This window comes from Rhizobium sp. P1_E1 (assembly GCF_056406015.1).
Genome location: NZ_JBFUAY010000001.1, coordinates 165871 through 220936, shown reverse-complemented (window position 1 = coordinate 220936; position 55066 = coordinate 165871). Strand labels below are relative to the sequence as shown.

The following is a 55066-nucleotide window of genomic DNA, read 5'->3' as shown; positions in this document are numbered from 1 at the left end:
GGCAGCCGGCCTCGCCGGCCTCCTGGCAATGCGCATGGCGGGCAGTGGCGGTGTCGTCACCCAGGTCCGCTCGGTCGTCGAGAAGGAGCCTACCGTCAACATCCTCGTCTCGAGCGCCAATCTGCCGGTCGGCGCAAGGCTGGACGACAAGTTGGTGCACTGGATGGCCTGGCCGCAGGGCGGCGTCGTCCCGGGCCTCATCACCGAAGCCGACAAGCCGGATGCGATCAAGGATCTGCAGGGCGCCGTCGTGCGTCTTCCGATCTTCGAAGGCGAACCGATCCGGCCGGAAAAGGTCGCCGATTCCAGCAGCCGCATCCTTTCCTCGCTATTGCCGGCCGGCAAGCGCGCCGTGGCGACCGAGATATCGGTGGCAACCGGCGCCGGTGGTTTCATCCTGCCGAACGACCGCGTCGACGTCATCATGGTCCGCAAGGGTACCGAAGCCGACAAGCTCATTACCGAAACCGTGCTGAGCAATGTCCGCGTTCTCGCCATCGACCAGCAGATCCAGGAAAAGGACGATGGCTCGAAATCGGTGGTCGGCACGACCGCAACACTCGAGCTCACCCCTGATCAAACGAAGGTTCTGGCTGTCGCCCAGCAGATGGCGGACCGGCTGTCGCTCGCGCTGCGCTCAGTCGCCGATGCGCAGGAGCAGGATACAAGTGCAGCCGACTATCTCCTGAGCGGCGACAACGGCAGTGCGATCATTCAGGTCATCAAGTCGGGCGCCATCGTCACGGATGCCAGCGCAGCACCGAAGGCGGAGTAAAAGGACGTGCAAATGGGCAATTCAACGCGGCGCGCCGGACCTCTCCTGACAGGTTGCCTTTCGCTGGCAATCGGAGTCTCCGGTATAGTGCCCGCCTCTTTCGCTCCGCTTCTCGGCGCAGGCGAGGCGCGCGCCGATTCCGATAGCCTGGTCCGGATCTCGCAGACCGGCTCCAATGCCCATCGCCGGCTGAAGCTCGGCCTCAACAAGGCCGTCGTCGTCGATCTGCCGGAGGACGCGCATGATATCCTCGTCTCCGATCCGACCATGGCCGATGCTGTGACCCGCACATCGCGGCGCATCTACCTGTTCGGCAAGAAGGTCGGCCAGACCAATATCTTTGTCTTCGGCGCCGGTGGACAGGAGATCGTCAATCTCGATATCGAGATCGAGCGCGACGTCTCCGGCCTCGAAGTCAATCTTCGCCGCTTCATTCCCGACTCCAACATCAACGTCGAAATCGTCTCCGACAACATCGTGCTGACCGGCACCGTGCGCACGCCACAGGATGCCACGCAGGCGGCCGATCTGGCGCAGGTCTTCCTGAAGGGTGGTGAGGCGACGACCAGAACAGAGACGGCATCCGGCACCGGCGGCGACAGTTCCGTCGCGCTCTTTGCCGAAGGCCGTCAGACTTCGCAGGTCGTCAACCTCCTGCAGATTGAGGGCGAGGACCAGGTCACCCTCAAGGTGACGATCGCGGAGGTCCGCCGCGAGGTGCTGAAGCAACTCGGCTTCGACAATCTGGTTTCCAATTCCTCCGGCATGACGGTCGCCCAACTCGGCAGTCCCGGCACCGACAGTGCCACATCGACGGTTGGCGGCGGCCTGGCGGCGCTCTTCAAGAGCTCGATCGGCAAATACGATATTTCGACCTACCTCAACGCGCTGGAGCAGGCCAAAGTCGTCAAGACGCTCGCCGAGCCGACGCTGACGGCGATATCGGGCCAGGCCGCGACCTTCAATTCCGGCGGCCAGCAACTTTATTCGACGACCGACAGCAACGGCAATGTCACCGTCACGCCGTTTAACTACGGTATCAACCTCGCCTTCAAACCAGTCGTGCTGTCATCGGGACGCATCAGCCTGCAGATCAAGACCAATGTCTCCGAACCGGTGGCCGGCAGCGGCAACGCCACCTATCAGCGCCGTTCGGCGGAGACTTCGGTGGAGCTGCCCTCGGGCGGTTCGATCGCGCTCGCCGGCCTTATCCGCGACAACGTTTCCCAGACGATGGGCGGCACACCAGGCGTCTCGAAGATCCCACTGCTCGGCACGCTCTTCCGCCAGAAAGGTTTCGAGCGTCAGGAAACCGAGCTCGTCATCATCGCAACGCCCTATCTGGTACGTCCGGTGGCGCGCAATCAACTCAACCGGCCGGACGACAATTTCAGCCCCGAAAACGATGGCGCAACCTTCTTCCTCAACCGTGTCAACAAGGTCTATGGCCGCAGCGAGGCGCCTGTCGCCGACGCGCAGTTCCACGGCTCGATCGGGTTCATCTACAAATGAGCGGGGCACGATCGGCAGCAATGGCAGAAAACAGAGATCAGGCGATGGCCCATATGAATTCGACGACACCCCACCTCGGAATCTCGAAGGCGCTTTTGGCCGCAGCCGCCATTTCGGTGGCCGTCCTTTCCGGATGCGCCGGTCCGCACGACCAACTGACGACCGGCGGCATTCCGGATGACTACCGCGCCCGCCACCCGATCATCGTCACGGAGGCGGAGCAGACGGTGGATATACCCGTCGCCTCGACCGATCGCCGCCTGACCATCGCCCAGCGCGACCTCATCCGCGGCTTTGCCGCAAACTACATCTCGCGCGCCTCAGGCCCGGTTTACGTGCTGTCGCCGCAAGGTTCGCCCAATTCGGCAGCAGCCTATCAGCTGCGCAATCAGGTCCGTGCCGAGTTGGCGTCGCGGGGGATCGCAAGCTCGAAGATCGTCAACACATCCTATGCCGCCGCCGGCGCGGGCGATGCGGCGCCGATCCGGTTGAGTTTTACCGGCACCACCGCGATCACCACGCAATGCGGTCAGTGGCCCAAGGACATCTCGAACGATTTGACCAACCAGAATTACTATAATTTCGGCTGCGCTTCGCAGAACAACCTGGCCGCCCAGATAGCCAATCCGGAGGATCTGGTGGCACCCCGCGGCATGACTCCGATCGACGCGCAGCGGCGCAACAATGCGATCCAGGAATACCGGACGACGACATCCACGATCGAAGATGTTGCCGACAGCAACAGCGGCTTCTGAGGCGGAACGGAACGATGAGCGCGATCGAATACGAAATCCGGAATCCCAGCGAGCTTCGCAACGCCGACGAGGCGGTGCGTATGGCGGATCTGGAAAACATGCGGCCGCTGCCGCGCATCTCCGTCCATGCATTCTGCGAGAGCGAGGCCCTGCAGCATGTTATGGAGCGCTGCGTCAATGATCGGCGTGTAGCGAAAGTCAGCATGCGCATCACCAGCGGCGGCATCGCCGCTGCCGCCAATATGTTTTCCGGCGCCCCGACGCCGAACCTCATCATCCTCGAGACCAAGGCGAATGCCGCGAACCTCCTTGCCGAACTCGCGCCGCTCGCCGCCGTCTGCGATCCGACGACCAAGGTCGTCATTATCGGTTATTACAACGATATTGGCCTTTATCGCGAACTCATCCGCAACGGCATTTCCGAATATATGGTCCAGCCTGTCGCCATGCCCGATATCCTGGCGGCGATGGCCTCGATCTTCGTCGATCCGGACGCCGAGCCGCTTGGCCGCAGCATCGCCTTCATCGGCTCGAAGGGTGGCACCGGTGCCTCGACCATCGCGCATAATTGCGCCTTCGGCATTTCCAATCTCTTCTCCACCGAGACGATCCTCGCCGATCTCGACCTGCCCTATGGCACGGCGAACATCGATTTCGACCAGGATCCGGCCCAGGGCATCGCCGAAGCGGTCTTCGCGCCCGATCGTCTCGACGAAGTCTTCCTCGACCGCCTGCTGACGAAATGCTCCGAGCATCTGTCGCTGCTTGCGGCACCCTCGCTGCTCGACCGGGCCTATGATTTCGACGGCCAGGCTTTCCAGCCGGTCCTCGATGTTCTGCAGCGCAGCGCGCCTGTCACCGTGCTCGATGTTCCGCATGCATGGTCGGAATGGACGCGCTCAGTGCTGTCGAGCGTCGACGAGGTGGTCATCACAGCGGTTCCCGATCTCGCCAACTTGCGCAACGCCAAGAACATGCTGGACGCGCTGCGCAAGATGCGGCCGAACGACAGGCCGCCGCATCTCATCCTCAATCAGGTCGGCATGCCGAAACGTCCGGAGATTTCGCCGTCGGATTTCTGTGAACCACTGGAGATCGATCCGATCGCGATCATCCCCTTCGACATCAATCTTTTCGGCAACGCCGCCAATAGCGGCCGGATGATTTCCGAAGTCGACCCGAAATCGCCGACGGCGGAAACATTTTCGCAGATATCGCACATCGTCACCGGCCGGGTCGCAATCAAGAAGGCGAAGAAAGGCGGCCTGCTGGGCCTCTTGAAGCGCAAGTAGACGATGAGCAATTCCAGCAAAAGTGTGCAGCGGTTTTCGTCCGGAATTGCGTGAAAACTAAAAGATAGAGCATTTCCTTGACTCGGAGAGATCGGGAAATGCTCTAGAACGAGCAGATTGGATCGAGCGGTATGTTTGGAAAACGCGGAAACGAAGGTTCCGGAAAGGTCGGAGGGGCGATTGCTCCGCCGCCGCCGGTTCCGGCCGCCGCCCCTGCGGCCTCTTCCCCCTCCATTCTGGTCGAACCCTCGCGCGAGCCCGTGCGCCAGCAGGTGACGCCACCGCCAATGCAGACGCCGCAGCGCAAGCGCCCGGCCCGCACCGATGAATATTACGACACCAAGGCGCAGGTCTTTTCCGCGCTGATCGATACGATCGATCTCTCGCAGCTTTCCAAGCTTGACGGTGAAAGTGCGCGTGAGGAAATCCGCGACATCGTCAACGACATCATCACCATCAAGAACTTTGCGATGTCGATCTCTGAGCAGGAAGAGCTGCTCGAGGATATCTGCAACGACGTCCTCGGCTACGGCCCGCTGGAGCCGTTGCTCGCGCGCGACGATATCGCCGATATCATGGTCAACGGCGCCGGCCAGACTTTCATCGAAGTCGGCGGCAAGACGATTGAATCGGAGATCCGCTTCCGCGACAATGCGCAGCTTCTCTCGATCTGCCAACGCATCGTCAGCCAGGTCGGCCGCCGTGTCGACGAATCGAGCCCGATCTGCGACGCGCGCCTGCCGGATGGTTCGCGCGTCAACGTCATCGCGCCGCCGCTGTCGATCGACGGGCCGGCGCTCACCATCCGCAAGTTCAAGAAGGACAAGCTGACGCTCGATCAACTCGTCCGTTTCGGCGCGATCACGCCGGAAGGCGCAACCGTGCTGCAGATCATCGGGCGCGTGCGCTGCAACGTCGTCATTTCGGGCGGCACCGGCTCGGGCAAAACGACGCTGCTGAACTGCCTTACCAACTATATCGACAGGGATGAGCGCGTCATCACCTGCGAGGATACGGCCGAACTGCAGCTGCAGCAGCCGCATGTCGTGCGCCTCGAAACGCGCCCGCCGAATATCGAAGGCGAGGGCGAAATCACCATGCGCGATCTCGTCAAGAACTGCCTGCGCATGCGTCCCGAGCGCATCATCGTCGGCGAAGTGCGCGGACCGGAGGTTTTCGACCTGCTGCAGGCGATGAACACCGGTCACGACGGTTCGATGGGCACGATCCACGCCAACACGCCGCGCGAATGCCTGAGCCGTATCGAATCGATGATCGCCATGGGCGGCTTTACCTTGCCGGCAAAGACGGTGCGCGAGATCATTTCCAGCTCGGTCGACGTCGTCATTCAGGCGGCACGCCTTCGTGACGGTTCGCGCCGCATCACCCAGATCACCGAGGTGATCGGCATGGAAGGCGATGTCATCATCACCCAGGATCTGATGCGCTACGAGATCGAAGGCGAGGATGCGAACGGCCGGCTGATCGGCCGGCACATGTCGACCGGCGTCGGCAAGCCGCATTTCTGGGATCGCGCTCGCTACTTCAACGAGGAAAAGCGTCTTGCCGCCGCCCTCGACGCGATGGAAGCGAAAACCAAGGAATAGGTGAGATGTTCGGGTTCGATCCGGTAGTGCTGGCAATCGTCGTCCTCGCCGCCGTCTCCGCGGCGGCGGTCGCCTATGCCCTGTTGTTTTCGAAGATCGAGGCCGACAAGAAATCGGCGAGCCGCATCAACCGCGTCAAGTCGGCCGAAAGTGACCGCGTCAAGGTCAAGGCTGCCCGTGACCGGGTGCAGGAACTGTCGAAGCGCCGCAAATCGGTGCAGGACAATCTGAAGGATCTGGAAAAGCGCCAGCACGAAAAGACCAAGAAGACCCTGTCGATGAAATCCCGGCTGGTGCAGGCCGGCCTGACGATCACAGTGGCGAAATTCTATCTCATCAGCGCCATCTTCGCCTCCGTGCTGCTGTTCGTCGCCTTCGTCGTTGGTGTATCGTGGATGGTCATGGTCGGTATCGCCGTCGTCGCCGGTCTCGGTCTGCCGCGCTGGGTTCTCGGCTTCCTGATCAAGCGCCGCCAGACCAAGTTTCTCAACGAGCTTCCCAATGCGCTTGACGTCATCACGCGCTCGATCAAATCGGGTCTGCCGCTCAACGATGCGATCCGCCTTATCGCCACCGAAGGCACCGACCCGGTGAAGAGCGAATTCCGGCGCGTGATCGAGGCGCAGCAGGTAGGCCTCAGCATCCCCGACGCCTGCGCCCGCATGACGCTCCACATGCCGCTCCAGGAAGTCAACTTCTTCGCCATCGTCATCGCCATCCAGTCGCAGGCCGGCGGCAATCTGTCGGAAGCGATCGGCAACCTCTCGAAGGTACTGCGCGAGCGCAGGAAGATGAAGGCCAAGGTCTCGGCGCTGTCGATGGAAGCCAAGGCATCGGCGGTTATCATCGGCGCTCTGCCCTTCATCGTCGCGACCCTCGTCTATCTCACTTCGCCGAATTACATGATGATCCTTTTCACCGATCCGCGCGGCCATTTCATCATGGGTGTCTCGGCGATCTGGATGTCGATCGGCATCTTCGTCATGCGCAACATGGTCAATTTTGACATTTAGCCGGAAGGAAGCACCATGTCGCAGGACCTTGCCGCAACGCTGACCAATTCGAGCATGCTGATCGCCGTATTCGTTGCGATCGCCGTCTTCGCCACCTTTTACACGATCGCCATTCCTTTCTTCGAGCGCGGCGATCTCAACAAGCGCATGAAGGCAGTTTCGACTGAGCGCGAGCAGATCCGTGCTCGCGAACGCGCCCGCATGAATATGGAAACCGGCGCTGGCAAGGCCTCGCTCAGGAGCCAGAACAATCGCTCGGTCCGTCAGATCGTCGAGCGCTTCAACCTGCGTAAAGCGCTCGTCGACGACAATACGGTCAACAAGCTGCGTGCCGCAGGGTTTCGCTCGGAGAACGCGCTGAATACCTTCCTCGTGGCGCGTTTCCTGCTGCCCTTCCTTTTCCTGACGCTTGCCGCTGTCTGGGTCTTCGGCCTCGGCAACCTCGCCGGTCGAGGCACGCCCATCCGTCTCTTCGCCATCATCGGCGTCGGTTATCTCGGCTTCTACGCGCCGAACATCTATATCTCGAACCGCATGGGCAAGCGCCAGCACTCGATCAAACGCGCCTGGCCGGATGCGTTGGACCTGATGCTGATCTGCGTCGAATCCGGCATCTCGATCGAGGCCGCGATGCGTCGTGTGTCGGAAGAGCTCGGCGAGCAGTCGCCGGCGCTCGCCGAGGAGATGGTGCTGACCACGGCCGAGCTCTCCTTCCTGCCGGATCGCCGGGTGGCGCTCGAAAATCTTGCAATGCGCACCCAGATCGAGCTGGTGCGCTCGGTGACTCAGGCGCTGATCCAGGCCGATCGCTACGGCACGCCGGTCGCCCAGGCGCTACGCGTTCTCGCCCAGGAAGGACGCGACGAGCGCATGAACGAAGCGGAAAAGAAGGCGGCCGCGCTGCCGCCGAAACTGACGGTGCCGATGATCCTGTTCTTCCTGCCGGTGCTGATCGCCGTCATTCTCGGTCCGGCCGGCATTCAGGTGGCAGACAAGTTCTGACGATTGCGCCGGCGCCGGAAAGCGGATACCGCTTCCGGCAGAGGACGATGTGCATCAAGGACTGTCGGTCCGATCCGCCGTCGGCAAACGCGCGTGACCGCCGCCGGCAGAGCTGGTAAATGGGATGGACGACCATCGCAGCCGCGGATGCAACCGCAGCGCTCTGGCGTTCGTTCAATCCAAAAGAGAGGTTTCCGATGTCTTCTGCGGGCATTTTCGTCAGCATCATGGCAGCCTTGGCGGTCGGCGCGATGAGCCCCGGCCCGAGCTTCGTCGTCGTCTCCAGGATTGCCATCTCGCGTTCGAGGCTGGATGGCCTTGTGGCCGCACTTGGCATGGGCGCCGGCGGTGTCGTTTTTGCCGTACTGGCACTCGCCGGGCTGACGGCGCTGCTGTCGCAGTTCGAATGGCTCTATATCCTGCTGAAGGTCGCAGGCGGCGCCTATCTCGTCTATATCGCCGTCAATATCTGGAGGAGCGCGGGTCAGCCGCTCGAGGTCTCCGACGCCGTCAACGGCAATCGCGCGCCGAGACTGAGCTTCATGACCGCGCTGCTGACCCAGCTCAGCAACCCGAAGACCATCATCGTCTATGCAAGCATCTTTGCCGCACTTTTACCGAGGATGGTGCCGCTCAGTCTCATCGTCGCGCTGCCGCTCGGCGTGTTCGTCGTGGAGGCGGGGTGGTATTCGATCGTGGCCTTCGCCTTTTCGGCCCGCCACCCGCGGCGGCTCTATCTTGCCGCGAAGAGCTGGATCGACCGCACCGCGGGTGCCGTCATGGCCGGCCTCGGCCTTCGGCTCATTCTCGCGGGCGTAAGTGATCGATAGGCTGGCGCGCGAGTGACTTCGGACGCTCTCAGGCTCAGAGGAGATCCCGTCAGTTGGTATTGCTGCCGCCCGCTGCGCCAGGCGTCTTGTCCTTGGCGGCGAGTTTCTGCCAGGAATTCTGCTGCGAGAGCATGCCTCTAAGATAGGCGACATTGGCGTCGGCCTGCTGCGGCGAAAGTTCGCGCCGGGCGATCTGCTCGGCTTCCGGGAATCGTCCCTGAAGGCCGACGACGAGGGCAAGGTTCTGCCTGACACGGCTGTCGGCTGTGGGTTGGCCGGCGGCGGAGCGCAGGTAGGTCTCGGCCGTGCGCAAATCGCCGGTCAGCACATAGGACATGCCGAGGTTGGAAAGGATGGAGGGCTCGTTCGGCTGGATGTCGAGCGCGTCGCGGTAGCGCTGCCTGGCATCGCTTGCCCGGCCCATCTGGTCGAGGATCGCGCCTTGGGCCGAAATCAGCTTCCAGTCCGGACGGTCGGGTGTCTGGGCGCGGCCGATCGTGTCGAGCGCCTGCTGGAACTGGCCGGCCGCAGCCTGCGCCTTGCCGTAGGCGGCCAGCACGTTGCGGTCGCCGGGATTGGCGATGGCCACTTGCTGCATGACGGCGAGCGCCTGGGTGTCGCGGCCGTTCATGCGCAGCAGATTGGCATAATTGACGCCGGTGACGGGATCGCGCGGGTTCTTTTCGTAGGCCTGGCCGAGCCGGTCCGTCGCCGAGCGCAGCTCCGTCGCGTCCATCTCTTCAACCGGCTTGGTGAGCTTCGGCACCGAGCCGGTTGTCATCCGGTCCTTGGTCGTCGAGCAGCCGGCAAGCGCAAGGACGATCAGCGAGGCCGCAGCGCCCTGCAGGATACGATTCGTGAATGTGGTGAGCGAGGCAGGCATGATGCGTTCCTGGATTCCGAAATCGGCGCCTGACCTCGAAGCGGAACAGGGAAAGGTTTGACGCAATCTTCGCTCCAGCAATAGTCTGTTAACCCTAACAGACCGTTAAGGAACGATTCCTTACGACCGCCGAAGGACAATCATGGCCCCCTATCAGTTCATCGAGAGACCGACCCCTTTCAACACGAAGGGTGGTTTGACGCTGCCGATCTTTGCCGTCACGCCTGCCCATATCGAGACCGGCACGATCGATCCGATCGCGCTCGATTGGGCGCGCCGGGCAGGCTACAAGGCCGAAAGTGGGTCGCTGCTGCTGATCCCGACGGCCGAAGGCCATCTCGGCGGCGCGCTTTACGGCCTCGGCACCAATCCATCCGAGCAGCCTTACATCACCGGCCGGCTCGCTCGTGCGCTGCCGGCCGGCGACTGGCACATCGAGACCGCGCCGCTGACGGCAAATCGCCTGGCTCTCGGCTTTGGGCTCGGCAGCTACCGTTTCGACCGTTACAAATCCGAAAAATCGCCGGCGGCGACGCTGATGATCCCCCGTGATGCCGACGCCGCCGACATCAAGCGCCAGCTCGCCGGCGTCTTTCTCGCCCGCGACCTGATCAATACGCCGACGAATGACATGGGGCCGGTACAGCTCGAGGCCGTTTTCCGTGGCCTGGCCGGACATTACAAGGCGGAGATATCGGTTATTACGGGTGACGACCTGCTCAAGCAAAACTTCCCGCTGGTCCATACCGTCGGCCGCGCCAGCGCCGATGCGCCGCGCCTTCTCGAAATGCGCTGGGGCAAGAAGGGCCATCGCAAGGTGACGCTCGTCGGCAAGGGCGTCTGCTTCGACACCGGCGGTCTCGACATCAAGCCTGCCGCCTCCATGCTGCTGATGAAGAAGGACATGGGCGGCGCGGCGAATGTGATGGGGCTTGCTCTGATGATCATGGACGCCAAGCTGAAGGTCGACCTGCGCGTCATCGTCCCCGTCGTCGAAAACGCGATCTCGTCCAATGCCTTCCGGCCCGGCGACATCTATCGGAGCCGCAAGGGCTTGACCGTCCAGATCGACAATACCGACGCCGAAGGCCGTTTGATCCTTGCCGATGCGCTTGCCTATGCGGACGAGGAAGAGCCCGATCTGCTGATTGATATGGCGACGCTGACCGGCGCTGCCCGCGTGGCCCTTGGCCCGGATCTCCCGCCCTTCTTCACCGACGACGCCAATCTGGCGCATGACCTGACCGAAGCGAGCCTGGAAACCGACGATCCGATCTGGCGCCTGCCGCTCTATTCCGGCTACGAAAAGGATATCCGCACCAAGTTCGCCGATCTTACCAATGCCCCTGCCGGCGGCATGGCGGGGGCGATTACCGCAGCCCTCTTCCTCAAGCGTTTCGTCAGCAAGGCGAAGAGTTGGGCGCATTTCGACATTTACGGCTGGGCTCAAGCCGAACGACCACATTCGCCGGGCGGCGGCGAGGCACAGGCGATCCGCGCGCTCTTTCACCATATCCGTGAGAGCTTGCGCTGATGCCATGCTAAAGCGCGTCGCGATCTTTCAGATCCGCTCCTTGCGCTTTAAGTCTTTGTTTTACGCATGTCGTATCGCAAAATCGCTGCACACTTTTGCGCAACATGCTTTAGAAATAAGCGCTGAGGCGCATCGCGTGATCCCTGTTCACGCGCTGCGCCTCGCTGCCGATCGTTAAAATTTTATTCACCCTGCCAGGCGGCAATTTCCAGCGCCCCTTGCATGTGCATGGCAACTACCGGAAAATGGAACGCTAGCGTAACGATCTTCCGGAGGGGCCGTGCCGATCGAACTGACCGCCTCGCAGGCGCTGGGGCTCTGGCATGGCGCGGCGCTCGATCAGGTCCGCCACGACGATCGCGATTTGACGTTGCGCCAGATGGCGATCCTGCTGCATATTTATCTGGTGCCGCCGCCGCACACGGTGCGCGGGCTTGCCGCCACACTTGATGTCACCAAGCCGGTCATCACCCGCGCCTTGGATACGATGGGCGAGATGGGTCTGGTCGACCGCGTGCGTGACGATGCCGACCGGCGCAACGTGATCATCAAGCGCACCGTCGGCGGTGCGCTTTACCTGGAAAAGCTCGGCGATCTCATACGAGATCAGGCCCGCCGGCTGCCGATCTGAAAGGAACGCGAATGACGATGCTCGACCGCCGCCTGCATGCCTACCGGCCTGATCTCGCGGAAGCCGGCCTCGAAGGCAAGGTCGAGGCGTCGCGCTTTGTGAAGGGCGCGCCGGCGCGTGTCGCCGTTCCTGTCCTGGCCGTGCGCCCTGAACCGGACCTTGCCCGCGGCATCGATACGGAACTGCTTCTCGGCGAGGATGTGACGGTTTTCGATCGCGCCAACGGCTGGTGCTGGGTGAAAGCCGCCGCGGACGGTTATGTCGGTTATGTCGCTGCGGACGCGCTCTTAGAAGGCAGGCCGGCGCCGACCCATATCGTCACCGTGCAGCGCAGCTTCGTCTATCCCGAACCGGAACTGCGCAAGCCCCACCAGGCCATCGTGTCGATGGGAAGCCGCGTCTACGTCGCCGGCGAGGCGGAAGCGCGGGGCAATCGCTACGTCGTGCTCGAGGACGGAACGGCGATCTTTGCCAAGCACGTCCAGCCGATCGGCGCTCTCGATGGCGCCGATTACGTGGAGATCGTCGCCCGTTTCCTGGAAACGCCCTACCTCTGGGGCGGACGTTCCGGCCTCGGCATCGATTGCTCCGGCCTCGTCCAGCTGGCGATGCTGATGACGGGCAGAGCTGCGCCGCGCGATACCGACCTGCAGGCAGCAAGCCTCGGCCAGCCGATCGACCGCTCCGAAATCCACCGTGGCGACCTCGTATTCTGGAAGGGCCATGTCGCCGTCTTCGAGGATACGGAAACCATTCTGCACGCCAACGGCCATAGCATGACGGTGGCGCGCGAGAATTTCGCGGCCGCCGTCGAGCGCATCGGCTGGCTCTACGAGCAACCGACCGGCTATCGCCGCCCGATCAGCTGATCGGAGGTCGCGGCCAGGATCTTACTCCGCCGGTCCAGTCCTCGAAGGCTTTCGACAGCCTCAGCACCCGCATGTCGTCGAAACGCGGCCCGACGATCTGCAGGCCGATCGGCATCCCTGATCGGGAGAAACCGCAATTGATCGAGGCGGCCGGCTGCTCCGACATGTTCCACGGCACGGTGAAACCGATATGCTCGAACGGCAGGGCCGGATCGTTGGTCGGCGATGCCCATTCGGCCGGATAGGAGATGATCGGATTGGTCGGCGAAAGCAGGGCGTCGACCTCGGTAAACAGCTGTCCGCAGCTCTTGCGCATCTCGATCGTCTGGTTGAAGCCCCTGACCGCATCGACACCGCTGATGTCGGCGCCGCCCATCGCCCAATCCCTGATATAGGGCAGGATGCTGTCGCGCCTGATGTCGTCGAGCTCGGCGATATCGCCCCAGAACCGAGACCGCCAGAATTTGTCGAGGCCATCCAGCATCGCGCGCGTCAGCACCGGCTGGACTGATACAATGGTCGCACCGGCCTTCTCGAACTGCTGCGCCGCCGCTTCGACCGCGACCCTGATCTCGTCCTCCACCGTAAGCCCGCAGCCGGCATCGAGCATTAGCCCGATCTTCATGCCCGATAGGTCGATGTCGAGATCCATCCAGTTGAAATCGTTCGGCGGCAGACTGGTGCCGTCGCGCCAGTCCGGCCGTGACAGCGTCGCCATCGAAAAGGCCGCGTCCTCGACTGTGCGCGCCATCGGCCCGACGCAGCGCCCGACATAATAGGGATCGGCCGGAATGCGCCCATGGCTCGGCTTGAAGCCGAAGATGCCGGTCCAGCCGGCGGGAAGGCGCACCGAGCCGCCGATATCGGTGCCGATATGCAGCGGTCCGTAGCCGGCCGCCGCCGCTGCGGAAGCCCCGGCGCTCGATCCGCCGGGATTCTGCGCGGTGTTCCAGGGATTGCGGCTGAGAGGATGAAAGCTCGAAAGCCCGGAGGAAAGCATGCCGTAATCGGGGCAGGTCGTCTTGGCGAAGATCACCGCGCCGTCTTCGCGCAGCCGGGCGGCGGCCGGTGCGTCGGCGTCCGCCGGCTTCAGTTCCACTGCCCTCGTGCCGAGCGGCACCGGCTGGCCCTTCGTGGCGATCAGCTCTTTCAGCGTCGCCGGGATGCCGTCGAGGGGGCCCAGCGTTTCTCCCTTGGCCCAGCGCTCCGTCGACGCTTTCGCCTGCGCGCGCGCCGATTCCGGATCGTAGAGGTAGAGTGCCGAAATCGAAGGCTCCCAGGCCGCTATATGGCCTTCGAGGGAAAGCCAGTATTCGAGAGGGGAGAGGCTCCTATCGGCGAAGCGCCGCCTGAGTTCGCGAATGGTAAGGTCGGTTTCGGTCATGGCATGGTCTTTCGGGCTTTTCGTCTTGGGAGGACATCAGCGGCTCGCCTCGCGGGGGTCGAGCAGATCGCGCAAACCGTCGCCGAGCATGTTGAAGCCGAAGACGGTGAGCGCGATGGCAAGGCCGGGCAGGATCGCCAGCCAGGGGGCGAGCGCCAGATAGGTTTGCGCATCGGCAAGCATCCGGCCCCAGGTCGGCGCCGGCGGCGCTATGCCGAGCCCAAGGAAGCTGAGCCCCGCTTCGGTGAGGATCGCCAGCCCCAGCTGGATCGCGCCATGCACGATGATCTGGCTCATGATATTCGGCAGCACATGGCGTAGCGAAATGGTCAGGCGCGTATTGCCGATCGCGCGCGCCGCCGTCACATAGTCGCGGCTCCAAGCCTGCAGCGAGGTCGCGAGTGTGACGCGGGCAAAGACCGGGATCATGAAGACGGCAATCGCGGTGATCGCGGTGAACCGCCCCGGCCCGAGAAAGGCGCCGAGCACCATGGCGGACAGGATCGGCGGCAAGGCGAAGATGACGTCGCAGATGCGCATCAGCAACGCCTCGAAAGGACCGCGGATCGCCGCCGCCGAAATGCCGGCGATCGAGCCGAGCGTCCCGCCGATCGCCACCGCGGTAATGGCGATCGACAGCGAATTCCAGCAGCCTGCCATCAGCATCGAAAGCACATCGCGGCCGAACTGGTCCGTGCCGAGCAGGCCGAAGGCAAGCGGTGGCTGTAATTTGTGGATGATCTGCATTTTCGCCGGCGGCAGCGGCGTCCAGACGAGCGACAGCAGTGCAACGGTGACCAGTAGGCCGATGATGACAGCCCCTGAAATCAGGTTCATTCGCCGGCTAAGTCTAAAGATCCGGCGGCGGCTCATGATTGCGGTGGATACGATCGGTGCCATGCGTCAGGCCGCCTTTCTCATCCTGGGATCAATCGCCAGATAGGAGAGATCGACGATGAAATTCATCACGATGACAAGGCCTGCGAAGAACAGCACGACATCCTGCATGACGATGATGTCGCGCTGGGAGAGCGCCTGCAGCGCGAGCCGCCCGAGGCCGGGCAGGTTGAAGACGTTTTCCACCAGCACCGCGCCGGCGACGAGAAAGGTGAATTGCAGCCCGATCATTGTCAGGATCGGGATCAGCGCATTCGGCACGATATGCCGCCAAAGCACTGCACTGCGTGACAGTCCCTTCGCCACGGCGGTGCGGGCAAAATCCTCATGCATCGTATCGAGCACCGCCGAGCGCGCCACCCGCGTCAACACGCCCGCTTGCGGCATCGCCAGCGCGACGGCGGGCATAACCAGCGCCTGCAATGCCGGCATCAGCCCGGCGCTCCAGCCCGGGAAGCCGCCGGCCGGCATCAGCCCGAGCATCGTCGAAAACAGAATGATCAACAGCAGTGCCACCCAGAAGGCGGGCAAGGCGATGCTGATCTGCGAAAACAGCGTTGCGATGATGTCGAAGACACCGCCGCGGCGCGAGGCGGCCAGCACGCCGAGCGGCAAGGCAATCGCCACAGAAAGCATAATCGCCATCAGCGCCAGCGGCAGCGTCACTGCCAGCCGCTCGACGATCAATCCCGCGACTGGCACGCCATAGGTTAAGGAATTGCCGAGATTGCCGGAGAGCACGCCGGTCAACCATTGCCCGTAACGCAGCAGCAGTGGCTGATCGAGCCCGAGATCGTGGCGTAACGCCGCCAGCGTTTCCGGTGTTGCCGAGGTGCCGAGCATAATCGACGCAGGATCGCCGGGCAGAAGGTCCATGACGGCGAAGATCAGCAGCGAGACGACGACCAGCGTGACGAGAAGGCCGGCGAAGCGGCGGGCGAGGAGTGAGATCATGCGTGCCACACTTTCGATGTGGAACGGGGAGGGCTGCGACCGGCGTCGAACGGCTCGTTATGCGGCTTCCCCTCGTTCATGCCTCTCAATCCGCCTTAACTGTTCGCCTACTCGTCCCAGGAAACGCCGGAGAGCACGTTGGAAGGGATCGGCTCGTTCTCCCACAGCCCCTTCAGCTTCTTGTCCCAGACGCCGAGTTTCGGCATGACGAAGAGGTAGAGCGCCGGCACGTCCTCGGCGAGGATCTTCTGCGCGTCGCCATAGATCGCGTTCTGCGCGGCGGGATCGGTCGTCTCCTGGACCTTCTTCATCAGCGCGTTGAAAGCGGGGTTCTTATAATTGAAATAATAGGGATCGCGGGCATAGATGTCGATGTCGAGCGGTTCGGCATGGGCAACGATCGTCATGTCGAAGTTGCGGTCCTTCATGATGTCCTGGACCCATTTCGCCGGAAATTCGGTCGGCTCGATATTCATCGTTACGCCGATCTCGGCAAACATCGCCTGCATCACCTGGGCGCTGCGCGGCGCATAAGCCATCTGCGGCGATTTGATCGTGAAGGTGAAGCCGTTGGGATAGCCGGCTTCGGCGAGCAACGCCTTCGCCTTCTCGACGTCGTAGGGGAGCACATTGGTCGTGTCCTGATAACCCGGATCGTTCGGCGTGTAGTGGCTGCCGATCGGTGTGCCGAGGCCCGACCATGCGCCGTCGATTACCGTCTTGCGGTCGATCGCCATCATCAGCGCCTGGCGGACGCGTTTGTCGTCGAACGGCTTCTTGGCATTGTTCATGCCGGCAACGACCTTGAGCTCGGTATTGCCGATCTTGGTGACCAGCCTCGCATCGTCGTCGAAAGAACTCATCAGCTCAGGCGCGGCAAATTCCGGAAAGGCATCGAGATCGCCGGATTTCAGCGCAGCCGCCTGCGCCTGCGGATCGGCGATGAAGCGGAAGGTCACCGTGTCGAGCTTGGCGGCCGCATCCTTTTTCCAATAATCGGCATTTTTGGCGAGTTCGACCTTGTCGCCCTTCGCCCAGCTGGCGAATTTGAACGGACCGGTGCCCACTGGCGTCGTCTTGTCGTCGGCAGCCGTCTTCGGTGCGACCATCACCGAGGCTGGCCAGCCGAGCCAGTAGATCAGGCTGCCGGTCGGTGCCGAGAGATGCAGCACCAGCGTTTCGGCATCGGGTGTATCGATCGAGGCGATCGAAGCGAAGAAGCGCTTCTGCGGATTGACGGAATCGGCGCCGCGGGCGCGGTCGAGCGAAAACTTGGCAGCAGTGGCATCGAAGGCCTCGCCGTCATGGAATTTGACGCCAGTCTGTAGCTTGAACGTATAGGTCAGGCCATCGGGAGAGATCTCCCAGCTTTTTGCCAGCTGCGGCTGGATCTTGCCGGCCTGGTCGATCGTCACCAGCCCCTCGAACACGTTCTGCCAGGTCACCTGGCCGATTGCGACCGGTGCTGCGATCGTCGGGTCGAGACCGGTTGGCTCGACGCTCATGCCAAGATTAAGCGTGGTCTTCGCCGCCTCGGCCGGCGTCATTGCCGTCATCACCAGGCCGGCCGAAAGCGCAGCACCGAGCGAAAGCCGCCGGGCGAAACGCGCTGAAGGCGCAAACGAAAGCTTGATCATCATGTTCCCTTATCTGGCCGCGCGTCGATGACGAAGACCTTTTGCGAGGAGAGTGACACTATGCCGGTGCACACACAATGACGATTTTGTGTGCTCAGTGTAGCCGAAAAAGCTACACCGCAAATCCGCGGGCAATGCAAGCGCGAAGCGTCAGTCTTTCGTCTCGGTCCGGCGGTTCGTGCGCTCGCGCATAAACCTCTCGATGAAGTCGAGCAGTTTCGTCGCGGCGAAGGACAGCTGCCGGTCCGGTGCAACGCAGAGATCGACATGGGTGCGGATGCCGGTTTTGCCGGCGAGCGGAATGGCAAGGAGCTGACCCGCTTCGATCTCGCGGCGAACGGTCAGCGCCGGCAGCAGCGTGGCGGCAGCCCCGCTGAGCACAAGTTCCTTCAGCATTTCGAGCGAGCTGGTGACGAAGACGGGATCGAGGCTCAACCCCTCCTTCTCGAACAGCGCGTCGAAAGCCTGGCGGAAGCCGAAGGATTGATCCGGCAGCGCCAATGCGTAGTCGGCGAGTTGCCCGATAGGGATCTCGGTATGCGCGGCGGCCGGATGCTGCGGCGTGACGATGAGATCATAGGCAATCTCGGAGCGCAGCCGCACCCTGGTCCCGGACATCGGTGGCGCAAACAGCGTCACCGCAATATCCGCCTCGGCGCTGTTGACCGCATCGACCGCCTGCCGCGCGCTGGTAATCGTCACGGTAAAACGCAGCTTCGGATATTTCAGGCTGAATTCGGCAAGCGCCGGCGCCAGCAGATTGGCGACGGTCGCCCCATTGGCATAGATGCTGACACGGCCGCGCTGCAGGCCTTTAAGATCTTCGATCAGCTGCTGCACGTGATCGAGTTCGCGCAGCGTCCGGCCGGCGCGGGCGGCAAGCAGTTCGCCGGCGGCCGTCAGCTTGACGCCGCGGGCGCTGCGTTCGACGAGCGGCGCGCCGAAATGATATTCGAGGTTCTCGATCTGCCGGCTGATCGCCGTCGGCGCGACATTGAGGTTCTCGGCCGCCTGGCGCATCGAATTGGTCCTGACCAGCTCGTCGAAATACATCAGCGCCCGGATCTGCATTCACGTCTCTCCGCCATTCGGCATATTAGATCTGTAGAGAGTCTGACCCTATTCAATCAGCCGCTGCTCGGATAGCGGTCGCGCCAGGCCTTTTGCGCGCCCTCAACCGGAAGGGCGGTCGCGGCGTAGACGCCGCGGGCGATCGCCCGCGCCATGACGATGGTCGCGAGGTGGCAAAGCTCCATCAGGCTGGCCATGTCGTCTCTCCGATGCCTGGCCGTCGAAGCGGCAAAGACGGTGTCGCCGTCGAGCGGCAGATGCGCCGGCAGCAGTGCTCGGGCAAGGCCGTCATGGCCGGCGATCGAAAGCCGGTGCGCCTCGACCTTCGTCAGCTGCGCATCGGTCACGACAGCGCCGATCGTCGTTGCCGGCGTGTTCATGCCCTTGAGCCGCATCCGGTGGTCGGCCACATCAGGCATGCCGAGCCCGCCGAATTCCGCATCCTTTTCAAAAGGCGCCGCCCAGAAATGCGGTCCGTCGCCGATCGTTGCGGAGCCCAGCGCATTGACGGCGACGATCGCCGCAACGCGATGCCCGGTGCTGCTGACGGCGCTGGCCGAGCCGAGCCCGCCCTTGACGGTGGCCGTCGTCGCTCCTGTGCCGGCACCTGTCGTGCCGAGCGCGAATGCGCCCTTGGCGGCGGCCGTCAACGCCGCATAGCCCATATCGCGATAGGGCGAGTGAAGGCCCCAATCCTTGTCGCCRCCATTCAGCAGGTCCATCAGAATCGCCTGTGGCACGATCGGAATGCGCAGCGGCCCGACGACAAAACCGCGGCCGAGTTCGCGCAGGCCCGCCTGCACGCCGCCGGCGGCATCCAGCCCGAAGGCCGAGCCGCCGGAGAGCACGAAGGCATCCACGGCATTGACGGTCATCGACGGATCGAGCAGGCCGGTGTCGCGCCCGCCGGGCGCACCGCCGAGCACCGTGCCGGATGCGACGGCCGGTTCGTCGAAGACGATGACCGTGACGCCGGAACCGAGCGCAAGGTCGGTTGCATGGCCGACGGAAACGCCTTCGATGTCGGTGATGAGGTTCAGAAGATCGGGCAAGGGCGGATCCTTATGCGGAAAGGCCGCCGATAGGACTGCAATTGCCCTCAAAAAACAAGACCGGCCCCATTTGGCGGGACCGGTCGGACATCGGGAAAAGCCGCGAATGCCAATAGCGGCCTCATGCCCTCAGGCATGAAGCGGCTTCGGATGACGGCGGGTCATCAGGTCATGGATGGCCAGCCGCACCTCGTCGGGCGAGCCGAAACGCTGCTCGTCGAGGTCGTGGACATGAAATTTCACGGCGATGAACTTCAGCCGGTCTTCATCGGGAATGACGATCCCGACGGGAACGCCTGCATATTCGATAACTTGCTTCTTCATAGATAGAACTCCTGCCGCGCGACATGCGCAGCCATGGCGAATTGACTTGTCTGGTACCGTTGAAAGGAGGACGAACGTCACATTCGACAGTTCGGGCGGGAGAGGGCGCCCGGACGGTCATTGCCAAGCACAGATCGCCCAAGGAGATCGGCGAGAATATCGATGTCTATCATGCTCGTTCCTTGTGTTGGCGTTGCACTTGAGAGGTCCCGGGAGAGCCCGGGGCCGGTGATGGCTGTCTTCAATAATCTACTATCTTGGTAGAGATTACCCGATAGCCTGTCGGAAACATATTCCGAAACGTGTCAAAATATCGACGATCCGAAAAAATTCATTCCGTCGCAGCCCGAACTTACAGAAAGAAACATATCAGTCCTTCGTTAAATTCGCATGACAGAATCGGAAGTTCGATCGATCACAGCGGCAGACATAGGAAGCCTTGCTGTATCAGGCAATGGCCCGTTTCATTAAAAATCGCCATGCCTCGAAATGACCGATTTGGTTAATGCTGGAAGCCCCGTGTCACCAGCCTTCTTCGAGCACCTTCTCCAGCATGTCCGCGAAAAAATCTGCGCTGTCGATGCTGAGGCAGAGCGGCGGTTTGATCTTCAGCACATTTTGGTGATCGCCGGTCGGCTGCATGATGACGCCGAGTTCGAGAAGCCGGTCGCAGATTGCAGCCGTCTCTTCCGTCGCCGGCTCCAGCGTCGTTCTGTCGCGGACGAATTCGAGGCCGAGATAGAGGCCCATGCCGTGCACGGCGCCCGCAATCGGATGACGGTCGATCAGCGCGGCGAGCCGCGCCTTCAGATGATCGCCGACTGTCCGGGCATTTTCCTGCAGCTTTTCCTCGGCCATGATGTCGAGCACCGCCATGCCGGCGATGCAGCTGACGGGGCTGCCGCCTGTGGAGGAAAAGAAAGAGCCCTCCTTCTCCAGCGATTGCGCAATCTCCCGCGTGGTGATGACGGCGCCGAGCGGATGGCCGTTGCCCATGCCCTTGGCGACGGTGATGATATCAGGCACGACCCCTTGCTGCTCGAAGCCCCAGAAATAATGTCCGAGCCTGGAATAACCGACCTGCACCTCATCGGCGATGCAGAGGCCGCCGCGAGCGCGTACCTGCGCGTAGATTTCCCTGAGATAACCGTCCGGCAGCGGAATGCCGCCGGCATTGCCGTAGACCGATTCGGCGATGAAGCCCGCAAGGCCTTCGCCCGCAGCATCAATTGCCTCCAGCACCGGCGTCGCCATGCCGAGATAATCCGCTGCCGTATCGGGACCACGGAAGTCGCCGCGATAGGTGTTCGGCGAAACGACGGTATGCACCCAGTCCGGCCGGGTGGTCGGTGCCTGCGGATTGTCGGCGATCGAGGTGGAGACGGCGTCGCTCGCCGCCGACCAGCCATGATAGGCTTCGAGCAGGCAGAGCATTTTGCGCGCGCCGCTATGGGCTTGCGCCAGCCGAAGCGCCAGATCATTCGCCTCCGAGCCGCTGTTGACCAGGAAGACCGCGTCGAGCCCGTCCGGCGACAGGGCGGCGAGGCGTTCGGAAAATTCCGTGATCGCGGCATAGTGGAAGCGCGAATTCGTGTTGAGCCGCAGCCATTGGGCGTGGATCGCTGCCGCGAACCTGGGATGGCCATGGCCGAGAATGGTGACGTTGTTGACCATGTCGAGATAGGCGCGGCCCTCGACATCGAACAGATGCTCTCGCCAGCCGCGCTCGATCTGCGGCGCCGCCGCGTAATAGTTCTTCTGCGGCCTTGCGAGATGCGCCTGCCGCCTGGCGAGCAGTTCGGCGGCATCAGATCTCGGTGCATCGGCTTCCGGGCTGAGAAGGAGCGAGGGTGAGGGGCAGAGCGCCGACCAGGCCGCGGCCGTGCGCGGCGTGGCAAAAAGCGGCGGTTCGAGACCTGCGACGCTGCAAAGCTGGACGCGCAGCCCGCCGAGCGACRCAGCCTCTCCGAAAACCGCGCCGAGCGGATCGCCGGCGGCCACCTCAGCTCCATCCTCGACCGAGAGATCGAGCCCATCGAGATGCAGGGTCATGCTGTCGCTGGCAAGCGTCAGATGCTGGTCCTTCCAGCCGATGCGACCGGCAAAGGGTGCAGCAATCGCGTTGCCTGCCGCGAGGCAAATGTCGATATGCAGGGCGCTGGTTGCCTGTCCCGTCGCATTTCCCAAGCTCGCGCGGGAAAGCCGATATTCGCCATAGCGCGTCGCTGCGATGCCGTTTTCCGTTGCCACGCGGGCAAGCAGCCGCCAGTCCATGTCGGTATTCAGCCAGTTGCCGGCAGAAAAATGCGGGCTCCGCACCCCAAGATCGACAAAGGCGATCCCGGCGGGATCGATGTCCGGCAGCAACGGCAGCCATCCCGATGTTTCCGGGGCGGCAACGTCTGCGCCGGCCGCCTTGAGGATCGCGGCTTCCATCAGTTCGAAGGGAACGGACATCGCCGTATCGAAGATCGCCCGCTCGTGCTTGAGATTGCCGCGGACATAGTCATTATCGGGATCGACCGAAATCTGCTGCTCGCTGCTGGCGACGAGAATGACCGCGCGCGCGACGGTCAACGGCCAGAGCGCCTTCAGTTCCTCCTCGGTCAGCGGGTAGATCGCCTGATAGGCGGTGACGGCTGGCAGGATATAAAAAGGGTCGCCATCCGCCTGATGCAGCAGCGAAGCGCATGTGACGGCGAGGTCGCCGACCAGCCAGCCGCGGATGATGTCGCCGAAATCGATCACCCCGTCGGGGATCGTATGGCCACGGACGTCGCGGTGGCCGACGACATTGTCGCCRGTGACGTCATGATGCACGGCCTGCAGCCGAAGCGATGGCGCCAACGGCTGGATGCGGCGAATGGCCATCACCATGGTCTTGGCGATCCGGTCGCGCGCCGCACTGTCGGTGATCGCGGACAGCAGCTGCACCGCGACCGGCCCGGCGCGCCTGAGATCCCATTGCAGGCTGCGGTCGAGACCAGGATGGTTGAAATCGGCAAGCGCCAGCGCCAGCCTGGCGCAGAGCGCGCCGAGGGCCGCAACGGAGGCCGGCGCCAGATAGGTCAGCTCCGTCAGCCCCTGGCCTTCGAGATATTCCAGCAGCCGGACCTGATAGCCCTGCCCGCGCACGGTCAGGACGACGATCTCCCGCCCGTCATTGGTGGGGATCACCTGCGGAACGCGCGGCGCATCTTGCCGGCTTTTGAGGTGACGGATCGCCGCATTCTGCGCTTCGAGCTCGCGGGTCTCGTAGGCTGCATGGCAGATCTTCAGGACGTAGCGGCCACGATCGTTATCGACGCGATAGTTTCGATCCTGCTGGCTGCCGAGTTCGGTAAGCGTGCCGGAGAGGCTGTAATGAGCAAGGAGGATCTCTTCCGCGTCGCTAGCGGTGACGTCGGGACGCGGCAGCGCCATGCGATCAACAAGCGCCTCGTCGGTCATGACACCCCTCCGCAGCATGATTCGATTACCTATTGAACGAGATAATCAAGTACTTGCCGCCGGCAGGCAACGGGAGATTGTCATTCGCCAGCAAAAGAGATGCAGGGTCTATGCGGCGCTCAACCCATGCGTTCGGAAGCGTAGCCGCCGGGGCTTGCCGGAAAGACCACGGTGCGGTTGCCGTTCAGGAACGTGCGGTGATGGATATGGGCGTGGATGGCACGGGCCAGCACCTGGCTTTCGACGTCGCGGCCGATCGAGACATAGTCGTCGGGCGACTGTGCATGGGTGATGCGCGCCGTGTCCTGCTCGATGATCGGGCCTTCGTCGAGATCGGCGGTGACGTAGTGCGCCGTCGCCCCGATCAGCTTCACGCCGCGGCCGTAGGCCTGCTTGTAAGGATTGGCGCCCTTGAAACTCGGCAGGAAGGAATGGTGGATGTTGATGATCCGGCCAGACATTTTCTGGCACATCGCATCCGAAAGCACCTGCATGTAACGGGCGAGAACGATCAGCTCCGTACCCGTCTGTTCGACGATATCCATGATCTGGCCTTCGGCCTGCAGTTTGTTCTCCTTCGTCACCTTGATGTGGTGGAAGGGGATGTCGTGGTTGACCACGACCTTCTGGTAGTCGAAATGGTTGGAGACGACGCCGACGATATCGATCGGCAGCGCGCCGATCTTCCAGCGGTAGAGCAGGTCGTTGAGGCAATGGCCGAACCGCGACACCATCAGCAGCACCTTCATGCGGGCGTTGCCGTCATGGATCTCGGCATCCATGGCGAACCGCTTGGAGATCGGCTCGAAGCCTTCCTTGAGTTCGGCAAGGGGCACGCCTTCCTCGGAGATGAAGCTCACCCGCGTGAAGAACTTGCCGGTATCGAGATCGTCGAACTGGGAACTATCGACGATGTTGCAGCCCTTGTCTGCCAGATAGCTCGAAATCGCCGCGACGATGCCGCGTGTCGATTTGCAGGATACCGTCAATACGTAACTTGTCATGTCTTTCCCTCTCCAAGGCCGCCGCCGTGCTTAGATCAAAGCCCGGGCCGCGAATAGGCCGGCGCACTTTCATTCATGCGACAAATTGCAAGAGAAACCATCACGTTTCTGCAAGTTCTCTCATTTGCCAAGTCTGAAGCTTAGGAGAAGTTGCGCGAAAAACTGTACCGTCAGCGCCGCTTGGATGCGTATTCTCGCCTTCGACGCGCTTTAGGCCGGCGGCCGGCTCGCCACGGCCGCTTTCCGGCGAGGCGTCGTGATCTCATGGATAATTGCGCCGCCGATCGACGAGAGCACCAGCGAGAGGATGACGAAGAGCACGGGCTGCTGCAGGATGCCGATCGGCAGCCGATCGGCGGYGACCCTGAGAAAAGCCAGCGTGAAGGCGTGGGTGATATAGATGCTGTAGGAGCAGTCGCCGAGATAGTTCAGCCATCCCACAACCGGCAGCCTGGAAAAATCGATGGAGACGGCGCCGTACATGATGAAGATCGCCGGAATACCCCAGGCGTAGAACCGGCTTTCCGGCGGCATCAGCGCCTCGTTGATGAAGAGAAAGGCGGAGCCCATGGCAAGGGCTGCCCAAGCCCAGCGGTTCGGTAGCAGGACCTTCTGTCCGTATAGCCAGCCGAGCACGACACCGGCGAGAAACTCCAGCATGATCGGCTCGCGGTAGAACCGGGTCACAGTCGTTTCCGGCAGCAGCCGGCAGGTGATCAGGATAACGGCAAAGACGGCAAACATCGCGGGGATGCGGCGAACTTCCTGCAGCGGCAGCAGAAGCGCAAAGACCAAGTAGAAGAACATTTCGTAATTCAGCGTCCATCCCGGAACGACCACCGGCGTGATCGTGCTGGGATCGGCGGGATTGGCCCATGGCAGGAACAACAGCGAGGCGATGAGATGCGGCAGGTCGAACACCGTCGATTTCAACAATGACGGGGCCACCAGCGCCACAGTCGCCGAAAACAGCGTCGCCAGCCAGTAGAGCGGCACGATCCTTTTGATGCGCCGCCGGGCGAAATCGACCGGGCTCATCGCGCGTCCGCTCGTCGTCAGCCACATCACGAAACCGCTCAGGACGAAGAAGATGTCGACGCCGGTTTCGCCATAGATGAAGGCGGTGGCGTCGACCGCGGGATTGACCTTGGCAAGCTGCAATATCGCGTGGAAATAGACGACCATCAGCGCCGCGATGGCACGCAGATATTGAAGCTGGACAAGCATCGAGCGTCTTGCTCCCTCGGGCTCGCGCGGACAGGCGCCGCTGCGGTCAACTCAATACATCTGCCGGACGACCCTGCCGGATGCGCGGGCTGTCGTGGAAGCGCACATATCCGACGACGAACCATAGGAGACCGGCGATCTTCATCGAGAAGACCGCGGTTCCCCCGATCATCATATTCAGAAAAATGAAAAGAGAAAGTGAATGGGCGCAGCGCCGCTGCGCCGCCGTGCGCCCGGCGGGAAAGAGGCAGACGAACAGCCACAAGGCGATGACGCCGAAGATCGTCGCCGCGTAGATCAGGTAGACATAGCCGCTGTCGGCGAATTCGGCGACCCGGTCGACCGAAAGTCCAAGGATGGCAAGCGGATCGAGCTCCATGATCTTCTTCATCGTCAGGTTGATGCGGCCGGTGAAATTGTCGCCCGTCGCATTGGGTTTCATCACGTAGACGAGGAAGCCGGCGGCGACGATCAGCGGCATCAGCGCCAGATTGAAATTCTTCGGGATCTTCGGAAAGACGAAGTAGCCCACGATGCACGCAAAGCAGAAGATCAGCATCGTGCGCGTGTCGTTCGTCACCAGGATCAGCACGGCCGTGCTGATCATCAGCAACCGGTCCCAGCGGCCAAGCCTCTCCCACATCGAGATCAGGTAGACCGCGATCACGCCGCAGAAATTGGCCAGCGACACCTGTTCGAGGAAGATCGAGGAGGAACGATGGTCGATGATGCCGAAGGAGAAGCGCTCGGGAAAGCCGAGCGCGTTCTGGAAGAGGCCCGTCGTGTTGTAGCTCAGCGGCAGCAGCCCGCGCGTATTGGCGAAATAATCGGACGGGTGGACGATGCTGACATAGAACGGCACGCTGATGATCTCGAAGATCAGGAAGATCATGACGGCAAGACTTGCCCAGCGAAAGGCGAGCTTCATCGTTTTCTCGTTGCTCCAGCCGCCGAGCCCGGTAAAGCAGAAGATGATCAGCACGTTGCGGAAATGATCGATGAACAGCATGCGGTTGAGCACGCTGACATAGATGGTCACGATGAGCGTGAACAGCAGGAACAGGAAGGCCGGCAGGTCGGTCTCGTAGATCCCCTTGTGCAGGATGTAGATGATGGCGCTCGCCATGATCAGGCCTTCGCTGACGGCGACATGCGTCATCGAAAGCGGCACGATGTTGTGGTTGATGAAGGCCAGAATGCCGTTGTAGAGCACGGAGAGCAGGCCGAGCCAGAGCACCGTATGATCGGTGCGTGATGCCTCGCCGGCAGCATCGAGCCGGTTGCCGGCTACAGTGAATGTCGCTGTCCTGTGATCGGCGACTGCCATGCTCATTTCCCCGCAGGCTTGACGGCGGAGCAATTGCCGGCATCGGTTTTTGCCGCCTCGGCAAGAAGCCGCATCTGCGGCCGCTCGGGGCCCTTGCGCGGCTGGACGTTGAAGGGCTCGTCCGCCGGCCACCATTCGCCGGCCGCCCAGTAGGACCAGCCGAGCCAGACGTCGCTATTATCAGTCATGGTGGCGTAGATTTCGGTCAATCCGCTCATGCAGTCCTTGTCGGCGGAGGCGCCGAATTCACCGAGAAAGCCGCGCTTGTGGTTCCGCTTCAGCCAGGCGGTGACCCCGGCGATCGCCTCGACCGCAGCAGTCGAGCCTTCGCAGGTCGGATGGGTGCCGGAGGAATCGGCATCGAGATATTGGTGAACCTCATAGGCGTAGAAATCGAGTGGATCGCGCACGCCGAGCATCACCGTGCCGTTCGCGCCGCCGATCACATCCTTTTCCCAGCTTGACGCGCCGCTCCAGGCAGTGCCCGGCACCAGGATGAGGTTGCGCGCGCCGACGGCGCGGATGCTGCGGATCGCCGCATTGGCGGCATCCAGCCAGTCGGTCGCCTTGATGTCGTGCGGTTCGTTCATCAGGCCGAAGAGAACACCGTCCTGATTGGCGAATTCAACGGCGAGCCTTGCCCAGAAATCCCCGAAGGCGGCATCCGTTGCCGGCGCCGTGCCGACCTGGGTCTTGTCGTAATAGCCGAAATTATGCGGGTCGAGCAGAACCGCCATGCCGTGTTTGCGAATGAGGCCGATGGTATCCTTGAGCCGCTTGAGCTCGTCCTCGTCGAGTCGCCCGCCGAGTGCGGACTGCAGCCGCTCCCAGCGGAAGGGCAGTCGGATGATCGTCATGCCCTTTTTGGCGAAATAGCTGATCGTGTCTTCGCCGGGATAGGTATAGTTGGTGCCATAGATGCCGCCGCGCTCGCCATATTCGCCGCCGGACAAATTGACGCCGCGGTAGCACGGGGCCTCAGCCGCAGGGACCGGCGACGGGGTGAGAGCGACCGCAAGCAGCAGCGCTGTCAGATGTCGTGTCGTCCTCATGGCCATCCTCGCTATCGCGGCAATCGCAACGTCGGCGTCGCTGAAGTTATTTTAACGGTCCGTTAGCTAAGAATTTCTAAAGTATCAGCACCTCGGCTTCAGTCTTTCACGCTGGGCGGGACACGAGTGCGCGTATGAACCAGTATGACAGGAACAGGGTAAGCCGGCTCCCTGGCTGGCGCAGTTTTGAGCCATCTCAGACTGCGCCGGAAGGCGTGCGCATGCGCAGTCCCGTCATCCGCCCGGATGATTTCGTCCGGCCGTCGCCCGAACCCGCTTCGCCCCCTTTCGTGCCGCCGGAAAATACTGCGGAAACCCGCCAGTATGAGCGTCCGGCACCTCCGCCGCCGCTTCCAAAACAACCTGTCGTCGACGCGCCGGCGAACGCAGCATCCGCGCCTGCCGCACCACTTCTCGACCTCCGCTCGAGTATCGCCGCGATCTGGAGCCGACGGCTGATCGTGCTGGGCCTGGCGCTTCTCGGAGCTGTGGCAGGCGGGGCGGTGGCGCCGCGCATCGCCCAGAAATTCACCGCCGTCAGCAGCCTCTATTTCGACCCGCGCCAGATCGGCCTTGCCGATACCGGCGCGCAATCTTCGGGTCCCTCGCCGGAAATGATCTCGGCGCTGATCGATAGCCAGGTGCAGATCCTGACCTCGGGCAATGTGCTGCGGCGCGTCGCTGAAGCCATGAAGCTCGACCAGGATCCCGAATTCACCGGCGGCCGCACGGATGGCGCCGCCGTGATCGGCACTCTGCAGAAGGCGCTGGTCATCACCCGTGAGGCCAGCACCTATGTCGTCTCGCTTGCCGCCACGACCAATGATCCCGAAAAATCCGCAAGGCTTGCCAACCAGGTCGTCACCTCCTTCACCGAGGAAGAGAACAGCGCCTCGAACGGCATTTACGAAAATACCTCCTCGACGCTCGACGGACGCCTCAACGACCTGCGCCAGAAGGTGCTGGAGGCCGAGCAGGCTGTCGAAACCTTCCGCGCCGACAACGACATGGCCGCGACAGAAGGTAACCTGATTTCCGATCAGCGGCTCGTGTCGCTGAACACGATGCTGGTGACGGCACAGGAAAAGACCATCCAGGCGAAGGCGCGCGCCGATGCCGTCGCCACTCTCCGCGTCGAGGACATCGTCGCCGGCAACCAGGCGGAGGGCGGCGTCACCTCGCCGCTCGTCAGTCTGCGTCAGCAATATGCCACCCAGGCCGCCGCCGTCGGCAGCCTCGAAAGCCAGATGGGCACGCGTCATCCGCGCCTGCAGGCGGCCCGCTCCTCGCTGCAGAGCATATCAGGCGAAATCAAGGGCGAATTGCAGCGTCTCGCCACCTCGGCAAGGGGCGAATACGAGCAGGCCAAGGCCGCCGAGGACAGCATCGCCAAGGAACTTGCCGTGCAGAAGGCGCTGCAGGCGAGTACCTCCGACAAGCAGGTGGAATTGAACGAATTGCAGCGCAAGGCGACGGCGGCGCGCGATATTTACGAGACGGTGCTGAAACGCTCCGGCCAGACGAGCGAGGAACAGAACTTCAACCAGAGTAACATTCGCGTCATTTCGCCGGCCGAGCCGCCGGTCAAGGGAGACGGTCCCGGAAAGACGATTCTATTGGTTGCCGGCGTCATCGGCGGTTTTCTCGCGGGTTTCGTCATCGGCGCCGGTTTTGCGATCCTCGCCGGTCTCTTCGGCCATCCCGTCATCAGAAATTATTTCAGGAAGTCCCCCGCTGCGGCCGCTTGATGACGGTCGCCGGTTTTCCTACATCGGAAGAGCGGCCTATTGCCGGCAGGAGAGTTCCCATGCGGCTGTTGATGATGCTTCTGATATCGCTCGTTGCCGTCTCGAGCCTCGCCCCGGCGTCCGCCTTTGCCGTCGACTGGACAAAATCCGTCGATTCCGGGGTTCAACCCCTCTATCCCTATAAGGGTCTTCCCGGCGTCAAGGCGCAGCCGGACAAGAAAGAGGAGGATTCCTACAATTGCCGCACCGAAACCGTGCAGATCCGCCGCCGTTACGACGAGATCTTCCGCTCCGGCGGCATGCCGACGCTGATGTATGTCTGCGAACGCGACGGCTTCATCTCGATGGACGACAAGGTCCCCCTGCGCGGCCACTATCAGCCGGTGCGGTGAACGCTTCGGGCCGACTGCTGCAATGCCGTGCTGTTGTGGTAGCCTCCAGCGGCTGACGGCACAGACAGCGGCTGATCTGGACAGGACGGCGCCGGATCCCATTCCGCCGGCCGATGGCTGCTGACAAAGGCGGGCGTGTCGGCAGAAAGAAAAAATCCCACTTCGGAATCTCGAAATTCCCCCGCTTCGGGATTCCGAAATCCGACGCCTTTCGCAAGCTGTTGTCGCGGAGAAACATTCAATGATTTCAATCCGTCAGCCAATTTCGGGATTCCGAAGTGCTATATAGATTATGGTGGAGATTCCCAGGCGCTGCCATACCTTGGCCGGATCGTTGCGGCTAAGTCTCCAGATCAAGTTGGAGTGGAGCGTCGTCTGCCTCGGCGACCTTAGGCTTACGTTTTGTTGCCGCACGGCGTGCTGGCTTGGTGGCTTTCGCTCGAGTGTCGGAGCCGAGCTCGTCTGCATCGGAGCTGGGCAGCAGCGGGTAAGCAGCAAGCATCGCCCCGGCAGAGGCGACCTCAATGACCGGCTTGGTGGGAGGCATTTCAGTGGCCGGCTCGGCGACCGACACCTCGCGCGCCTTCGGCGGCTGGGGGTTGCTGGCTGCGGACGTGGCGTATCGGATCATCGCAAGACTCCATTGTGTTCGCTTTATGTTCTCATTTGGGAGTGGAGTCAATGGAGGCCAGCAATCTCCGGCCGGGGGGCGATCTGGATCTTCAATTCAGCTGGCGCGGCTATTCCGCCCAAGTGCCACCCTGAGGAGATAAATGTTTCGTTAGGGGATGACGTTTGGGATTGAGCGGCCGAGCGTTTATGGCAGCCTTCGACAAGGCGCGCTGTGACGCCGTTGGCCAACTGGAATTGAGTTCGCTCGGCCGATCTGGGCCCATGCTGCTCGATGGCGGCATTGGATAAAGCAAATCTTACGCGCTTATCGTCCTCGGTCGCGAAAGAGCTTTGCCTGCCTTTTGTCCCTGCAGCTCGATGAAGTTGTAGCCGAGCCATGCCAAAGCATAGACGATCGGAATCGTAATAATCAGCGTCACCGCCCAGCGGGAAGGGTCGGTCATCGGATAATTCTGGATCAATGTGGCGATGACTGGCAGCATCACCAGAAGGTGAATCAGATAGGCGCCAAACGAAAGCTCCCCCAAGTGATGGCAGAATCTGTTGCCCAAGAACGCGCCGACTGGGCGCGCAATGCCCGCCACCGCTCTGGGCAGCCTATCAACATGCACCAGTCCAAAGAACAAGGCGACGAGACAAACACGAACGGCTTGATGGAGCACGGTCATAGCGCCACCAATCGGAATCAGGACCAACAGCGTCGCAATGACAAATGCCACATAGGCCCGCCTGTTCGGTTTCATCCATAAAGCGCCTGCCAGCAGCATTCCCGCAGCGAAAACGTGCATTTTCATCGGCAGGAATGTTGGCATTGGAAATCGCACACCAAGCCGATGAACGGCGAGCGCGGTTAAGACACTCAAGATGACGATGCCGACGATGCCCTTCAGCCACCCAACCCGACCAATGATGATCATCAAGAACGGGAGAGCCACATAAAATTGCATCTCCAACCCGATGCTCCAATCCGGCAAGGCGGTGCGATACGCGTAGTGGGGGATGAGGCCGAATATAAATGTCAAGTGCGTTAAGTAGTTGGCGATGCTGCCGTCCACATAGCGCGTTGCTGCTTGCGGTGGTTTGCCATTAAAGGCATCGATAATCATCCGAGCGTCGTAGAGGTAGGGACCCAGTGCGAGGGCGACCACGAGCAGGACGTAATACAAGGGAGCGATGCGGCAGAATCGCCTCGTCCAAAAAAATCGCCAAGTATCGGTCGATTCCCACGGCTCTCTGTCTCTGCGCAGTTGATAGTGAAACACCATCAGGAAGCCTGATAGCATTATAAAAAGGTCTACGCCGAGATCTGGATCGCCAATAACCGGTACCTCGAAACCGGTCAAAAGGTGTGCATGCCCGATCAAGACCCAAAGGGCAGCAATGCCGCGCATTCCATCCAAGCAGCCAATTCGGCCACTGCCTGCGACGTTACCCATGGCATTCTCCCGTTAAACATGTAGTCTTTGTGCATATCAACGGCTGGATATGCAAGCGCAGGCGACGGCCTTCAAACATTTTTAGCCGATCCGATTTTGCCCGCAGACATACATCAGCGTCGGCATGCCGCTGGAGCGAACGCGTCGGCTTCATCTCGATGGACGACAAGGTCCCGCTGCGCGGCCACTATCAGCCCGTGCGGTGAAATCTTCGGGTAGACGGCGTCAGATGACGCTCGCTCGGGCCGACTGCTGCAATGTCGTGCTGTTGTGGTAGACGCCAGCGGCTGACGGCACAGACAGCGGCTCAYGGCGTAATGCAACCAAATGCTTAATCGCAGCAAGCCCTCCCTCGAAGAATCGACAGGACTGGCAGCATACCCTTGCGGAATTGAAGGTTGTCGCTACCGGCCGCTTGGTCGGCCGGGCCATCTCCACCATCATTGTGGCGCCCACTGCAGCAGTCGAGAACGGCCACCCCTTTGAARGGGTGAATATTCAACAATTTCAAAGGGGATAAAATGGAATGGTGCCCAGAAGAGGACTCGAACCTCCACACCCTTTCGGGTACCAGCACCTGAAGCTGGCGCGTCTACCAATTCCGCCATCTGGGCGACGGAGAGCGATGTAAGGGGGTGGCCCCTGACTGTCAACTGGGTTTTTGAAGTTTTTCTGACAGTTGGCGAAAAAGCGGCCGATCACATGCGAGGGAGCGCCGAAGGGTGGGCATAGCGCTCCGGTTGGCACGCCCTATATAGAGGAAATATCGAAAGGAATGCATCATGCTTGCTCCCCGCACGCTTCTGCTCGCCGGTCTCTTGGCCGTTTTGTCACCCGCCGTCGCCGGGGCCGATTCGCTGAAGCTGGGCAAGCCCGGGGTCGGGCCGCTCAATACCGGCTCGACGCTTTGCGATTTTCGCGGCTGCTTCGGGTTCGGGCCGCAGCAGTGGCATCGCCCCGCCTATGTCCAGCCGAACTACCGCCCGCGCGGCGCGGGGCCGACCTATTACCGGCCGGGCGCTGCCGGGCCGCCGCAGCTGACCTATGATCCGCCGCCGGTGCAAAGGGTGCAGCCGAAGGCGCGCGACATGAACAGCCATGCCGCCTGGTGCAGCAACGAGTACCGCTCCTACAATCCGCGGACGGATCGGTTCCTCACCTATGAGGGCATCTACAAGACCTGCCGCTCGCCCTATCGCTGATCGTCGTGATTAGCTTTCGAGCGAGGCGCGGTCGACATGGCCGAGATCTCGGCCGGGCTCGACGATGTCGCGGACCCGCTGCTTCAGCTCCTTCGGCCCGGGAAAGCCGCCGTCGCGCTTGCGCTCCCAGATCAGATCGCCATTGACGCGGATCTCGAAATTGCCGCCGGTGGCAGGGATCAGCGCCACTTCACCGAGGCTGTCGGAAAAGGTGTGCAGAAGCTCCTGCGCCATCCAGCTGGCGCGCAGCAGCCAGTTGCACTGGGTGCAGTAGAGGATCGTGACGCGGGCTTTTTCGGTCATGGCGATGTCCTTTCGTTTGTTGAGATTTAAGCCCTGTGGCGCGTGCGCGCAATCGCCCTCGCTAGAGCATGATGCCGAAAAGTGTGAGCGGTTTTCGGGCGACATCATGCTCCAACTATTTAATTAAGAACAGGATTCAGATTTTGGGCCGAACCGGCCTAAAGCCTGAATCCTGTTCTGGCGTCTTGCGCGCCGTCCTCCGCCATGGTCTCTTCCGATGGTCGGCCATACCAGGAAGAGCCCATGCGCGTCGCAGTCATCGAAAATATGCGAAATACCGGCCTCGGCGCGCTTGCCGCAGCGCTCGACGAGGCGGGAGCGGAGATCGAGTGGTTCCGGGTGTGGCAGGACGGCATCCTGCCGCTGGATATATCGGGCCATGACGCGCTCGTCGTTCTCGGCGGCGAGCAGAGCGCGCTGGATGACGAAACCCATCCCTATCTGCCGGAGCTCGTCCGGCTCACGCGCCGCTTCGGCGATGCCGGCAAGACCGTGCTCGGCATCTGCCTCGGCAGCCAGATTCTCGCCCGCGCTTATGGCGCCGACAATCACTTAGGGATCGCCCGCGAATTCGGCTGGCACCGGATCGGCGTCACCGCCGATGGCCGGGCCGATCCGCTGCTGTCGGCGCTTGGCGGCGAGTTCACCATCTTCGAATGGCATGCCGACACGTTTTCCCTGCCTGAGGGCGCGGTGCGTCTCGCCTCGAGCCCCGTCGCCGAGAACCAGGCCTTCCGCATCGGTCGCGCCGTCTATGGCACCCAGTTCCATTTCGAGGCCAATTCGGACGTCGTCGGGCAATGGAAGGCCGAATTTCCCGACACGATCGCGCGTATTGCGCCGGGCTGGCTGGAGAAACATGCCGAACTGGCGGTAAGGCATGGCGGAGCCGCCGATGCCGCGGGCCTTGCCATTGCGCGCGCCTGGGTCAGCCTGATCGAACGGGAAGAGGTCGAAATGCTGTCGCAGGCCTCGGCGTGAGGGGTGATGCGATGGCGGCCAGCGAACGCGAAAAGATGGCGGCAGGCGAATGGTATTGCTGCCTCGATGACGAGCTCGATCTCTTGCGCCGGCAGGCGCGCTTGGCCGTCCACGCGCATAATTCGCTGCCGCCGGATGCGCGCGGCGCGGTTGCGCCAGCCCTGAGGGCACTCTTTGCGCAGGCCGCGCCCAATGTCTTCATCGAGGCGCCGTTTCACTGCTCCTACGGCATCAATATCACTCTCGGCGAGCGCGTCTATTTCAATGCCGGCTGCACCATTCTCGATTCCGGCCGGGTGACGATCGGTGATCGCAGCATGTTCGGCCCCGGCGTGCAGATCTATTGCGCCGAGCATCACAAGGAGCCGGCGCTTCGCAGCACGGGCATCGAGATCGCCCGGCCGGTCACCATCGGCAACGACGTCTGGATCGGTGGCAGCGCCATCATCCTCGGCGGCATCACCATCGGCGACGGTGCGATCGTCGGGGCCGGTGCGGTGGTCACCAGGGATGTGCCGGCCGGCGCAACCGTAGTCGGCAATCCAGCCCGCATCCGCTAACGCCGGCTCCTATCCCATGATGGCCCCTCGCCATCTCGACAGCGGCGATCATTCCGCTAGATGAGAGGGCAAAGGGGAGGAAAGCATGAGCGAACTGAATTTACCGATGGAGGGCGGCTGCCGTTGCGGCCGGGTGCGATTGAAGATCAGCGCTCCGCCGCTGCTCACCATGGCCTGCCATTGCACGGGGTGCCAGAAGATGACATCAAGCGCCTATTCGCTGAGTGCGGCCATCCCAAGCGAAGGGTTCGAGGTGACGCAAGGCGAGCCGGTGATCGGCGGCCTGCATGGCGTCACGAAGCATTATTTCTGCCCGCATTGCATGAGCTGGATGTTCACCCGGCCGGAAGGCATGGACTGGTTCGTCAATCTGCGCGCGACCATGCTCGACGATCCGAGCTGGTTCACGCCCTTCATCGAAACCTGGACAAGCGAGAAGCTGTCATTCGCCGAGACTGGGGCGGTGTACAGCTACGCGGCGCTGCCTGAAATGGACGCCTATGAGGGGCTGGTGAAGGAATATATGGGCAGGGGATGAGGCTCAGAAACCCTGGAAGAGAAAATCGACGGCGGCGATAATTCGATCACTGTCGGCGGTAAGATCCGCCACCACGCCTCCAATCTCCTTTACGGAAATTGCGCCGGTGAATTGGGTAGCCATCACATAGGGCAGGTCATTGATCACGAATTGTGGATTGAGCTGACGCATGATTTTGGGAAGAGCTTCCAATGGAAGCATCGGCGCCATGGTCCGCGTTGTCAGCTCACCAAGCAAGTCGGACTGCAGATCGAGGGCAAGCGCGTTGGTATGCATAAGATTGTAAACATGAAACCGAGCCATCAGAACTGTCGATATTTCTGAAACGGCAGACCGTGCTTTTCGACATAGGCATTGGAAGCGGCAATAGCCTCGGCGTTCTCGATACGCCAAAGCCGCTCGCGCTCCGCCTTTATGGCCTGTGCGATACCATCTTCCGCCGCCCGGGATATGTTGATCTTGAGCTCGCGCGCCTGGGAAACGAGACCTTCATCAAGAGACAGGTTCGCTGCTTTTCTTGGTCGCTGAGCCATAACGATCTCCTCAATTTTATGCGCACAGTGTATGCGCATAAAATACCGTTGAGAAGCGTTATTCGTCGCCCATCTTCAGCGCGGCGATGAAGGCTTCCTGGGGGATCTCCACCTTGCCGAACTGGCGCATGCGCTTCTTGCCGGCCTTCTGCTTGTCGAGCAGCTTGCGCTTGCGGGTGGCGTCGCCGCCGTAGCATTTCGCGGTCACGTCCTTGCGCAGCGCCGAGATCGTCTCGCGGGCAATGACGTTGCCGCCGATCGCCGCCTGGATCGGGATCTTGAACATGTGCTTCGGGATCAGCTCCTTGAGCTTCTCACACATGTCGCGGCCGCGCTTTTCCGCGGCCGTCCGGTGCACCATCATCGACAGAGCGTCGACCGGTTCGCCGTTGACGAGGATCGACATCTTCACGAGGTTGCCCTCGCGGTGGTCGGTCAGCGTGTAGTCGAAGGAGGCATAACCCTTCGAGATCGACTTCAGCCGGTCGTAGAAATCGAAGACGACTTCGTTGAGCGGCAGGTCGTAGGTCAGCATCGCGCGCGTGCCGACATAGGTGAGCTCGATCTGGATGCCGCGCCGGTCCTGGCAGAGCTTCAGGATGCCGCCGAGATAATCGTCGGGCGTCAGGATAGTCGCGCGGATCCACGGCTCGTGGATTTCCGAGATCTTGACGACATCTGGCATGTCGGCCGGATTGTGCAGCTCGCGCTCCGTGCCGTCGGTCATGTACATCTTGTAGACGACCGAGGGTGCGGTGGCGATGAGGTCGAGGTCGAACTCGCGCTCCAGCCGTTCCTGGATGATTTCGAGATGCAGCAGGCCGAGGAAGCCGCAGCGGAAACCGAAGCCGAGTGCCGCCGACGATTCCATTTCGAAGGAGAAGGAGGCGTCGTTGAGGCGAAGCTTGCCCATGGCGGCGCGCAGATCCTCGAAGTCGGCGGCATCGACCGGGAAGAGGCCGCAGAACACCACCGGCTGGGCCGGCTTGAAGCCCGGCAGCGCCTGGGCCGTCGGCCGCTTGTCCTCGGTAATCGTGTCGCCGACGCGGGTATCGGCCACTTCCTTGATCGAGGCGGTGATGAAGCCGATCTCGCCGGGGCCGAGGCGGTCGATATTGACCATCTTCGGCGTCAGCACGCCGACGCGCTCCACCTGGTATTTCGCATCGGTGCCCATCATCCGCACCGTCTGGCCCTTGGTCAACACGCCGTCGATGACGCGGACCAGAACCATGACGCCGAGATAGGCGTCGTACCAGCTGTCGACAAGCAGCGCCTTCAGCGGCGCCTTTTCGCCGCCGGGGCTCTTCGGCGCCGGCAGCTTGTGGACGATCGCTTCCAGCACATCGGGAATGCCAAGGCCGGTCTTTGCCGAAATCAGCACAGCCTCCGAAGCGTCGATGCCGATCACTTCCTCGATCTGTTCCTTGATGCGGTCTGGTTCGGCGGCCGGCAGGTCGATCTTGTTGAGGACGGTGACGATCTCGTGGTTGTTGTCGATCGCCTGGTAGACGTTGGCGAGCGTCTGCGCTTCGACGCCCTGGCTGGCGTCGACGACAAGCAGCGAACCTTCACAGGCCGACAGCGACCGCGAGACTTCATAGGCGAAGTCGACGTGGCCGGGCGTGTCGATCAGGTTGAGAATGTATTTCTCGCCGTTATTCGCCTGGTAATGCAGGCGCACGGTCTGTGCCTTGATGGTGATGCCGCGCTCGCGCTCGATATCCATATTGTCGAGCACCTGCTCGGACATTTCGCGCTCGGCAAGGCCGCCCGTCGTCTGGATCAGGCGGTCGGCCAGCGTCGACTTGCCGTGGTCGATATGGGCCACGATCGAAAAGTTGCGGATATGGGACAGCGGAGTGGTGGAATTGGTGCTCATGCGCGCCATATAGCAGCGCCGCCCCCTGCCGCAAAGCGGTAATTATCCCGCTGTTTACGCTATTTCGTCCTGTGTCGGGGCGCCTATCAGACCGGCCAGGTCTCCAGCCGCCAGGCCGAATCCCAGAACATCCATTCATATTGCGAGGCGCGCACGAAGACATCGGTCATTTGCGCCCGCTCCACCGGCGATGCGGCGCGGGCGGCGATGTCGGTCAGCGCGATGACTTCGCGGGCACCGGCGGCAAATTGCGGATCGCCATAGGTGTTGATCCAGGCTTGGAAGGCATTGCCTTCGATAACAGGCCGGCTCTTGATCGCTTCGCCGACGTGCCAGTAGATCCAGAAGCAGGGAAGGATGGAGGACAGCGCCACCGCGTAGGAGCTGTGATAGGCGGTGGCAAGCAGGAAGTTCGTATAGGCAAAGCCGGCCGGCGAGGGCTCGGCTGATGTAACATCGGCGGAGGTGATGCCGAATTGGGTGAGGAAGCCGGCATGCAGGCCCTGCTCGACGGTGATCGCCTTCTGCGCCGAACCGAGGAAGCGCAGGACCTGCGCATTGTCGGGCGCTTTGGCCGCGACGATCGCCAGGCATCGCGCATAATGCTTGAGGTAGAGCGCATCCTGCAGGATGTAGTGCCGGAAAACCTCCGGCGGCAGCGTGCCGTCCGAAAGGCGCTGCAGCAGCGGCAACGCCTCGATTTCAGCCATGATCGGCGCGATCCTGTCCCAGGCGGCAGCCGTGAAGCTTTCCGTCGTTTCCGTGCTCTGCATGCTGCCGTCCATCACTCTCTCCTCGGATTACGCCGCCATATATGGACGGCGCAGCGGCGAAAGCAAGCCGCGTTTTGGCCGCTTTTCGTAGACACTTGATTCCATCATCAGATAATGTATTTCTCTTATAGTGGAATCACGGGACTGAAAAATGGAACCGGAACTGGAACAGGCGATCGGCATCCGCATCCGCACGCTACGGCAGGAAAAGGCTCTGACGCTCGATGATCTTGCTGCGGCCTCCGGCGTCAGCCGGGCGATGATCTCGCGCATCGAGCGGGCGGAGGCGAGCCCGACCGCCTCGCTGCTGGCAAGGATCTGCGCCGCGCTCGGCCTGTCGCTGTCGGCCTTCTTTGCGGAAGAGGGGCAGGCTTCGCCGCTCGCCCGGAGGCAGGAGCAACAGGTCTGGCGCGATCCGGAGACCGGTTATATCAGACGGTCTGTTTCACCCCCGGGCACGGCTTCCGATGTCGATATCGTCGAGGTTGAATTCCCGGCCGGCGCCCGCGTCAGCTTCCCCCCGCATGCGAGCGCCCATGGCATGACGCAGCATATCTGGCTGTTCGACGGCGAGCTGGAGATGACCGCGGCTGAGATGGTCTACCGGCTGCGGCCGGGCGATTGCCTCTTCATGCCGGTCGGCGAGGGCCACGTCTTCCACAATCCCGGCAATATGCCGGCACGCTATTGCGTCGTGCTCGATCGCGGCGGCCGATAACAGTATTCATTTCAGGAGAACAGCATGCCTGCTATTCGTACCCTTTCCGCCGAGGAGGCCCGCGCCGCCGTTCCGGCCCTTTCGCAGGTGCTTGTCGATTGTGTCGCGGGCGGCGCCTCCGTCGGCTTCATGCAGCCCTATGGCCCTGAGGATGCCGAGCCCTATTGGCGTGATGTCGCCGATGCCGTTGCCACCGGCGGCAATCTGCTGCTGGTTGCCGAACTCGACGGCAGGATCGTCGGTACCGTGCAGGTGGGTGCCGCGCAGATGCCGAACCAGCCGCATCGCGGCGACCTGAAGAAGCTGCTGGTGCATCGCTCCGCCCGCGGCAAGGGGCTCGCCCGGCTGCTGATGGATGCCGCCGAGCGTGAGGCGGCAAGCCGCGGCAAGACCCTGCTCGTGCTCGACACGGCAACCGGCAGCGATGCCGAGGCGATCTATCCGCGCCTGGGCTGGCAGCGTGTCGGTGTCATCCCCGATTACGCGCTGTGGCCGGAAGGCGGCTTCTGCGCCACCACCCTGTTCTACAAGCGGCTTACCTGATTGCGCCGGCCCCGCTCATGCCGGCCTGGCGAAGACCGGAAGCGCGCCGCCAAGCGTCGTGCCCGCCGTCCATTGCGCCGCATTCCAGCCGAACTGTCGCGCCGCTTCGATGTTTTCGGCCATATCGTCGATGAAGGCGATGTCGCCGGGCAGCACGCCGGCCCGCTCGGTCGCCAGCCGGAAGAAATCGGGAGAAGGCTTGTTGTGTCCGAGTGCTGCGGAATAGATGATGTCGTCGAAATGTGCGCTAAGGCCGATCTGCTCCATCAGGTAGCGTGCCCGCCTATGCTCCTGGTTGGTCGCCAGCAAGAGAGTGATGCCGCTTTGCCTGAGAGCAGCGAGTTCTTCGAGCAGATTGCGGTCGAGACGGGAATCGTTTTCGAACCAGTAGTCGATCAGTGTTTCGGCGCTGAGGTGGGGCGCAATCTTTGCGAGAACGCCGGCGAGCCTCGGCTCCAGCGCCTCGCGGCCGATGATGATATCGCGCCAGTGGGTCTGGAAGAATTCCTGCTGCAGCAGGTCGACCCGCAGGCCGAGGTCGCGTTCCAGATAGGTGAAGTGAGGCAGGCCGTCGGCGGGGCGACCATGAATGAGTACGCCGTCGACATCGACCATCAGCACTTTCATGCAGAATATTTCCTCGTTCTCAAAACACCGGCGAAGGTGGCGTCATCCGCCTGGACGTTCAAGACGGCGCGCCACTTTTTTGTCGCGGCCGAGCCGTGTAAATCTCCATCGTCAATCAAGGGCAGGATCTGAAATGCGCGTCATCTATTCCGAAGACCACAAGCTGCGCGATGCCAGGACCGAGCTGCATGCCGGCCAACTGGTGACGCCCTTCGAGGCGCCGTTTCGCGCCGAATGGATCCTGGCGGCGGTCAAGGAGGTGGGCTTTACCGACGTGGTGGCGCCTGATGCGCATGGATTGGAAACGGCGCTAGAGGTGCATGATCCCGCCTATCTGGATTTTCTTGCCACCGTCTGGGACCGCTGGGTGGCGGCCGGTTTCACCGGCGAGGCGATCGCCAATTCCTTCGCCGTTCGCCGTACCAGCCAGCGCGTGCCCAACAATATCGTCGGCGCGATCGGCCATTACGCCAATGCCGCCGATACCTCGATCACCAAGGGCTCCTACGAGGCGGCGATCGCCTCCATGCGCTGCGCGATCACAGGCGCCGATTGGCTGAATGCCGGCAATCGTTTCGCCTTCGCGCTCTGCCGCCCGCCCGGCCACCATGCCGGCATCGATCTCTTCGGCGGTTATTGCTTCATCAACAATTCAGGTGTCGCGGCGCAGCGGCTGCTCGACCATGGTGCGAGGAAAGTCGCGGTGCTGGATGTCGATTTCCACCACGGCAACGGCACGCAGGATCTTTTCTATCACAGAGGCGATGTCTTCACCGCCTCGCTGCATGGCGATCCCATGCATGCCTTTCCCTATTTCCTCGGCCATGCCGACGAGGAAGGCGAGGGGGAGGGCGAAGGTAGCAACCGCAACTATCCGATGCTCCCGGGCACGCCTTGGGATGTCTGGTCTTCGGCCCTTGCCGATGCGCTCACCCGCATCAAGACCTTCGGCGCCGAGGCGATCGTCGTGGCACTCGGCGTCGACACTTTCGAGCGCGATCCGATCTCCTTCTTCAGCCTCACCTCCGACGATTTCACCCGCATGGGCGCGATGATATCAGCCGCCGGCCTGCCGGTGCTCGCCTGCATGGAGGGCGGCTACGGTGTGCCGGAGATCGGCCTCAACGTCGCCAATGTCCTCAAGGGCCTGGAAGCTTGATCTCTGCCGATGACCGACGAGACCGTTTCATCCGATATCCCGACACCCCGCATGCTGAGCTGGGCGCGCAACTCCACCGTCTATCGCCTCGAGCGGCGGATGATGACGGAAAAGCAGCTGTTTGACGCCATTGCCCGCAAGGCGAAGGAGAAATTCGAGGATATCAGCGCGGCGCAACTCAAGGCCGTTGCCGATTTCGCCGTCAAATTTGCCTATGACAATAAGGTGCTCGACGATAGCGCCTATGCGGAGATCAGCACGCGCTCGGCCGTGCGCGGCGGTAAATCGAAGCGCGCGATCGCCCAGAAGCTTGCTGCCAAGGGCGTCTCCAGCGACAAGGTCGAAGTGGCACTTGAGGAGGCTGACGATCTCTATGCCGCAGCGATCTTTGCCCGCAAACGCGCCTTCGGCCCCTTCCGCCGGGTCGAGCTCGATGAAAAGCGAAAGGCGAAAGAGCTTTCGGCTTTCGCCCGCAACGGCTTCAGCTTCGACATCGGCAGGAAGGTCTTCGACATGAGCTTTGAAGACGCCGAAGAGGTCATCCTTGCTGGCCGATCTTTGGCGCCTCAGCATCAGCGCTCTTGATCCCGGCATGAAAAGTTTGAATTTGGTTCTCACCCGTCTTCGGCCTAGAACCGCGCCAGGATCGGGGGCCACATGGACATCAAGAATATCGAGACGGGGACGGACGGCGCAGCCTTGATTGCGCAGCCGGGCGTATCCCCGACTTCGGGCGGCTTGGCGGCCGGTGTCGCGATGTGCCTGATGTCGATGTCTTCGATCCAGTTCGGCGCAGCACTGTCTTCGCCAGCCATTGCGACCTATGGCGTTGCCGGCGCCACCTGGCTGCGGCTTGCTTTTGCGGCGATCATCCTTGCCGTCGTCGTCAGGCCTTCGGTGCTGCGTTATAGCGGCGCCCAGTGGCGGGCGACATTGCTGCTTGGCACGACGACGGCCGCCATGACGCTCTGCTTCTTCGCGGCGATCCAGCGGCTGCCGCTCGGCCTGGCGATCGCCATCGATTTCCTCGGGCCGCTCTCGGTCGCCGTCTTCGGCTATGGCCTGACCTGGCGGCTCGCCTGGCCGTTGATCGCTGCGGCCGGCATTCTCTTCCTCGCCCATGACGGCGAAGGCTGGGTCGGCAATCTCCCGGGCGTCCTCTTCGCTCTCGGCTCGGCTGTGGGATGGGCGGTCTATATCCTACTGACGAAGAAAGTCGGCGCTGCCTTCAAGGGTCTGGAAGGCCTCTCGATGTCGCTGATCGTTGCCGGCCTCGTCGCAACCCCCTTCGGCCTTGCCGAGACAGGGGGCGCCTTCACGCTGAAGGGACTGGTCGAGGTTCTCGGCCTTGCCATCCTCGTGCCGCTGTTGCCCTATGCGCTGGAAATGGTGGCGCTGCGGCGCATGCCGTCGGCATCCTTCGGCATCCTGATGAGCCTCGAACCGGCGATCGGCGCGCTCGCCGGCTTTCTGATCCTGGCCCAGCCGATGACCGCGCTGCAGATACTGGGTACGGCGCTCGTGGTGGCGGCCAGCGCCGGCGCCACCGCCTCGGCGGCGAAGACTTAGAGCTGAATGCCTGCGCTATTTCGTTAATTTGGATCAGGCGGGTTTGCGCTTGGGATCGTCGAGAGCCGGATTGTAGAACAGCGACAGCACCAGGCTCTTGGCGATCCGTTCCGCCGTCGCCATGAACCAGGCCTTGGCCTCCAGCGACGGGGCGATGTCGTCGAGTGTTGCGGCAAACAACGACAGCCACTTCGGAAAGAGATCCGGTGTCAGGTTTGCCACATGAGTATGCGCCTGCGCCGGCTTGCCGCCATAGGCGCCGCTGCGGAAGGCGACAGCCGACCAGAAGCCCTTCATTTTCGCCATATGCTCCGGCCAGCGGCCGGCCAGCTTGGCGTCGAACACCGGGCCGAGATCGGGATGCGTTAACACGCGCCCGTAAAAGGTCTCGACCAGCCTGTCGATGAAGGCCGCGTCGACGCCCATGTCCCGCATCTCGGCCTCCGCCCTTTCGCGGATCGCCGCGATATGAGCAGGGCGGCCCTGAATGTCATTGTCCATTCCAAAACCCAGGCGCCGCGTGATGCGGCGCCCTTTCATATAGGTGTTTATGCCAGCGCACCAAAGTCGTCCGTGCCGCTTGCGGCAATCTGTCAGCGCTGTAGCACTTTGAATTGCCTCACGCACTTGACCGCCATCGCCGCGTTCTTTAGATTTAGAATAATTCTAAAAATTGGAGAAGATCATGCTGGCGCGGTTTTTCAGATCCTCGAAACGATCTTTCGAGTCGCTGTCCGAGCAGGAGATCCTTGCCCTTGGGATCGCCTCCGAGGAAGACGATGCCCGCATCTATCTTGCCTATGCCGACAGACTGCGCCGCGAATTTCCGGCCTCGGCCAAGGTCTTCGAGGACATGGCCGATGTCGAGGATACGCATCGCAAGTCGTTGATCGAGATCCATCGCCAGCGTTTCGGTGAGCGCATTCCGTTGATCCGGCGCGAGCATGTGGAGGGCTTCTACGAGCGCAAGCCGGACTGGCTCAGGGCAAACCTTTCGCTGGATGCGATGCGCAGGGAATCCGAGGCGATGGAGGAGCAGGCCTATCGCTTCTATGTCGAGGCGGCAAAGCGGACCTCGGACGCCTCGACGCGCCAGCTTCTCGGTGATCTCGCCCTCGCCGAACAGGGGCATGAAGATATTGCCCGCATGCTGGGCGACAAACATACGCCCGAAGACGTCAAGCACGACGAGGACGAGACGGTGCGCCGGCAGTTCGTGCTGACCTATGTGCAGCCGGGYCTTGCCGGGCTGATGGACGGCTCGGTCTCGACGCTGGCGCCGATCTTCGCTGCCGCCTTCGCGACGCAGGATACCTGGCAGACCTTCCTCGTCGGCCTTTCGGCCTCCGTCGGCGCCGGCATTTCGATGGGCTTCACCGAAGCCGCCCATGACGACGGCAAGATCTCCGGCAGAGGCTCGCCGGTCAAGCGCGGCCTTGCCTGCGGCATCATGACGGCGCTCGGCGGTCTCGGCCACGCACTGCCCTATCTGATCCCGCATTTCTGGACGGCGACGATCACCGCTGCCGTCGTTGTCTTCTTCGAGCTCTGGGCCATCGCCTTCATCCAGAATCGCTACATGGAAACCCCCTTCCTGCGCGCMGCCTTCCAGGTGGTGCTCGGCGGTAGCCTGGTGCTCGGTGCGGGTATCCTGATCGGGAATGGGTGAGTTGCGGTCGGGCATAGCCCGAGCAATCGATCCAGTAAATCCGCAGCAACGAACGCCCTGAGCCTAAAGCGAAGGGCCGGGAGACGGTGCGGCATCCGAAACCCACAAAACAAAAAGGCCGGCAAATCGCCGGCCTTTCCACATTCTCTATTGCAAGCCTTACCGCAGAGCGCCGACCAGGACGTCGCGGCCGTTCTCGATGGTGACCCAGCGGCCGGCATTGTAGCTCGACTGGCGCTTGACGAAGGAATAGGGCGTCGCAAACCACGGCTTGACGTCGGAGGCGAGGTTGTCGAGCACGAAATCGCCCTCGGCAGTGCGCAGCGTCAGCACCGCATGGCCTTCGCCATCCGGCTTGCGCACGACGGTCATCAGCAGATCGGCCGCCGAAAAGCCGCGCTGGATCAGCATGCGGCGCTTCAGCAGAGCGAAATCCTCACAGTCGCCGGCGGTGGTCGGATAGGCCCAGACCTCATCCTTGCCGTAGATTTCCTTGTCGGTCATCGGCGTGATGGTGCGATTGACCGTGGCGTTGACCAAACGGACGAGCGACCACTTCCCCGGGTTCATGGCGACCGGGCCTGCGTTGCGGTTTGCGCCACATTCATTGCGGTGGATCTGACAGAAATCGTAGTGGCCGATCGGCTGTGAGGTGGCATTGCCCGTTACCATTGAAGCATTTCTGCTTGGGGCCGGTATGGCGGCCGTTGCCATCGCAAACACGGCCATCATGGCCACAAAGATACCCTTGATCCGCACGCCCGCTCTTTCCTTGCATCGCCCCTTATTTATTAACAAAGTGTTAATGGAGAGGGCCGGAAAGAGTCAATCGTTACTTCTTGGTAGGACCTTGCGACTCGCCGACATGGTTAAAATGCAACGGCTTGGGGACCTGTATCAGGCGAATTTATCCGCCGATGCCATTCAAGCGGGCATCTGCCTAATTGTTGATGAACGGATGATGCCTTTGACGGCGCTCACGAGCAGCGCGATGTCGCCGGGGCGGGAAAGGCGATGGTCGCCGTCGCGGATGAAGGTCAGCACCACGTCGTCGGCGGGAAGATGTTCGACCAGTTTCATCGCATGTGCATGCGGCACATCAGCGTCTTTCATGCCCTGGAGGATATGCACCGGGCAGCCCGTTTCGATGATGCCGTCGAGCACCCGGTTCTCGCGGCCGTCCTCGATCAGCGCCCGCGTATAGATGTTCGGTTCCGGACTGTATTGCGAGCGCTCTTCGAAATAGCCGCGCTCGGCAAGCGACTTGCGCTCCTTGGCCTTCAGGTTCGGCTCGATCAGCTCCGAGGTGAAATCGGGTGCGGGCGCGATCAGCACCATGCCTTCGAGTTTTGGGCCTTCGAGCTTTGGGCCGCCCTGCCGCGCAAGTTCCTGCGCCAGCCTGAGCGCGATCCAGCCGCCCATCGACGAGCCGACGAGGATTATCCGATCGGGCGCGACATGGCGGATGACGGCAAGCGCCTCCTCCAGCCAGCGCGAGATCGTGCCGTCGCCGAAGCTGCCGCCGGAAAGTCCGTGGCCGGAATAATCGAGGCGGATGCAGGCGGCGCCAAGTTCCGCCGCCAGCCCGTCGAGTTCCACCGCCTTGGTGCCGCTCATGTCGGAGCGGTAGCCGGACAGCCAGACGAGTGCCGGTGCACCATTGCCGGCCTGCGCCGGGCGGACGAGCATGGCGATCTCACGCGCCGCCTCACCCTCGCCGACCGTCAGAAACTGCGGCTGGGCATTGGACAACTGATCGGACATCGGCGAAACTCCTGTTGTTTTGGCCTATAAAACAGATTCTTGGCAGGCTGACAGCGGGTGATTTTTCCGCTAAAGGATGATATTGACTCCGTTGCAGCGATGACGCGACACGTTTGTGCACCCCTGATTGGGAGCGCGATGCTGCAACGTTCCGAAACAACGCGAGGAGAATACGACCATTCGCAGACCTTTTAAAACCGACGCGCCCGTGAAGGACGGACCGCGCTCGAACCGTGAAATCCGCATTCCCAAAGTTCAGCTGATCGGGGCTGACGGAGAGAATATGGGCGTCGTGCCTACCGACCAGGCCTTGAGAATGGCGGAAGAAGCCGGCCTCGATCTCGTCGAAATTTCCCCCAATGTCGAACCGCCGGTGTGCAAGATCCTCGATCTGGGCAAGCTGAAATATGCTAACCAGAAGAAGGCTGCCGAGGCGCGCAAGAAGCAGAAGATCGTCGAAGTCAAAGAAATCAAGATGCGCCCGAACATCGACACCCATGATTATGAGGTGAAGATGAAGGCGATGGGTCGCTTCTTCGACGAAGGCGACAAGGTCAAGGTGACGCTGAAGTTCCGCGGCCGTGAAATGGCCCACCAGGAACTCGGCATGAAGCTTCTGCAGCAGGTCAAGGCTGATACGATCGAGTTCGCCAAGGTCGAAGCCGAACCGAAGCTCGAAGGCCGCCAGATGATGATGGTGCTGGCGCCGAAGTAAGCGCCAGGCAGTTTTTCGCCCAAGGCCGTCCGCAAGGGCGGCTTTTGTGCTTTCTGCCATTCTGCTTTGCGCCATTGTGTTTTCGGGTGAGCGAAGATTCCTCCGCCGCCCCGTTGCACTTTCATGACGCTGCGGTTATAAGCGCGCGTCCGAACTGACCGGCAGGGCATGCCGTGGCAGTTTCGAATGCTTGCGGAACGGTTCGTCGCCGATGCCGCAGATCAACAACAAACGCTCCCRCACCTTGTTGCGACGGCCGGAGAACCGGACTTCGCAGGAGGGCTTTTTTGATAAAGCGCGCAGGGAGGACAGAAGGAGTAGCAAAATGCCCAAGATGAAGACGAAGTCCTCTGCCAAGAAGCGGTTCAAGATCACCGCAACCGGCAAGGTCAAGGCTGCCGCTGCTGGCAAGCGCCATGGCATGATCAAGCGTACCAACAAGTTCATTCGCGATGCACGTGGCACCATGGTTCTCGCAGAACCGGATGGCCGCAAGGTTATCAAGAATTACCTGCCGAACGGTCTCTGAGACTCGTCCGCGAACGCTAGATTTAAGGAGCTCATGATATGGCACGTGTAAAAAGAGGCGTCACCTCTCATGCCAAGCACAAGAAGGTTCTGAAGGCAGCAAAGGGCTTTTACGGCCGCCGCAAGAACACCATCCGTACCGCCAAGGCTGCTGTCGATCGTTCGAAGCAGTACGCCTACCGCGACCGCAAGGTCAACAAGCGCAACTTCCGTGCGCTTTGGATCCAGCGCATCAACGCCGCTGTGCGTGAATTCGGCCTGACCTACGGCCGCTTCATCGACGGCCTGAACAAGGCTGGCATCGAAGTCGACCGCAAGGTTCTCTCCGACATGGCGATCCACGAGCCGGAAGCATTCGGCGCGCTGGTCAGCGCTGCCAAGAAGGCTCTTGAATACCTCAAGGAAGCCGGCACGGCGAACGAGTTTGAAGGCGCGGTCAAGTAACCAGCGCTTCCCAAGCTTTTGAATTTATGATTTTGGGAAACCCGCGCTGGTTTGGGCTAGCGCGGGTTTTTCTTACTTTATATTCCTGGCGCCGGCCGGCGCCGCCTGCCTCCCGATCGCCCGCCTGATACTGGACGGAAAGAAGTGACAATGTCAGATATCGACCAGCTCAACACATCGCTGCTCGCCGAAATCGCCGCCGCCGATGACGAAACGGCCCTGGAAGCCGTGCGCGTTTCCGCCCTCGGCAAGAAGGGCTCCGTCTCCGAACTGTTGAAGACGCTCGGCGCCATGACGCCAGAAGAGCGCCAGAGCAAGGGCGCTGCGATCAACGTTCTGAAGAACGCAGTGACCGAGGCGCTTGGCGCCCGCAAGGCGACGCTGCGGCAAGCGGCGATCGATGCGCGGCTGAAGGCCGAGACGGTCGACGTCAGCCTGCCGGTGCGCTCTTCGCCGGCCGAACGCGGCCGCATCCATCCGATCAGCCAGATCGTCGACGAGATCACCGCGATCTTCGCCGACATGGGCTTCTCGATCGCCGAAGGTCCCGACATCGAGACCGATTATTACAATTTCACCGCGCTGAATTTCCCCGAGGGCCATCCGGCCCGCGAGATGCACGACACCTTCTTCTTCAACCCGGATGAGAATGGCGAGCGCAAGGTGTTGCGCACCCATACCTCGCCGGTGCAGGTGCGCACCATGGAGGCGCAGACACCGCCGATCCGCATCATCATTCCCGGCAAGACCTACCGCCAGGACTCGGACGCTACGCATTCGCCGATGTTCCATCAGGTCGAAGGCCTGGTCGTCGACAAGAAGGCCAATGTCGCCAACCTCCGCTGGGTGCTGGAAGAATTCTGCAAGACCTTCTTCGAGGTCGACAGCGTGACGATGCGTTTTCGCCCGTCCTTCTTCCCCTTCACCGAGCCCTCTTTCGAGGTCGATATCCAGTGCGACCGCTCCGGCCCGATCGTCAAGTTCGGCGAGGGTACCGACTGGATGGAAATCCTCGGCTGCGGCATGGTCCACCCGAACGTGCTGCGTTACGGCGGGCTCGATCCGGACGAATATCAGGGTTTTGCCTGGGGCATGGGCCTCGACCGCATCGCCATGCTGAAATACGGCATGCCCGATCTGCGCGACTTCTTCAACGCCGACGTCCGCTGGATGACGCATTACGGCTTCCGCCCGCTCGACATGCCGACGCTGTTCGGCGGCCTCAGCGCTTGAACGGAGAATTGGGACGATGAAATTCACGCTCTCCTGGCTGAAAGAGCATCTGGAAACGGATGCCGGCCTCGATGAAATCTGCACGCGCCTCACCGAGATCGGACTGGAGGTCGAGGATGTCGACGACAAGGCGGCATTCAAGCCCTTCGTCATCGCCAGGGTCGTCTCGGCGGAAAAACATCCCCAGGCCGATCGGCTGAAGGTGCTGATGGTCGATACTGGTACCGGCGCGCCGGTCCAGGTCGTCTGCGGCGCCCCGAATGCGCGCGCCGGTCTTGTCGGCGCCTTTGCAGCGCCCGGAACCTATGTTCCCGGTATCGACGTGACGCTCGCTGTCGGCAATATCCGCGGTGTCGAAAGCCATGGCATGATGTGCTCCGAAAAGGAGTTGCAGATTTCCGACAGTCACGACGGCATCATCGATCTGCCCGAAGATGCGCCGGTCGGCCAGAGTTATGCCGCCTATGCTCATCTCGACGATCCCCTCGTCGAGATTAACCTGACGCCCAACCGGCCGGATTGCACCAGCATCCACGGCATCGCCCGTGATCTCGCCGCTTCCGGTCTCGGTACGCTGAAGACGCGRCCCGCACCGTCCTTCGCTGTCGAAGGCGAGACGTCGGTGAAGCTGACGCTCGATCTCGACGACCCGAAGCTTTGCCCGGGTTTTGCGCTCCGCCTCGTGCGCGGCGTCAAGAACGGCCCGAGCCCGCGCTGGATGCAGCAGCGGCTGATCGCCATCGGCCTGCGCCCCATCAACGCGCTTGTTGACGTCACCAATTATATGACCTTCGATCAGGGGCGGCCGATCCACGTCTTCGATGCCGCCAAGATTAAGGGCAACCTGACCGTCCGCCGTGCCGCCGAAGGCGAGACGGTTCTGGCGCTCGACCAGCGCGAATACAAACTCTCGCCGAACAACGTCGTCATCTCCGATGAGGATGGCATCGAATCGATCGGTGGCATCATGGGCGGCGAACATTCCGGCTGCGACGAGAACACCGTCGACGTGTTGATCGAATCCGCCCTCTGGGACCCGATGAACATCGCCAAATCAGGCCGCAGCCTCGGCATCATCACCGATGCCCGCTACCGCTTCGAACGCGGCGTCGATCCGGAATATATGGTCCCCGGTCTCGAACGCACGACGGAACTGGTGCTGGAACTTTGCGGCGGCAAACCCGCCAAGGCCGAGATCGTTGGCTACCAGGGTCATGAACAGAAGATCGTCGATTTCCCCTATTCGGAGGTCAAGCGCCTGACGGGCCTCGACGTCTCGAATGCGGAAAGCAACACGATTCTGACGCGCCTTGGCTTCACGGTCTCCGGTTCCGGCGAGCGGGTCTCCGTCGCCGTTCCCTCCTGGCGTCCCGATGTCGACGGCAAGGCCGATCTCGTGGAAGAGGTCATGCGCATCCACGGCGTCGACAATATCAAGCCGGCGCCGCTCGAAAGTCACGCGGCCGTCAACGGCAAGATCCTGACGACGCTGCAGATCCGCACCCGCCTTGCCAAGCGGGCGCTGGCCGCGCGCGGCATGCTCGAAGCCGTCACCTGGTCCTTCATTCCGGAAGACCAGGCAAAGCTGTTCGGCGGCGGCTCGCCCGCCCTCAAGCTTGCCAACCCGATCGCCGCCGAAATGTCGGATATGCGCCCCTCGCTGCTGCCGGGCCTGCTGTCAGCCGCCCAGCGCAATGCCGACAAGGGTTACGCCGACGTCGCCCTCTTCGAGGTCTCCGGCACCTATGAGAACGATCGGCCGGACGGTCAGCGCCGCGTTGCCGGCGGCATTCGCCGCGGCACGGCCTCGCTTGCCGGCGCCGGTCGCGCCTGGTCGAACGTCGCCAAGGGCGGCGGCAAGCCGGTCGATGTCTTCGACGCCAAGGCCGACGCGCTCGCCGTCATCGAAGCCTGCGGCCTGCCGATGGGCAATATCCAGATCGAGCAGGGCGGGCCGGAATGGTATCATCCCGGCCGCTCCGGCACGATCAAGATCGGGCCGAAGGTCGTGCTCGGCTATTTCGGCGAATTCCATCCGCTGACGCTGGAAGCGCTTGATGTCTCCGGCGCGCTCTGCGGCTTCGAGGTCTATGTCGACGCCATGCCGGACGCCAAGCGCAAGGCGACGCGCACCAAGCCGGCGCTCGAACTGTCGCCTTTCCAGGTGGTACGGCGTGACTTCGCCTTCGTCGTCGACAAGACGGTGGAAGCCGGCGCCATCGTCAAGGCCGCAACAGGCGCCGACCGCAAGCTGGTGACCGGCGTCAATGTCTTCGACATTTTCGAGGGCGCATCGGTTGGCGACGGCAAGAAGTCGGTGGCGATCGAGGTGCAGATCCAGCCGGTCGAACGCACGCTGACGGACGAAGATTTCGAGGCGCTGACGCAGAAGATCGTCGCCAGCGTCACGAAATTCACCGGCGGTGTCCTCAGAAGCTGAGCTTCACCCAACGTCGTCAAATAATGGACCGGTCGCCAATAGTGGCCGGTCTTTTCACAGATGCAGATGGAAGAGTTTGCTGACGATCGTCCAGCGGCCGTCGATCTTCAGCAACGAGAGATAATCGGTAAAGCGCATTCCGGCGAAATCGTCGGTGACCTTGACGCTTGCCGCATCGCCCTCGACGTCGACGCTCTGGATATCCATGTAGGGCTGCGTGCCGGGCGGCGCCGGCTCCTCCGCCAGGATCGCGGCGATGAATTCGTCCCGCGTCAGCCATTCGACGGCATTTTCGTAATGGCCGATGATCGAGCTTTTCGGGTGAAAGGCCTTTTTCAAGGCTGCCTCATTGGCGAAGGCCATGCCTTCGACATAGAGATGAACCGTCTGTTCGACTGCCTGCCTGTCCGACATATTTTCATCCCGTTCTTCGAGATGGCGTTAGATAGTTTCGCCAGCCCCGAAGGCAAGCCCGGCCGGTTGTGGCCGACCGGGCTTTTCAGGTTCAGATGTTCGTCATGGCAAGCGAGGCGTCCGAATAGCGCTTGCCGGCAACCTGCCCGGCTGGGATGACCTCTTCAAGCCTCGCAAGTTCCGCCGGGCTCAGCACGATATCGGCGGCCGCGGCGTTCTGTTCGAGATGATGAAGCTTGCGGGCGCCGGGGATCGGCACGATGTCGTCGCCCTGGTTCAACACCCAGGCCAGCGCCAGCTGTGCCGCCGTCACGCCCTTCTCGTCGGCAAGCCGCTCGAGCGTCGCGACGAGAGCGGCATTGGCGTCGAAATTTTCCGCCTGGAAACGCGGCACCTGCCGGCGGAAATCGTCCGCGTCGAGATCCTCCGCCTTGCGGATCGCCCCGGTCAGGAAGCCGCGCCCCAGCGGGCTGTAGGGCACGAAGCCGATGCCGAGTTCGCGGCATGTCGCAAGCACCTCCTCTTCGGGATCGCGCGTCCAGAGCGAATATTCGCTCTGGAGGGCTGCGATCGGATGGACCGCATGCGCGCGGCGAATGGTGGCGCTGCCGGCTTCCGAAAGCCCGAGCGCGCGGACTTTCCCTTCCTTCACCAGCTCTGCCATGACGCCGACCGTCTCTTCGATCGGCACGTTGGGATCGACCCGGTGCTGGTAGAAGAGGTCGATGGTCTCGATGCCGAGGCGTTTCAGCGAGGCCTCGGCCACCACCCGCACGTGCTCGGGGCGGCTGTCGACGCCGGCGATGGCGGCAATACCCGGCTTGCTGGCGTCGATCTTGAAGCCGAATTTGGTGGCGATCACCACGCGGTCGCGGAACGGCTTCAACGCTCTGCCAAGCAGAACCTCGTTGGTAAAGGGACCATAGACTTCGGCGGTGTCGAAGAAGGTCACGCCGAGATCGATGGCGCGATGCAGTGTCTTGATCGATTCCGCATCGTCGCTGGCGCCATAGGCAAAGCTCATGCCCATGCAGCCAAGACCGACGGCTGAGACGGTCAGATCGTTTCCGAGTTTCCGGGTTTTCATGATGCGCTCCTTTTTGAGCTGTTTTGAACCGCCAGAGCATGATGCCGAAAAGTGTGAGCGGTTTTCGGACGACATCATGCTCTAACTATTTAATTCAGAACAGGATTCAGATTTTGGGCCGACCGGCCTGAAATCATCCTGTTCTGGGATCGTTGCGGTACCGGCAGACCATATCGCTGCGGCATCAATCAGAAAATACATGCAGTTTCTAACAGGTTGTTCTATCATTTCGATCAATGAACAGAACACAGCTCTCACAACTCGCCGTTCTCGCCGCCGTCTCGGAGCATCGCAGCTTCCGGGCCGCGGCGAAGGAACTCCTCGTCGCACCCTCGGCTGTCAGCCATGCGATCTCCAGCCTCGAAGAAAGTCTGGGGGTGCGGCTGCTGGCGCGCACTACCCGCAGCGTGGCGCCAACGGAGGAGGGCCGCCTGCTTCTCGAAAGACTTCGTCCCGCACTCGAGGAGATCGATATTGCCTTGGAGGCCGTCCGCGATACGCGCGGCAAGCCGGCCGGAAACCTGCGCATCACTGCGCCGCGCTTCGCCTCCGATCTGCTGCTCGCCCCGCGCCTCGGCGACTTTCTCAACCTCTATCCCGATATTACCCTGGAGATCGCCAATGAGGATGGCTTCACCGATATCGTCAAGGAGGGTTTCGATGCCGGTATCCGGCTGGAGGAGAGCCTGGAGGCTGATATGATCGCGGTCAGGGTCTCGCCCAATCTGACGACGGTGATCGCCGCTTCGCCCGAATATTTCGAGCATCATCCGAAGCCGGAGCATCCGCGCGATCTCGTCCATCATCGCTGCATCAAGCGGCGCTTCACCAACGGCTCGATCTATCGCTGGGAATTCGAAAAGGACGGGCAGGAACTTGTCGTTTCGGTCGACGGGCCGCTGATCGTCAGCGAGGATCGGCTGGCCCTGCTCGCAGCGCTGAACGGTGCGGGTCTTGCCTATCTCTTCGACATGCGGGTCAATGCCGAACTGGCGAGCGGCAAGCTTGTGCGGGTGCTGGAGGATTGGTGCGCGCCCTATTCCGGGCCGTTTCTCTATTATCCCACTCGGCGGCAGATGCGCCCGGCGCTGCG

The 55066-nt window shown here is 62.0% G+C and carries 56 protein-coding genes and 1 tRNA gene (2 of these 57 running past the window's edge); 29 read left to right on the top strand and 28 right to left on the bottom strand.

Annotation, left to right across the window (positions count from 1 at the left end; translation table 11 throughout):
* The 8 genes from cpaB to AC1D1Z_RS01100 form a co-directional block, all read left to right on the top strand.
* On the top strand, window positions 1–775 hold the 3' portion of the coding sequence (cpaB, locus tag AC1D1Z_RS01135; protein ID WP_047617516.1) for a Flp pilus assembly protein CpaB. Its footprint begins 41 nt before the window's first position; only the last 775 of its 816 coding nucleotides appear in the window; its start codon lies beyond the left edge, outside the window; the stop codon is at window positions 773–775.
* A gap of 12 nt (window positions 776–787) precedes the next feature.
* The gene (locus AC1D1Z_RS01130) at window positions 788–2287 is read left to right on the top strand and encodes a type II and III secretion system protein family protein (RefSeq protein ID WP_477849215.1); all 1500 of its coding nucleotides are present in this window, start codon (window positions 788–790) and stop codon (window positions 2285–2287) included.
* Window positions 2284–3042, top strand: coding sequence for a CpaD family pilus assembly protein (locus AC1D1Z_RS01125; RefSeq protein ID WP_047617513.1), 759 nt, complete (start codon window positions 2284–2286; stop codon window positions 3040–3042). Before AC1D1Z_RS01130 ends, AC1D1Z_RS01125 begins: the two co-directional genes overlap by 4 nt.
* Before the next feature lie 14 nt (window positions 3043–3056).
* Window positions 3057–4334, top strand: a complete 1278-nt coding sequence (locus tag AC1D1Z_RS01120) for a CpaE/TadZ family protein (RefSeq protein WP_131605413.1) — start codon at window positions 3057–3059, stop codon at window positions 4332–4334.
* A gap of 131 nt (window positions 4335–4465) precedes the next feature.
* On the top strand, window positions 4466–5941 hold the full coding sequence (locus tag AC1D1Z_RS01115) for a TadA family conjugal transfer-associated ATPase (protein ID WP_047617509.1): 1476 nt from the start codon (window positions 4466–4468) through the stop codon (window positions 5939–5941).
* A 5-nt stretch (window positions 5942–5946) separates the two neighbouring features.
* Window positions 5947–6954, top strand: a complete 1008-nt coding sequence (locus AC1D1Z_RS01110; protein WP_130653416.1) for a type II secretion system F family protein — start codon at window positions 5947–5949, stop codon at window positions 6952–6954.
* A 15-nt stretch (window positions 6955–6969) separates the two neighbouring features.
* Window positions 6970–7956: a type II secretion system F family protein gene (locus AC1D1Z_RS01105; RefSeq protein WP_047617505.1), complete on the top strand. Its 987-nt coding sequence runs from the start codon at window positions 6970–6972 to the stop codon at window positions 7954–7956.
* Between the two features lie 197 nt (window positions 7957–8153).
* Window positions 8154–8786, top strand: coding sequence for a LysE family translocator (locus AC1D1Z_RS01100; protein WP_131605414.1), 633 nt, complete (start codon window positions 8154–8156; stop codon window positions 8784–8786).
* A gap of 49 nt (window positions 8787–8835) precedes the next feature.
* On the opposite strand, the gene AC1D1Z_RS01095 is transcribed toward AC1D1Z_RS01100, so the two are convergent.
* Window positions 8836–9669 (bottom strand): tetratricopeptide repeat protein, encoded by an 834-nt coding sequence (locus AC1D1Z_RS01095; protein ID WP_018244350.1) that lies wholly within the window; start codon window positions 9667–9669, stop codon window positions 8836–8838.
* Window positions 9670–9811: 142 nt separating this feature from the next.
* On the opposite strand from AC1D1Z_RS01095, the gene AC1D1Z_RS01090 reads away from it, so the two are divergent.
* The 3 genes from AC1D1Z_RS01090 to AC1D1Z_RS01080 all read left to right on the top strand — a co-directional run bounded on the left by AC1D1Z_RS01090 (window position 9812) and on the right by AC1D1Z_RS01080 (window position 12703).
* Complete coding sequence (locus tag AC1D1Z_RS01090) at window positions 9812–11203, top strand: leucyl aminopeptidase (RefSeq protein WP_018244351.1); 1392 nt, start codon at window positions 9812–9814, stop codon at window positions 11201–11203.
* A 280-nt stretch (window positions 11204–11483) separates the two neighbouring features.
* Window positions 11484–11834 (top strand): MarR family transcriptional regulator, encoded by a 351-nt coding sequence (locus tag AC1D1Z_RS01085; RefSeq protein ID WP_003544522.1) that lies wholly within the window; start codon window positions 11484–11486, stop codon window positions 11832–11834.
* Window positions 11835–11845: 11 nt separating this feature from the next.
* Window positions 11846–12703, top strand: a complete 858-nt coding sequence (locus AC1D1Z_RS01080) for a C40 family peptidase (protein WP_018244352.1) — start codon at window positions 11846–11848, stop codon at window positions 12701–12703.
* Here AC1D1Z_RS01080 and AC1D1Z_RS01075 read toward each other — a convergent pair.
* The 12 genes from AC1D1Z_RS01075 to AC1D1Z_RS01020 form a co-directional block, all read right to left on the bottom strand.
* On the bottom strand, window positions 12696–14087 hold the full coding sequence (locus tag AC1D1Z_RS01075) for an amidase (protein ID WP_131605415.1): 1392 nt from the start codon (window positions 14085–14087) through the stop codon (window positions 12696–12698). The two genes, AC1D1Z_RS01080 and AC1D1Z_RS01075, sit on opposite strands and share 8 nt — an antisense overlap.
* A 36-nt stretch (window positions 14088–14123) precedes the next feature.
* Window positions 14124–14987 carry an ABC transporter permease gene (locus AC1D1Z_RS01070; protein ID WP_065276988.1) on the bottom strand — a complete coding sequence of 288 codons (864 nt, stop codon included), beginning with the start codon at window positions 14985–14987 and terminating at the stop codon, window positions 14124–14126.
* Between the two features lie 3 nt (window positions 14988–14990).
* Window positions 14991–15938 carry an ABC transporter permease gene (locus AC1D1Z_RS01065; RefSeq protein WP_131605416.1) on the bottom strand — a complete coding sequence of 316 codons (948 nt, stop codon included), beginning with the start codon at window positions 15936–15938 and terminating at the stop codon, window positions 14991–14993.
* 107 nt (window positions 15939–16045) lie between these two features.
* On the bottom strand, window positions 16046–17575 hold the full coding sequence (locus tag AC1D1Z_RS01060) for an ABC transporter substrate-binding protein (protein ID WP_205928509.1): 1530 nt from the start codon (window positions 17573–17575) through the stop codon (window positions 16046–16048).
* A gap of 150 nt (window positions 17576–17725) precedes the next feature.
* The gene (locus AC1D1Z_RS01055) at window positions 17726–18646 is read right to left on the bottom strand and encodes a LysR family transcriptional regulator (RefSeq protein ID WP_131605418.1); all 921 of its coding nucleotides are present in this window, start codon (window positions 18644–18646) and stop codon (window positions 17726–17728) included.
* Between the two features lie 56 nt (window positions 18647–18702).
* Complete coding sequence (locus tag AC1D1Z_RS01050) at window positions 18703–19698, bottom strand: P1 family peptidase (RefSeq protein ID WP_131605419.1); 996 nt, start codon at window positions 19696–19698, stop codon at window positions 18703–18705.
* A 129-nt stretch (window positions 19699–19827) separates the two neighbouring features.
* Window positions 19828–20022: a hypothetical protein gene (locus AC1D1Z_RS01045; RefSeq protein WP_003544544.1), complete on the bottom strand. Its 195-nt coding sequence runs from the start codon at window positions 20020–20022 to the stop codon at window positions 19828–19830.
* 522 nt (window positions 20023–20544) lie between these two features.
* Window positions 20545–23472, bottom strand: coding sequence for an aminotransferase (locus AC1D1Z_RS01040; protein ID WP_477849205.1), 2928 nt, complete (start codon window positions 23470–23472; stop codon window positions 20545–20547).
* A gap of 119 nt (window positions 23473–23591) precedes the next feature.
* A complete protein-coding gene (gene purU, locus AC1D1Z_RS01035) occupies window positions 23592–24476 on the bottom strand; it encodes a formyltetrahydrofolate deformylase (protein ID WP_018244360.1) in 885 nt (294 codons plus the stop codon).
* A 210-nt stretch (window positions 24477–24686) separates the two neighbouring features.
* Window positions 24687–25703 carry an acyltransferase family protein gene (locus AC1D1Z_RS01030; protein WP_477849202.1) on the bottom strand — a complete coding sequence of 339 codons (1017 nt, stop codon included), beginning with the start codon at window positions 25701–25703 and terminating at the stop codon, window positions 24687–24689.
* 46 nt (window positions 25704–25749) lie between these two features.
* Window positions 25750–27030 carry a hypothetical protein gene (locus AC1D1Z_RS01025; protein WP_131605422.1) on the bottom strand — a complete coding sequence of 427 codons (1281 nt, stop codon included), beginning with the start codon at window positions 27028–27030 and terminating at the stop codon, window positions 25750–25752.
* 2 nt (window positions 27031–27032) lie between these two features.
* A complete protein-coding gene (locus AC1D1Z_RS01020) occupies window positions 27033–28082 on the bottom strand; it encodes a glycoside hydrolase family 5 protein (RefSeq protein ID WP_131605423.1) in 1050 nt (349 codons plus the stop codon).
* 134 nt (window positions 28083–28216) lie between these two features.
* On the opposite strand from AC1D1Z_RS01020, the gene AC1D1Z_RS01015 reads away from it, so the two are divergent.
* Window positions 28217–29830, top strand: a complete 1614-nt coding sequence (locus tag AC1D1Z_RS01015; protein WP_477849200.1) for a GumC family protein — start codon at window positions 28217–28219, stop codon at window positions 29828–29830.
* A 59-nt stretch (window positions 29831–29889) separates the two neighbouring features.
* Window positions 29890–30222, top strand: a complete 333-nt coding sequence (locus tag AC1D1Z_RS01010) for a hypothetical protein (RefSeq protein ID WP_018447947.1) — start codon at window positions 29890–29892, stop codon at window positions 30220–30222.
* Here the strand turns inward: AC1D1Z_RS01010 and AC1D1Z_RS01005 are convergent.
* The 4 genes from AC1D1Z_RS01005 to AC1D1Z_RS00990 form a co-directional block, all read right to left on the bottom strand.
* A complete protein-coding gene (locus tag AC1D1Z_RS01005) occupies window positions 30207–30485 on the bottom strand; it encodes a hypothetical protein (protein ID WP_165505491.1) in 279 nt (92 codons plus the stop codon). The genes AC1D1Z_RS01010 and AC1D1Z_RS01005 overlap by 16 nt on opposite strands.
* 77 nt (window positions 30486–30562) lie before the next feature.
* On the bottom strand, window positions 30563–30853 hold the full coding sequence (locus tag AC1D1Z_RS01000) for a poly(hydroxyalkanoate) granule-associated protein (RefSeq protein WP_131605425.1): 291 nt from the start codon (window positions 30851–30853) through the stop codon (window positions 30563–30565).
* A gap of 298 nt (window positions 30854–31151) precedes the next feature.
* The gene (locus AC1D1Z_RS00995) at window positions 31152–32291 is read right to left on the bottom strand and encodes an acyltransferase family protein (RefSeq protein ID WP_131605426.1); all 1140 of its coding nucleotides are present in this window, start codon (window positions 32289–32291) and stop codon (window positions 31152–31154) included.
* Window positions 32292–32818: 527 nt separating this feature from the next.
* Window positions 32819–32905: transfer RNA gene (locus tag AC1D1Z_RS00990), tRNA-Leu, on the bottom strand.
* A 168-nt stretch (window positions 32906–33073) separates the two neighbouring features.
* On the opposite strand from AC1D1Z_RS00990, the gene AC1D1Z_RS00985 reads away from it, so the two are divergent.
* Window positions 33074–33493, top strand: coding sequence for a BA14K family protein (locus AC1D1Z_RS00985; protein WP_028731782.1), 420 nt, complete (start codon window positions 33074–33076; stop codon window positions 33491–33493).
* A gap of 9 nt (window positions 33494–33502) precedes the next feature.
* On the opposite strand, the gene AC1D1Z_RS00980 is transcribed toward AC1D1Z_RS00985, so the two are convergent.
* On the bottom strand, window positions 33503–33796 hold the full coding sequence (locus AC1D1Z_RS00980; protein WP_003544579.1) for an Rdx family protein: 294 nt from the start codon (window positions 33794–33796) through the stop codon (window positions 33503–33505).
* A 204-nt stretch (window positions 33797–34000) separates the two neighbouring features.
* Here AC1D1Z_RS00980 and AC1D1Z_RS00975 point away from each other — a divergent pair, with 204 nt between their 5' ends.
* The 3 genes from AC1D1Z_RS00975 to AC1D1Z_RS00965 all read left to right on the top strand — a co-directional run bounded on the left by AC1D1Z_RS00975 (window position 34001) and on the right by AC1D1Z_RS00965 (window position 35875).
* The gene (locus AC1D1Z_RS00975) at window positions 34001–34777 is read left to right on the top strand and encodes a type 1 glutamine amidotransferase (RefSeq protein WP_205928506.1); all 777 of its coding nucleotides are present in this window, start codon (window positions 34001–34003) and stop codon (window positions 34775–34777) included.
* 11 nt (window positions 34778–34788) lie between these two features.
* Window positions 34789–35337 carry a sugar O-acetyltransferase gene (locus AC1D1Z_RS00970; RefSeq protein WP_018447944.1) on the top strand — a complete coding sequence of 183 codons (549 nt, stop codon included), beginning with the start codon at window positions 34789–34791 and terminating at the stop codon, window positions 35335–35337.
* 85 nt (window positions 35338–35422) lie between these two features.
* On the top strand, window positions 35423–35875 hold the full coding sequence (locus AC1D1Z_RS00965; protein WP_018244370.1) for a GFA family protein: 453 nt from the start codon (window positions 35423–35425) through the stop codon (window positions 35873–35875).
* Between the two features lie 3 nt (window positions 35876–35878).
* Here AC1D1Z_RS00965 and AC1D1Z_RS00960 read toward each other — a convergent pair whose 3' ends face one another.
* The 4 genes from AC1D1Z_RS00960 to tenA all read right to left on the bottom strand — a co-directional run bounded on the left by AC1D1Z_RS00960 (window position 35879) and on the right by tenA (window position 39075).
* Window positions 35879–36178 (bottom strand): CcdB family protein, encoded by a 300-nt coding sequence (locus AC1D1Z_RS00960; protein ID WP_018244371.1) that lies wholly within the window; start codon window positions 36176–36178, stop codon window positions 35879–35881.
* Window positions 36178–36408, bottom strand: coding sequence for a type II toxin-antitoxin system CcdA family antitoxin (locus tag AC1D1Z_RS00955; RefSeq protein ID WP_018447942.1), 231 nt, complete (start codon window positions 36406–36408; stop codon window positions 36178–36180). The genes AC1D1Z_RS00960 and AC1D1Z_RS00955 overlap by 1 nt, the downstream gene beginning before the upstream one ends.
* A gap of 58 nt (window positions 36409–36466) precedes the next feature.
* Entirely contained in the window at window positions 36467–38299 is a 1833-nt protein-coding gene (gene lepA, locus AC1D1Z_RS00950) for a translation elongation factor 4 (protein WP_003544593.1), read from the bottom strand.
* A gap of 77 nt (window positions 38300–38376) precedes the next feature.
* Window positions 38377–39075: a thiaminase II gene (gene tenA / locus AC1D1Z_RS00945; RefSeq protein WP_131605428.1), complete on the bottom strand. Its 699-nt coding sequence runs from the start codon at window positions 39073–39075 to the stop codon at window positions 38377–38379.
* Between the two features lie 139 nt (window positions 39076–39214).
* Between tenA and AC1D1Z_RS00940 the strand changes: the two genes are divergently transcribed.
* Window positions 39215–39781: a helix-turn-helix domain-containing protein gene (locus AC1D1Z_RS00940; RefSeq protein ID WP_131605429.1), complete on the top strand. Its 567-nt coding sequence runs from the start codon at window positions 39215–39217 to the stop codon at window positions 39779–39781.
* 24 nt (window positions 39782–39805) lie between these two features.
* A complete protein-coding gene (locus AC1D1Z_RS00935) occupies window positions 39806–40324 on the top strand; it encodes a GNAT family N-acetyltransferase (protein WP_018447939.1) in 519 nt (172 codons plus the stop codon).
* A 15-nt stretch (window positions 40325–40339) separates the two neighbouring features.
* Here the strand turns inward: AC1D1Z_RS00935 and AC1D1Z_RS00930 are convergent, their stop codons facing one another.
* A complete protein-coding gene (locus AC1D1Z_RS00930) occupies window positions 40340–40951 on the bottom strand; it encodes an HAD-IA family hydrolase (RefSeq protein WP_131605430.1) in 612 nt (203 codons plus the stop codon).
* A 133-nt stretch (window positions 40952–41084) separates the two neighbouring features.
* On the opposite strand from AC1D1Z_RS00930, the gene AC1D1Z_RS00925 reads away from it, so the two are divergent.
* The 3 genes from AC1D1Z_RS00925 to AC1D1Z_RS00915 all read left to right on the top strand — a co-directional run bounded on the left by AC1D1Z_RS00925 (window position 41085) and on the right by AC1D1Z_RS00915 (window position 43679).
* Window positions 41085–42110, top strand: coding sequence for a histone deacetylase family protein (locus tag AC1D1Z_RS00925; RefSeq protein WP_131647417.1), 1026 nt, complete (start codon window positions 41085–41087; stop codon window positions 42108–42110).
* Window positions 42111–42119: 9 nt separating this feature from the next.
* On the top strand, window positions 42120–42695 hold the full coding sequence (recX, locus tag AC1D1Z_RS00920; protein ID WP_131605432.1) for a recombination regulator RecX: 576 nt from the start codon (window positions 42120–42122) through the stop codon (window positions 42693–42695).
* 72 nt (window positions 42696–42767) lie between these two features.
* Window positions 42768–43679 carry an EamA family transporter gene (locus AC1D1Z_RS00915; RefSeq protein ID WP_112905730.1) on the top strand — a complete coding sequence of 304 codons (912 nt, stop codon included), beginning with the start codon at window positions 42768–42770 and terminating at the stop codon, window positions 43677–43679.
* Between the two features lie 33 nt (window positions 43680–43712).
* Here the strand turns inward: AC1D1Z_RS00915 and AC1D1Z_RS00910 are convergent, their stop codons facing one another.
* Window positions 43713–44180 carry a group III truncated hemoglobin gene (locus AC1D1Z_RS00910; RefSeq protein ID WP_131605433.1) on the bottom strand — a complete coding sequence of 156 codons (468 nt, stop codon included), beginning with the start codon at window positions 44178–44180 and terminating at the stop codon, window positions 43713–43715.
* A gap of 184 nt (window positions 44181–44364) precedes the next feature.
* Here AC1D1Z_RS00910 and mbfA point away from each other — a divergent pair, with 184 nt between their 5' ends.
* Window positions 44365–45348, top strand: coding sequence for an iron exporter MbfA (gene mbfA, locus AC1D1Z_RS00905; protein ID WP_131605434.1), 984 nt, complete (start codon window positions 44365–44367; stop codon window positions 45346–45348).
* Window positions 45349–45507: 159 nt separating this feature from the next.
* Here mbfA and AC1D1Z_RS00900 read toward each other — a convergent pair whose 3' ends face one another.
* Window positions 45508–46107, bottom strand: a complete 600-nt coding sequence (locus tag AC1D1Z_RS00900) for a transglutaminase-like cysteine peptidase (protein ID WP_018244382.1) — start codon at window positions 46105–46107, stop codon at window positions 45508–45510.
* A 165-nt stretch (window positions 46108–46272) separates the two neighbouring features.
* The gene (locus AC1D1Z_RS00895; protein ID WP_047617430.1) at window positions 46273–47112 is read right to left on the bottom strand and encodes an alpha/beta hydrolase; all 840 of its coding nucleotides are present in this window, start codon (window positions 47110–47112) and stop codon (window positions 46273–46275) included.
* Window positions 47113–47290: 178 nt separating this feature from the next.
* Between AC1D1Z_RS00895 and infC the strand changes: the two genes are divergently transcribed.
* From infC to pheT, 5 genes are all read left to right on the top strand, one after another.
* Complete coding sequence (gene infC / locus AC1D1Z_RS00890; RefSeq protein WP_075225634.1) at window positions 47291–47827, top strand: translation initiation factor IF-3; 537 nt, start codon at window positions 47291–47293, stop codon at window positions 47825–47827.
* 325 nt (window positions 47828–48152) lie between these two features.
* On the top strand, window positions 48153–48356 hold the full coding sequence (rpmI, locus tag AC1D1Z_RS00885; protein ID WP_003570998.1) for a 50S ribosomal protein L35: 204 nt from the start codon (window positions 48153–48155) through the stop codon (window positions 48354–48356).
* Between the two features lie 38 nt (window positions 48357–48394).
* Window positions 48395–48799 carry a 50S ribosomal protein L20 gene (gene rplT / locus AC1D1Z_RS00880; protein ID WP_003544622.1) on the top strand — a complete coding sequence of 135 codons (405 nt, stop codon included), beginning with the start codon at window positions 48395–48397 and terminating at the stop codon, window positions 48797–48799.
* Window positions 48800–48949: 150 nt separating this feature from the next.
* Window positions 48950–50032: a phenylalanine--tRNA ligase subunit alpha gene (gene pheS, locus AC1D1Z_RS00875; protein ID WP_018244384.1), complete on the top strand. Its 1083-nt coding sequence runs from the start codon at window positions 48950–48952 to the stop codon at window positions 50030–50032.
* 16 nt (window positions 50033–50048) lie between these two features.
* Window positions 50049–52472 carry a phenylalanine--tRNA ligase subunit beta gene (gene pheT / locus AC1D1Z_RS00870; protein WP_477849185.1) on the top strand — a complete coding sequence of 808 codons (2424 nt, stop codon included), beginning with the start codon at window positions 50049–50051 and terminating at the stop codon, window positions 52470–52472.
* Between the two features lie 54 nt (window positions 52473–52526).
* On the opposite strand, the gene AC1D1Z_RS00865 is transcribed toward pheT, so the two are convergent.
* Both AC1D1Z_RS00865 and AC1D1Z_RS00860 read right to left on the bottom strand, forming a co-directional pair.
* On the bottom strand, window positions 52527–52886 hold the full coding sequence (locus AC1D1Z_RS00865; RefSeq protein WP_105007961.1) for a nuclear transport factor 2 family protein: 360 nt from the start codon (window positions 52884–52886) through the stop codon (window positions 52527–52529).
* 91 nt (window positions 52887–52977) lie between these two features.
* Entirely contained in the window at window positions 52978–53973 is a 996-nt protein-coding gene (locus AC1D1Z_RS00860; protein ID WP_131605436.1) for an aldo/keto reductase, read from the bottom strand.
* A 236-nt stretch (window positions 53974–54209) separates the two neighbouring features.
* Between AC1D1Z_RS00860 and AC1D1Z_RS00855 the strand changes: the two genes are divergently transcribed.
* Window positions 54210–55066: the 5' portion of a LysR family transcriptional regulator gene (locus tag AC1D1Z_RS00855; protein WP_131605437.1), read on the top strand. 61 nt of this gene lie beyond the right edge of the window; only the first 857 of its 918 coding nucleotides appear in the window; its start codon is at window positions 54210–54212; the stop codon falls past the right edge of the window.

What these genes read in the sequence shown, in the direction of transcription:
- AC1D1Z_RS01130 (WP_477849215.1), top strand. Translation starts at nt 788, where the DNA reads ATGGGCAATTCAACGCGGCGCGCCGGACCTCTCCTGACAGGTTGCCTT.
- AC1D1Z_RS01125 (WP_047617513.1), top strand. Translation starts at nt 2,284, where the DNA reads ATGAGCGGGGCACGATCGGCAGCAATGGCAGAAAACAGAGATCAGGCG.
- AC1D1Z_RS01120 (WP_131605413.1), top strand. Translation starts at nt 3,057, where the DNA reads ATGAGCGCGATCGAATACGAAATCCGGAATCCCAGCGAGCTTCGCAAC.
- AC1D1Z_RS01115 (WP_047617509.1), top strand. Translation starts at nt 4,466, where the DNA reads ATGTTTGGAAAACGCGGAAACGAAGGTTCCGGAAAGGTCGGAGGGGCG.
- AC1D1Z_RS01110 (WP_130653416.1), top strand. Translation starts at nt 5,947, where the DNA reads ATGTTCGGGTTCGATCCGGTAGTGCTGGCAATCGTCGTCCTCGCCGCC.
- AC1D1Z_RS01105 (WP_047617505.1), top strand. Translation starts at nt 6,970, where the DNA reads ATGTCGCAGGACCTTGCCGCAACGCTGACCAATTCGAGCATGCTGATC.
- AC1D1Z_RS01100 (WP_131605414.1), top strand. Translation starts at nt 8,154, where the DNA reads ATGTCTTCTGCGGGCATTTTCGTCAGCATCATGGCAGCCTTGGCGGTC.
- AC1D1Z_RS01095 (WP_018244350.1), bottom strand. Translation starts at nt 9,669, where the DNA reads ATGCCTGCCTCGCTCACCACATTCACGAATCGTATCCTGCAGGGCGCT.
- AC1D1Z_RS01090 (WP_018244351.1), top strand. Translation starts at nt 9,812, where the DNA reads ATGGCCCCCTATCAGTTCATCGAGAGACCGACCCCTTTCAACACGAAG.
- AC1D1Z_RS01080 (WP_018244352.1), top strand. Translation starts at nt 11,846, where the DNA reads ATGACGATGCTCGACCGCCGCCTGCATGCCTACCGGCCTGATCTCGCG.
- AC1D1Z_RS01075 (WP_131605415.1), bottom strand. Translation starts at nt 14,087, where the DNA reads ATGACCGAAACCGACCTTACCATTCGCGAACTCAGGCGGCGCTTCGCC.
- AC1D1Z_RS01070 (WP_065276988.1), bottom strand. Translation starts at nt 14,987, where the DNA reads ATGGCACCGATCGTATCCACCGCAATCATGAGCCGCCGCCGGATCTTT.
- AC1D1Z_RS01065 (WP_131605416.1), bottom strand. Translation starts at nt 15,938, where the DNA reads ATGATCTCACTCCTCGCCCGCCGCTTCGCCGGCCTTCTCGTCACGCTG.
- AC1D1Z_RS01060 (WP_205928509.1), bottom strand. Translation starts at nt 17,575, where the DNA reads ATGATCAAGCTTTCGTTTGCGCCTTCAGCGCGTTTCGCCCGGCGGCTT.
- AC1D1Z_RS01055 (WP_131605418.1), bottom strand. Translation starts at nt 18,646, where the DNA reads ATGCAGATCCGGGCGCTGATGTATTTCGACGAGCTGGTCAGGACCAAT.
- AC1D1Z_RS01045 (WP_003544544.1), bottom strand. Translation starts at nt 20,022, where the DNA reads ATGAAGAAGCAAGTTATCGAATATGCAGGCGTTCCCGTCGGGATCGTC.
- purU (WP_018244360.1), bottom strand. Translation starts at nt 24,476, where the DNA reads ATGACAAGTTACGTATTGACGGTATCCTGCAAATCGACACGCGGCATC.
- AC1D1Z_RS01025 (WP_131605422.1), bottom strand. Translation starts at nt 27,030, where the DNA reads ATGGCAGTCGCCGATCACAGGACAGCGACATTCACTGTAGCCGGCAAC.
- AC1D1Z_RS01020 (WP_131605423.1), bottom strand. Translation starts at nt 28,082, where the DNA reads ATGAGGACGACACGACATCTGACAGCGCTGCTGCTTGCGGTCGCTCTC.
- AC1D1Z_RS01015 (WP_477849200.1), top strand. Translation starts at nt 28,217, where the DNA reads ATGAACCAGTATGACAGGAACAGGGTAAGCCGGCTCCCTGGCTGGCGC.
- AC1D1Z_RS01010 (WP_018447947.1), top strand. Translation starts at nt 29,890, where the DNA reads ATGCGGCTGTTGATGATGCTTCTGATATCGCTCGTTGCCGTCTCGAGC.
- AC1D1Z_RS01000 (WP_131605425.1), bottom strand. Translation starts at nt 30,853, where the DNA reads ATGATCCGATACGCCACGTCCGCAGCCAGCAACCCCCAGCCGCCGAAG.
- AC1D1Z_RS00995 (WP_131605426.1), bottom strand. Translation starts at nt 32,291, where the DNA reads ATGGGTAACGTCGCAGGCAGTGGCCGAATTGGCTGCTTGGATGGAATG.
- AC1D1Z_RS00985 (WP_028731782.1), top strand. Translation starts at nt 33,074, where the DNA reads ATGCTTGCTCCCCGCACGCTTCTGCTCGCCGGTCTCTTGGCCGTTTTG.
- AC1D1Z_RS00980 (WP_003544579.1), bottom strand. Translation starts at nt 33,796, where the DNA reads ATGACCGAAAAAGCCCGCGTCACGATCCTCTACTGCACCCAGTGCAAC.
- AC1D1Z_RS00975 (WP_205928506.1), top strand. Translation starts at nt 34,001, where the DNA reads ATGGTCTCTTCCGATGGTCGGCCATACCAGGAAGAGCCCATGCGCGTC.
- AC1D1Z_RS00970 (WP_018447944.1), top strand. Translation starts at nt 34,789, where the DNA reads ATGGCGGCCAGCGAACGCGAAAAGATGGCGGCAGGCGAATGGTATTGC.
- AC1D1Z_RS00965 (WP_018244370.1), top strand. Translation starts at nt 35,423, where the DNA reads ATGAGCGAACTGAATTTACCGATGGAGGGCGGCTGCCGTTGCGGCCGG.
- AC1D1Z_RS00960 (WP_018244371.1), bottom strand. Translation starts at nt 36,178, where the DNA reads ATGGCTCGGTTTCATGTTTACAATCTTATGCATACCAACGCGCTTGCC.
- AC1D1Z_RS00955 (WP_018447942.1), bottom strand. Translation starts at nt 36,408, where the DNA reads ATGGCTCAGCGACCAAGAAAAGCAGCGAACCTGTCTCTTGATGAAGGT.
- lepA (WP_003544593.1), bottom strand. Translation starts at nt 38,299, where the DNA reads ATGGCGCGCATGAGCACCAATTCCACCACTCCGCTGTCCCATATCCGC.
- tenA (WP_131605428.1), bottom strand. Translation starts at nt 39,075, where the DNA reads ATGGACGGCAGCATGCAGAGCACGGAAACGACGGAAAGCTTCACGGCT.
- AC1D1Z_RS00940 (WP_131605429.1), top strand. Translation starts at nt 39,215, where the DNA reads ATGGAACCGGAACTGGAACAGGCGATCGGCATCCGCATCCGCACGCTA.
- AC1D1Z_RS00935 (WP_018447939.1), top strand. Translation starts at nt 39,806, where the DNA reads ATGCCTGCTATTCGTACCCTTTCCGCCGAGGAGGCCCGCGCCGCCGTT.
- AC1D1Z_RS00930 (WP_131605430.1), bottom strand. Translation starts at nt 40,951, where the DNA reads ATGAAAGTGCTGATGGTCGATGTCGACGGCGTACTCATTCATGGTCGC.
- AC1D1Z_RS00925 (WP_131647417.1), top strand. Translation starts at nt 41,085, where the DNA reads ATGCGCGTCATCTATTCCGAAGACCACAAGCTGCGCGATGCCAGGACC.
- recX (WP_131605432.1), top strand. Translation starts at nt 42,120, where the DNA reads ATGACCGACGAGACCGTTTCATCCGATATCCCGACACCCCGCATGCTG.
- AC1D1Z_RS00915 (WP_112905730.1), top strand. Translation starts at nt 42,768, where the DNA reads ATGGACATCAAGAATATCGAGACGGGGACGGACGGCGCAGCCTTGATT.
- AC1D1Z_RS00910 (WP_131605433.1), bottom strand. Translation starts at nt 44,180, where the DNA reads ATGGACAATGACATTCAGGGCCGCCCTGCTCATATCGCGGCGATCCGC.
- AC1D1Z_RS00895 (WP_047617430.1), bottom strand. Translation starts at nt 47,112, where the DNA reads ATGTCCGATCAGTTGTCCAATGCCCAGCCGCAGTTTCTGACGGTCGGC.
- rpmI (WP_003570998.1), top strand. Translation starts at nt 48,153, where the DNA reads ATGCCCAAGATGAAGACGAAGTCCTCTGCCAAGAAGCGGTTCAAGATC.
- rplT (WP_003544622.1), top strand. Translation starts at nt 48,395, where the DNA reads ATGGCACGTGTAAAAAGAGGCGTCACCTCTCATGCCAAGCACAAGAAG.
- pheS (WP_018244384.1), top strand. Translation starts at nt 48,950, where the DNA reads ATGTCAGATATCGACCAGCTCAACACATCGCTGCTCGCCGAAATCGCC.
- AC1D1Z_RS00865 (WP_105007961.1), bottom strand. Translation starts at nt 52,886, where the DNA reads ATGTCGGACAGGCAGGCAGTCGAACAGACGGTTCATCTCTATGTCGAA.
- AC1D1Z_RS00860 (WP_131605436.1), bottom strand. Translation starts at nt 53,973, where the DNA reads ATGAAAACCCGGAAACTCGGAAACGATCTGACCGTCTCAGCCGTCGGT.